47 protein-coding genes (2 of these 47 running past the window's edge) are annotated in these 57,671 nt (G+C 62.1%); 25 read left to right on the top strand and 22 right to left on the bottom strand.

Annotated elements, in window-relative coordinates; all coding sequences use genetic code 11:
* The 3 genes from ACQY7R_RS06345 to ACQY7R_RS06335 form a co-directional block, all read right to left on the bottom strand.
* Positions 1 to 795 carry the 5' portion of a DUF1559 domain-containing protein gene (locus tag ACQY7R_RS06345; protein ID WP_428304747.1) on the bottom strand. The gene continues 207 nt to the left of window position 1, outside the view, so only the first 795 of its 1,002 coding nucleotides appear in the window; the start codon lies at positions 793 to 795; its stop codon lies off the left edge, out of view.
* Positions 796 to 1,011: 216 nt separating this feature from the next.
* On the bottom strand, positions 1,012 to 1,707 hold the full coding sequence (locus ACQY7R_RS06340; protein WP_428304746.1) for a PEP-CTERM sorting domain-containing protein: 696 nt from the start codon (positions 1,705 to 1,707) through the stop codon (positions 1,012 to 1,014).
* 466 nt (positions 1,708 to 2,173) lie between these two features.
* Positions 2,174 to 2,947 (bottom strand): AMP nucleosidase, encoded by a 774-nt coding sequence (locus ACQY7R_RS06335; protein WP_428304745.1) that lies wholly within the window; start codon positions 2,945 to 2,947, stop codon positions 2,174 to 2,176.
* 602 nt (positions 2,948 to 3,549) lie between these two features.
* Here ACQY7R_RS06335 and ACQY7R_RS06330 point away from each other — a divergent pair.
* From ACQY7R_RS06330 to ACQY7R_RS06280, 11 genes are all read left to right on the top strand, one after another.
* On the top strand, positions 3,550 to 5,247 hold the full coding sequence (locus ACQY7R_RS06330; protein WP_428304744.1) for a GspE/PulE family protein: 1,698 nt from the start codon (positions 3,550 to 3,552) through the stop codon (positions 5,245 to 5,247).
* A gap of 55 nt (positions 5,248 to 5,302) precedes the next feature.
* Positions 5,303 to 6,505: a type II secretion system F family protein gene (locus ACQY7R_RS06325; protein ID WP_428304743.1), complete on the top strand. Its 1,203-nt coding sequence runs from the start codon at positions 5,303 to 5,305 to the stop codon at positions 6,503 to 6,505.
* Positions 6,506 to 6,656: 151 nt separating this feature from the next.
* Positions 6,657 to 7,103, top strand: coding sequence for a type II secretion system major pseudopilin GspG (gspG, locus tag ACQY7R_RS06320; RefSeq protein ID WP_428304742.1), 447 nt, complete (start codon positions 6,657 to 6,659; stop codon positions 7,101 to 7,103).
* Positions 7,103 to 7,867: a pilus assembly FimT family protein gene (locus ACQY7R_RS06315; protein WP_428304741.1), complete on the top strand. Its 765-nt coding sequence runs from the start codon at positions 7,103 to 7,105 to the stop codon at positions 7,865 to 7,867. Before gspG ends, ACQY7R_RS06315 begins: the two co-directional genes overlap by 1 nt.
* Before the next feature lie 64 nt (positions 7,868 to 7,931).
* Positions 7,932 to 8,471: a type IV pilus modification PilV family protein gene (locus ACQY7R_RS06310; RefSeq protein ID WP_428304740.1), complete on the top strand. Its 540-nt coding sequence runs from the start codon at positions 7,932 to 7,934 to the stop codon at positions 8,469 to 8,471.
* Positions 8,472 to 8,635: 164 nt separating this feature from the next.
* A complete protein-coding gene (locus ACQY7R_RS06305; protein WP_428304739.1) occupies positions 8,636 to 9,751 on the top strand; it encodes a hypothetical protein in 1,116 nt (371 codons plus the stop codon).
* Entirely contained in the window at positions 9,741 to 11,573 is a 1,833-nt protein-coding gene (locus ACQY7R_RS06300) for a hypothetical protein (protein WP_428304738.1), read from the top strand. The genes ACQY7R_RS06305 and ACQY7R_RS06300 overlap by 11 nt, the downstream gene beginning before the upstream one ends.
* 257 nt (positions 11,574 to 11,830) lie before the next feature.
* Positions 11,831 to 13,567: a hypothetical protein gene (locus ACQY7R_RS06295; RefSeq protein WP_428304737.1), complete on the top strand. Its 1,737-nt coding sequence runs from the start codon at positions 11,831 to 11,833 to the stop codon at positions 13,565 to 13,567.
* Complete coding sequence (locus ACQY7R_RS06290) at positions 13,564 to 14,481, top strand: hypothetical protein (protein ID WP_428304736.1); 918 nt, start codon at positions 13,564 to 13,566, stop codon at positions 14,479 to 14,481. The genes ACQY7R_RS06295 and ACQY7R_RS06290 overlap by 4 nt, the downstream gene beginning before the upstream one ends.
* A 327-nt stretch (positions 14,482 to 14,808) precedes the next feature.
* Positions 14,809 to 18,297, top strand: coding sequence for a secretin N-terminal domain-containing protein (locus tag ACQY7R_RS06285; protein WP_428304735.1), 3,489 nt, complete (start codon positions 14,809 to 14,811; stop codon positions 18,295 to 18,297).
* Positions 18,298 to 18,353: 56 nt separating this feature from the next.
* Complete coding sequence (locus tag ACQY7R_RS06280) at positions 18,354 to 19,406, top strand: hypothetical protein (RefSeq protein ID WP_428304734.1); 1,053 nt, start codon at positions 18,354 to 18,356, stop codon at positions 19,404 to 19,406.
* Here the strand turns inward: ACQY7R_RS06280 and ACQY7R_RS06275 are convergent.
* On the bottom strand, positions 19,288 to 20,097 hold the full coding sequence (locus tag ACQY7R_RS06275) for a BON domain-containing protein (RefSeq protein ID WP_428304733.1): 810 nt from the start codon (positions 20,095 to 20,097) through the stop codon (positions 19,288 to 19,290). The two genes, ACQY7R_RS06280 and ACQY7R_RS06275, sit on opposite strands and share 119 nt — an antisense overlap.
* 266 nt (positions 20,098 to 20,363) lie before the next feature.
* Here ACQY7R_RS06275 and ACQY7R_RS06270 point away from each other — a divergent pair, with 266 nt between their 5' ends.
* Positions 20,364 to 21,371 (top strand): aldose epimerase family protein, encoded by a 1,008-nt coding sequence (locus ACQY7R_RS06270; RefSeq protein WP_428304732.1) that lies wholly within the window; start codon positions 20,364 to 20,366, stop codon positions 21,369 to 21,371.
* Positions 21,372 to 21,374: 3 nt separating this feature from the next.
* On the opposite strand, the gene greA is transcribed toward ACQY7R_RS06270, so the two are convergent.
* The 5 genes from greA to ACQY7R_RS06245 all read right to left on the bottom strand — a co-directional run bounded on the left by greA (position 21,375) and on the right by ACQY7R_RS06245 (position 28,307).
* Positions 21,375 to 21,851 carry a transcription elongation factor GreA gene (greA, locus tag ACQY7R_RS06265; RefSeq protein WP_428304731.1) on the bottom strand — a complete coding sequence of 159 codons (477 nt, stop codon included), beginning with the start codon at positions 21,849 to 21,851 and terminating at the stop codon, positions 21,375 to 21,377.
* Positions 21,852 to 22,124: 273 nt separating this feature from the next.
* A complete protein-coding gene (locus tag ACQY7R_RS06260) occupies positions 22,125 to 22,829 on the bottom strand; it encodes a zinc ribbon domain-containing protein (protein ID WP_428304730.1) in 705 nt (234 codons plus the stop codon).
* Positions 22,830 to 23,148: 319 nt separating this feature from the next.
* Positions 23,149 to 24,849: a sigma-70 family RNA polymerase sigma factor gene (locus tag ACQY7R_RS06255; RefSeq protein ID WP_428304729.1), complete on the bottom strand. Its 1,701-nt coding sequence runs from the start codon at positions 24,847 to 24,849 to the stop codon at positions 23,149 to 23,151.
* A 215-nt stretch (positions 24,850 to 25,064) separates the two neighbouring features.
* Positions 25,065 to 26,945, bottom strand: coding sequence for a DNA primase (dnaG, locus tag ACQY7R_RS06250; RefSeq protein ID WP_428304728.1), 1,881 nt, complete (start codon positions 26,943 to 26,945; stop codon positions 25,065 to 25,067).
* Between the two features lie 138 nt (positions 26,946 to 27,083).
* The gene (locus ACQY7R_RS06245) at positions 27,084 to 28,307 is read right to left on the bottom strand and encodes a S1C family serine protease (RefSeq protein ID WP_428304727.1); all 1,224 of its coding nucleotides are present in this window, start codon (positions 28,305 to 28,307) and stop codon (positions 27,084 to 27,086) included.
* A gap of 251 nt (positions 28,308 to 28,558) precedes the next feature.
* On the opposite strand from ACQY7R_RS06245, the gene aat reads away from it, so the two are divergent.
* On the top strand, positions 28,559 to 29,236 hold the full coding sequence (gene aat, locus ACQY7R_RS06240) for a leucyl/phenylalanyl-tRNA--protein transferase (protein WP_428304726.1): 678 nt from the start codon (positions 28,559 to 28,561) through the stop codon (positions 29,234 to 29,236).
* A gap of 4 nt (positions 29,237 to 29,240) precedes the next feature.
* Here the strand turns inward: aat and ACQY7R_RS06235 are convergent, their stop codons facing one another.
* From ACQY7R_RS06235 to ACQY7R_RS06220, 4 genes are all read right to left on the bottom strand, one after another.
* On the bottom strand, positions 29,241 to 29,402 hold the full coding sequence (locus ACQY7R_RS06235; RefSeq protein ID WP_152098382.1) for a DUF3309 domain-containing protein: 162 nt from the start codon (positions 29,400 to 29,402) through the stop codon (positions 29,241 to 29,243).
* Between the two features lie 50 nt (positions 29,403 to 29,452).
* On the bottom strand, positions 29,453 to 29,692 hold the full coding sequence (locus ACQY7R_RS06230) for a hypothetical protein (RefSeq protein ID WP_428304725.1): 240 nt from the start codon (positions 29,690 to 29,692) through the stop codon (positions 29,453 to 29,455).
* 395 nt (positions 29,693 to 30,087) lie between these two features.
* A complete protein-coding gene (locus ACQY7R_RS06225; protein ID WP_428304724.1) occupies positions 30,088 to 31,884 on the bottom strand; it encodes an ATP-binding protein in 1,797 nt (598 codons plus the stop codon).
* A 40-nt stretch (positions 31,885 to 31,924) separates the two neighbouring features.
* A complete protein-coding gene (locus tag ACQY7R_RS06220; protein WP_428304723.1) occupies positions 31,925 to 32,290 on the bottom strand; it encodes a response regulator in 366 nt (121 codons plus the stop codon).
* A 433-nt stretch (positions 32,291 to 32,723) separates the two neighbouring features.
* Between ACQY7R_RS06220 and ACQY7R_RS06215 the strand changes: the two genes are divergently transcribed.
* The 4 genes from ACQY7R_RS06215 to ACQY7R_RS06200 all read left to right on the top strand — a co-directional run bounded on the left by ACQY7R_RS06215 (position 32,724) and on the right by ACQY7R_RS06200 (position 36,379).
* A complete protein-coding gene (locus tag ACQY7R_RS06215) occupies positions 32,724 to 33,434 on the top strand; it encodes an OmpH family outer membrane protein (protein ID WP_428304722.1) in 711 nt (236 codons plus the stop codon).
* 111 nt (positions 33,435 to 33,545) lie between these two features.
* Complete coding sequence (lpxC, locus tag ACQY7R_RS06210) at positions 33,546 to 34,418, top strand: UDP-3-O-acyl-N-acetylglucosamine deacetylase (protein WP_428304721.1); 873 nt, start codon at positions 33,546 to 33,548, stop codon at positions 34,416 to 34,418.
* A gap of 36 nt (positions 34,419 to 34,454) precedes the next feature.
* Positions 34,455 to 35,261: an acyl-ACP--UDP-N-acetylglucosamine O-acyltransferase gene (gene lpxA, locus ACQY7R_RS06205; RefSeq protein ID WP_428304720.1), complete on the top strand. Its 807-nt coding sequence runs from the start codon at positions 34,455 to 34,457 to the stop codon at positions 35,259 to 35,261.
* Entirely contained in the window at positions 35,258 to 36,379 is a 1,122-nt protein-coding gene (locus ACQY7R_RS06200; protein WP_428304719.1) for a Gfo/Idh/MocA family protein, read from the top strand. Before lpxA ends, ACQY7R_RS06200 begins: the two co-directional genes overlap by 4 nt.
* A 90-nt stretch (positions 36,380 to 36,469) precedes the next feature.
* Here the strand turns inward: ACQY7R_RS06200 and ACQY7R_RS06195 are convergent, their stop codons facing one another.
* On the bottom strand, positions 36,470 to 37,933 hold the full coding sequence (locus ACQY7R_RS06195) for an ABC transporter permease (RefSeq protein WP_428304718.1): 1,464 nt from the start codon (positions 37,931 to 37,933) through the stop codon (positions 36,470 to 36,472).
* Positions 37,934 to 38,001: 68 nt separating this feature from the next.
* On the bottom strand, positions 38,002 to 38,295 hold the full coding sequence (locus ACQY7R_RS06190) for an acylphosphatase (protein WP_428304717.1): 294 nt from the start codon (positions 38,293 to 38,295) through the stop codon (positions 38,002 to 38,004).
* 162 nt (positions 38,296 to 38,457) lie between these two features.
* On the opposite strand from ACQY7R_RS06190, the gene ACQY7R_RS06185 reads away from it, so the two are divergent.
* Positions 38,458 to 39,690: a hypothetical protein gene (locus ACQY7R_RS06185; RefSeq protein ID WP_428304716.1), complete on the top strand. Its 1,233-nt coding sequence runs from the start codon at positions 38,458 to 38,460 to the stop codon at positions 39,688 to 39,690.
* 333 nt (positions 39,691 to 40,023) lie between these two features.
* Here ACQY7R_RS06185 and ACQY7R_RS06180 read toward each other — a convergent pair whose 3' ends face one another.
* From ACQY7R_RS06180 to ACQY7R_RS06170, 3 genes are all read right to left on the bottom strand, one after another.
* A complete protein-coding gene (locus tag ACQY7R_RS06180) occupies positions 40,024 to 40,719 on the bottom strand; it encodes an HAD family hydrolase (protein ID WP_428304715.1) in 696 nt (231 codons plus the stop codon).
* 84 nt (positions 40,720 to 40,803) lie between these two features.
* Complete coding sequence (locus ACQY7R_RS06175) at positions 40,804 to 41,448, bottom strand: NUDIX hydrolase (protein WP_428304714.1); 645 nt, start codon at positions 41,446 to 41,448, stop codon at positions 40,804 to 40,806.
* Entirely contained in the window at positions 41,445 to 43,109 is a 1,665-nt protein-coding gene (locus tag ACQY7R_RS06170) for a DUF6798 domain-containing protein (protein ID WP_428304713.1), read from the bottom strand. The genes ACQY7R_RS06175 and ACQY7R_RS06170 overlap by 4 nt, the downstream gene beginning before the upstream one ends.
* Positions 43,110 to 43,246: 137 nt before the next feature.
* Between ACQY7R_RS06170 and ACQY7R_RS06165 the strand changes: the two genes are divergently transcribed.
* The 3 genes from ACQY7R_RS06165 (at position 43,247) to ACQY7R_RS06155 (ending at position 46,452) form a co-directional block, all read left to right on the top strand.
* Positions 43,247 to 43,834 carry a hypothetical protein gene (locus ACQY7R_RS06165; protein WP_428304712.1) on the top strand — a complete coding sequence of 196 codons (588 nt, stop codon included), beginning with the start codon at positions 43,247 to 43,249 and terminating at the stop codon, positions 43,832 to 43,834.
* 37 nt (positions 43,835 to 43,871) lie between these two features.
* Positions 43,872 to 44,936 carry a DUF1559 domain-containing protein gene (locus tag ACQY7R_RS06160; protein ID WP_428304711.1) on the top strand — a complete coding sequence of 355 codons (1,065 nt, stop codon included), beginning with the start codon at positions 43,872 to 43,874 and terminating at the stop codon, positions 44,934 to 44,936.
* A 115-nt stretch (positions 44,937 to 45,051) separates the two neighbouring features.
* Complete coding sequence (locus ACQY7R_RS06155) at positions 45,052 to 46,452, top strand: sulfatase-like hydrolase/transferase (RefSeq protein ID WP_428304710.1); 1,401 nt, start codon at positions 45,052 to 45,054, stop codon at positions 46,450 to 46,452.
* A 343-nt stretch (positions 46,453 to 46,795) separates the two neighbouring features.
* Here ACQY7R_RS06155 and ACQY7R_RS06150 read toward each other — a convergent pair whose 3' ends face one another.
* The 3 genes from ACQY7R_RS06150 to ACQY7R_RS06140 form a co-directional block, all read right to left on the bottom strand.
* Positions 46,796 to 49,018, bottom strand: coding sequence for a hypothetical protein (locus tag ACQY7R_RS06150; RefSeq protein ID WP_428304709.1), 2,223 nt, complete (start codon positions 49,016 to 49,018; stop codon positions 46,796 to 46,798).
* Between the two features lie 193 nt (positions 49,019 to 49,211).
* The gene (xylB, locus tag ACQY7R_RS06145) at positions 49,212 to 50,732 is read right to left on the bottom strand and encodes a xylulokinase (RefSeq protein WP_428304708.1); all 1,521 of its coding nucleotides are present in this window, start codon (positions 50,730 to 50,732) and stop codon (positions 49,212 to 49,214) included.
* Between the two features lie 205 nt (positions 50,733 to 50,937).
* The gene (locus ACQY7R_RS06140) at positions 50,938 to 51,162 is read right to left on the bottom strand and encodes a hypothetical protein (RefSeq protein ID WP_428304707.1); all 225 of its coding nucleotides are present in this window, start codon (positions 51,160 to 51,162) and stop codon (positions 50,938 to 50,940) included.
* A gap of 500 nt (positions 51,163 to 51,662) precedes the next feature.
* Between ACQY7R_RS06140 and ACQY7R_RS06135 the strand changes: the two genes are divergently transcribed.
* The 4 genes from ACQY7R_RS06135 to ACQY7R_RS06120 all read left to right on the top strand — a co-directional run bounded on the left by ACQY7R_RS06135 (position 51,663) and on the right by ACQY7R_RS06120 (position 56,892).
* Positions 51,663 to 53,069 carry a hypothetical protein gene (locus ACQY7R_RS06135; protein ID WP_428304706.1) on the top strand — a complete coding sequence of 469 codons (1,407 nt, stop codon included), beginning with the start codon at positions 51,663 to 51,665 and terminating at the stop codon, positions 53,067 to 53,069.
* Between the two features lie 693 nt (positions 53,070 to 53,762).
* Positions 53,763 to 55,007 (top strand): beta-ketoacyl-[acyl-carrier-protein] synthase family protein, encoded by a 1,245-nt coding sequence (locus ACQY7R_RS06130; RefSeq protein WP_428304705.1) that lies wholly within the window; start codon positions 53,763 to 53,765, stop codon positions 55,005 to 55,007.
* A gap of 139 nt (positions 55,008 to 55,146) precedes the next feature.
* A complete protein-coding gene (locus ACQY7R_RS06125; protein WP_428304704.1) occupies positions 55,147 to 55,407 on the top strand; it encodes an acyl carrier protein in 261 nt (86 codons plus the stop codon).
* Positions 55,408 to 55,500: 93 nt separating this feature from the next.
* Positions 55,501 to 56,892 (top strand): phytoene desaturase family protein, encoded by a 1,392-nt coding sequence (locus ACQY7R_RS06120; RefSeq protein ID WP_428304703.1) that lies wholly within the window; start codon positions 55,501 to 55,503, stop codon positions 56,890 to 56,892.
* Between the two features lie 109 nt (positions 56,893 to 57,001).
* On the opposite strand, the gene ACQY7R_RS06115 is transcribed toward ACQY7R_RS06120, so the two are convergent.
* Positions 57,002 to 57,671 carry the 3' portion of a dienelactone hydrolase family protein gene (locus ACQY7R_RS06115; RefSeq protein WP_428304702.1) on the bottom strand. Its footprint extends 566 nt past the window's final position, so the window shows 670 of its 1,236 coding nt (coding positions 567–1,236); the start codon falls outside the window, past its right edge; it ends in the stop codon at positions 57,002 to 57,004.

Below are 57,671 nucleotides of genomic sequence, written 5' to 3'. Positions count from 1 at the left end.
GGCCCAACGAAAGCGGCTGTTGATCGAACGATTCTCCTCGCCGTTGTAGAAGAGGGGCGCCGGATCTGCGGTGCGTTGGTACCAGCCAAACATGAAGGGCTTGGCGACGGACTCCATGTACAGCGACGTGTTTGATAGCCCATCGGTGATTTCGCTACAGTCGGTGCGGCGGCGATCGGTGGCGAGCGGCGGAACGGTATCGAGGAAATCGAATTGCAGGACGTTGTCCCAGCCGCGATCGAGTTCCGGCAGACCGTTCTTGCCGTCGACGAGACGCGTCGTGACCAGCGGCGCGAGGCTTCTCGGGCCGGCAGGGTCGACGCGATTGGCGGCGCAGTAGTCCGTGGCGTGACGGGCGATTTGGACGACAGGAGATGATGGGCAAATCAGTATGCCGCCTAGGTCCTGCTTCGTGGCGAGTTCGTTTTTCGAGCGAGCCGCGTCGTCCCAGTCCCAACTGAGGTCGATTTGCTGAAGCTTGTTGCCTTGGTCGAAGTGGGGCAGCAGGAAAGTGATGCCGTTGTGTGTGGCGAGTGCCGGCTTGACGCCTGTGGGCGGTTCACCGTCGCGGTCTTGAGCGGCGGGGGCGAAGTAGCCTCGCGAAGACTCGAAACTGAGCGCGGCGAGGGCGAGATTCTTGAGATTGTTTGCGCAGTCGCTTTTGCGGGAGGATTCGCGAGCCGCCTGCACCGCCGGAAGCAGCAACGCGATGAGAATGGCGATGATCGCGACGACGACCAGAAGTTCGACCAGCGTGAAGCCGTCGCCGCGAAAGCGGCGAAGATGCTTGACCATAGTGGGGATCGGGGGCGTTGAAGAATCGCTCGATTGGAGCGTAAGTCGCTTCCGATGCCCTAAAGGCCATGTCCGTGGTGCTTGATAAGCTAGCGGGGCGCTGGGCGATTGTCAAAAAAAGATCGAATTACAAAAAACGGCCGGCAGCCACACGGGCTGCCGGCCGTCTAAAGTCGGACCGGATGCAGGCCAGTAACCTGCATTTCTAAGCGATTTTTACTTGCGGCGGCCAACGACGGCCGATGCCAGGATCCCGAGGCCGGCCAACGCCATGGTGGCTGGTTCCGGAACCGGGGTCGCATTGAGCTGCAAGTTGTCGATGCGGTTGTTGCCGCTGTTGCTCGTCGCGCCGCTCACCGTGTACCGCAGAGTCAGGCTCGGCTGATTCGCGACTCCGGCAACCCCGGTCATATCGAGGGTTGCCACGGCGAACGTCGTGCTGATGCTCGCCGTGTTGCCGACGAGCGGCGTGAAGGTCACGCCATTGGTGCTGTACGACCAAGCACCAGTATTGAAGCCGGTCGAGGTCCCGCGGGTGGCAAACGAGATGATGGGATCGACATAGCCAGAGGTGCTGACTTGCAAATCAACATACGAGCCATTGCCCGGGTAGGGACCGCCAGCGGGGCCGGCTGCGACAAGGCTTAGGGACTCTTCGGCAGCATCGCCCCCGAGAGCGTTTAGAGTTGAGCCGGCAAAGTCATCGACCGTACCGAGGAAGCCCGCCAAGTTGAGCGAGCCGGAGCCTGTGTCGGCGCTAATCGTGGTCGGTACCCCGCCACTGCCAGGAAGCGAAGCAGTGGTGATCGACAGAGCGTTAAAATTCCAATAAGCAATCAGAGCAGCGTGCGCCGCCCCGCCTTGCGACGCGATCGCGCCGACAAGAGTAAAAATCACCGCAAGTTTCTTCATTAGACATCTCCTCAGGCGTTGCAACACTTGTAAAAGGGTTAAGTAGATTTCAAGGTGGGCAATCTAGTTGCAGTTGCTTTAAGGGGTTATTCGATGGGCATGCAAGAGGCCGCCCGGTCGCTGGTCATCATAATCCCGTTCGCATGCTTCTCGCGCATATTCACGATAAATTCACTAACCGGAAAAATCGTGCAGAGAGCGTCGAAGGGCAAACTTTGCGCCAAGAGCTGAGCTCGTCGCCGGAAAACTCCTTTGGGAGCTGCGGTGCTAGCTGCAACGTTAAGGCAGCAAACGGCTTGCGATGGATAGTCGGTCGACTAGCTGCTGAGCCATAGAGCCCAAGAACGATTGGGCTCGCAGCGGAATGCCCCATAAAAGGGCAATGGCGGCCGCTTGCCGCGGCACATTCAGGGGGCCCCCGAACGGGGGCCTGGAGCCGGCCATTTGTCGACTCGCCAAGCGCCCATTAGTACTGGAAGTGCTTAATCTGCTCACCCTGGTCGTCGATCTCGCTCAGCGATTCGATCCCAATCTCCAGGTGGACGTCTGACCAATCCTGGCTCACTTTTTGATCGCTCAGTTGCGTTTTCACTCCCTCGGGCGTCATTGGCAAGTCGGAAACTAGCAGTAAGGCGCCGCGGGCGATTTGGTTCTTGTGGCCGACCGCAAAGATCGTCGCCGTTTCCATGTCGATGGCGATCGGCGTGTACTCGGCTAGTTGTCGTTTGAAGTCTTCGTCATGCTCCCACACCCTGCGGTTCGTCGTGTAGACGACGCCGGTACGGTAGTCGAGATGCCGGTCAACGAGTTTCTGTGAGACGAATTTGTGGAGCTTGAAGGAGGGGAGGGCGGGGACAAGTTTCGGCAGGTAGTCGTCGGAGGTTCCCTCGCCGCGGATGGCGCCGATCGGCAGGATGAAGTGGCCGATTTCGGTCGAGCGTTTCAGGCCGCCGCATTTGCCGAGGAACAGGACGGCCTTCGGGTTGTAGGCCGTCAGCAGGTCCATCACTGTGGCGGCGTTCGGCGAACCAATGCCGAAGTTGACGATCGTCAGGCCGTCGGAGTTCGTCGCGGCCTGCATCGGGCGGTCGATGCCGTAAACCGAAGTACTGAATTTTTCCGCGAAGCGAGTGACGTAGTTGCGGAAGTTGGTGAGCAGGACGTATTCGCCGAACTGGTTGATCGGCATCCCGGTGTAGCGGGGAAGCCAGTCGTGAACGAGGTCGTGCTTCGTGATCATGAACCGCGCCTGGTGTGGGGGCTAACGGAGGTCGCTGAGATCTACCAACCTAATGGAGCGGGGCGGCTGATTCCAGCGTGAACCTCAACATGGCGCTGGAGCCGTGAGGCCCAACCTACACCAGGAAGGCAAAGGCTCTTCCCTATTTTCTTTGCGTCTTCGCGCCTTTGCGTGAGACTTACTCTTTCTTGGGAATATCTCACGCAAAGGCGCAGAGGCGCAAAGGATAAAGACAAATTCAGTAGATGAGAAATTGGTCTAGGTCGCAATCGTTGGCTCGTTGAGGCGTGACTCTCCTCGGAAGTTTCTTGGCGTCCTTAGCGGCTGAATTTCCAAGATTCCGGCACAAATTGACGAATTCCGGGCGTCATTCACGAGGGGCTTCGTGGGAATCCCCGTGGCGACGGCATGCTCGGGAACCCGCCAGCGGTCCGGTTTCGTCCAGTCGGGGTTCATTCTTGCAGAGACCTCTCCCGCAAAATTGGGCCAGTTTGCCGTCAGCATCGCCAGCGCTCATAATGCAAGTCTATGGCTGGACACGGCTTCCGGCCTGCTAGTCACCCGCCGCGACGCACCTCCTTCCTCGATAGCCCATTCGATTCATGGACGCCGGACAGATTCTGCTAAAGCATGGTTTGCTGTCCGACTCGGACCTGTCACGGGCGATCGATGCCCGCACGAACGGTTCGCGCGTTGATCAACTGGCCGTGGAGATGGGGCTGGTCGGCGAAGCGGATGCCTTACGGGCGCTGGGAATCGAGACTGGCGTTGATTTCATCGAACTTGAGTCGGCCTCGGTCGACCTTTCGCTGCTCCAGACTTTTCCGCAACGGCTGATCCATCGCCACGGCCTCTTTCCGATTGAGAAAAGCCGCGGAGCGGTGCTGGTCGCGACCTCGGATCCGCTGAATCTTCATCCGCTCGATGAGGCGGCGGCGGCGCTGGGTTGCCCAATCATTCCTGTAGCGGCGACGCGCGAGGCGATTGCCAAGCGGATCAAAACCCATCTTGGCGTCGGTAGCGAGACGATCGAAGGGTTGCTCGCCCAGCGCGAAGAGGAAGAGGTTGAACTCGTCGACGGCCTGCAAGTTGAGGATGGCGAAATCGCCGCCGAAGTGCAGGAGGCGTCGGTCGTTCATTTGGTGAACGAAATTCTGCTCGAAGCAATCGACTCGCGGGCGTCGGACGTGCACATCGAATCGCAACCTTCCGGTGTGAAGGTTCGCTATCGCATCGACGGCTTGCTGCAGCAGCAGCCGACGCCGCCGGAGATCAACCGCTTTCAGGCGGCGATCATCAGCCGGTTGAAGATCATGGCGCGGCTGAACATAGCCGAGAAGCGGCTGCCGCAAGACGGCCGCATCAAGCTGAAGGTCCACGGCCGCGAGGTCGACGTCCGCGTCTCGGTGATTCCGATGCTACATGGCGAGGGGATCGTCATGCGTATTCTCGACAAAGGGAAGATGGAATTCTCCCTCGAGAAACTCGGCATGGCGCCGCAGATGAAGGCGACGTTTGATCGGCTGATTCGCATGCCGCACGGCATCATCCTGGTGACGGGCCCGACCGGTTCCGGCAAGACGACGACGCTCTACAGCGCGCTCGTTGGCATCAAGAGCGAAGACACGAAGATCATCACGACCGAAGATCCCGTCGAATATCAACTCGAAGGGATCAACCAGATTCAGGTCCATCCGAAGATTGGGCTGACGTTCGCGATGTCGCTGCGGTCGATCTTGCGGCATGACCCCGACGTGGTGCTGGTGGGCGAAATTCGCGATCACGAAACCGCGGAGAATGCGATCCAGGCGTCGCTCACCGGTCACTTGGTGTTCAGCACGCTCCACACGAACGATGCGCCCAGCGCCTACACCCGGCTCGTCGACATGGGAATCGAGCCGTTCCTCGTCGCGAGCACGATCGAAGGGGTGATGGCCCAACGGCTCGTGCGGCGGCTCTGCCCGAAGTGCCGTGAAGAGTATGTGCCGGAGCGCGAGGAGCTGCCCGACGATTTTCCGTGGGAAGAGTACCGAGCGCTCGACCGGCCGATCTACCGTAACACTGGTTGCCGGGCGTGTCGCGGGTCGGGATTCGCCGGCCGGCAAGGCATTTTCGAACTGTGCGAAACGACCGACGGCGTGCGGCAGTTGGCGCACGACCGGGCCAGTAGTTGGGAGATTCGCAAGATCGCCCTGAAGGAAGGAATGCGAACCTTGCGCGACGATGCCTGGCACAAGGTGTTTGAGGGAATCACGACGGTGGATGAAGTGCTGCGGGTCACTAAGAGCGATATCAAGTAGCTGCGTGCGACCGGGGGGCATTGCTTGCCTCCGGTCGATTTGAAATAGATCTCCGATGCCCGATTTTGCTTACATTGCACGAACCGCCACCGGACAGCGCGTTGAAGGCGTGCTGGCCGCCGGTTCGCAGCGCGAAGCATTGGTGGCGCTCGCCGGCAAGGAGCTCTTTCCGGTCCAAGTCAAACCTTCCGGTGGTAAGGTCGTCGCTGCGGGATCGCTCAAAGTGCGGCCGCAGGCGATGTCGCAGTTCTACGTCCAAATGGCAGCCCTCTTGCGGAGCGGCGTGCCGCTGTTGCGGTCGCTTGACGTACTCGGACGACAGGCGACCAATCCGACGATGAAGAAAATCGTCGAAGATTTGCAGGCGCGCATCACCGAAGGCGATTCGCTCGCCGAGGCGATGGCGCGGCATCCGCGGGCATTCAACGAACTTTCACGCAGCATCATTCGCGCCGGCGGCGAAGGCGGCTTTCTCGAAGAGGCGCTCGAACGCGTCGCCAAGTTCACCGATCAGCAGGCCGAACTGAAGGGGCGCGTCACGGGGGCGATGGCGTATCCCATCTTTTTGATGGTGTTGGGCGTCACGATCGTCGTCGGGCTGATGATTTTTGCAGTGCCGCAGTTCGAAACATTGTTCGAACGGCTGCGCGAGCGGGGAGAACTGCCGATTCTGACCGACGGCCTGTTGCGGGTCAGTGCAAGCATCCACACCTACGGACTGTTGATGGTGCTGGCGATTGTCGGCATCGTGCTGGCGGCGCGACACCAGCTCATGACCGAGCGAGGACGCTGGTGGCTTGATCGGCAACGCCTGAGACTACCGATCGTGGGATCGATCTACAGCAATCTTGCCGTGTCGCGATTCTGCCGCGTGCTGGGAACGCTGCTGTTGGGCGGCGTGCCAATCGTGCGTTCGCTCAAGATCAGCAGTTCGTCGACGGGCAACTTGGTGCTGTCGCAAGCGATCGACGACGCCGCTGACAACATCACGGCCGGCGAATCACTGGCGGCGCCGCTCGCGGCAAGCGGGCATTTCCCGCCGAACGTCGTTGAGATGGTCGCCGTCGCCGAGCAATCGAACACGCTCGAAACTGTGCTCACGAACATTGCGGAATCTCTTGAGAAAGAAACCTGGCGGCGGCTCGATTTATTCGTGCGGCTACTGGAACCGATCATGTTGTTGTTTTTAGCGGGAGCGGTGCTCGTCATTGTGCTGGCGCTGATGTTGCCGATGCTCAAGTCGGCGACGTCGATGTAACGTGTAGTGTTGGCTCGGTGTCGATCGTAGACGCATCGTGATAGAATAGCTCGTTCCCAAACCAGCCTGCCCGCTAAGCTTAGTATCTCCGATAAAGCAGGGTTCGCCCGCTTCCGACGAGTTCAGAAAACCGAGGAAAGGATTTGAAAAAATGAACGACAAGCATTCCCGCCGACGCGGCATGGTGCGAGCGAGTGCACAGGGCTTTACCCTCGTGGAAGTTCTGTTGGTGTTGATCATTCTGGTGATCATTGGCTCGATCGTCGTGCCGAACTTGTTCGGCGTGAAGGACAAGGCCGACATCGATGCTGCGAAAGCGCAGGTCAACTCGATGAGCACGGTGATGGATATCTATCGCCTCGATATGAACAAGTATCCGGCGACGATCAAGGATTTGAACGACGCGCCGACGGACAGCGCGCTCGCCGACAAGTGGAACGGGCCGTACCTGAAGTCGGCGTTGAAGCCCGATCCGTGGAGCAATGAGTATCAGTACGCTTCGCCGGGGAAGAAGAACACATCGAGCTACGATCTGTGGTCGAACGGTCCCGATGGACAAAGCGGTACGGAAGACGATATCGGCAATTGGGAGAAGTAATGCCGATGGCCGTCTCGACGCCGACATGTGCGACGCTCGCTGTACGGGCTGGCCGGGCAGCGTCGTTGGCGTCTAGCACTAAGCCGCGGGCGCCGCGCCGCACGCAGCGCCGCGGCATGACGTTGATCGAGATCTTGCTCGTGCTGGCGCTCGTCGTGCTTATCGGCGGCATGGTGGCGCCGGTGTTCAATGGCGTCTATTCGACGGTTCGTCTGCGACGCGGCGGCGATCAAGTGATCGCCCAATGGTCGGCGGCTCGGATGCGGGCGATCGCGACGGGCGAGGTGCAGCAGTTCCGATTTACGCCCGAGACAGGAAAGCTGGTCGTCGAGCCCTGGACCGGCGTGCTGGGAACGGGGGCCGATTCGCGGCGTTCGACTGGCGCTGCCTCGACCTCTTCGTCCGCGACCGCAGCCGGCGGCACAACTTCTACCACGACGGCGGCGAGCAGCACGGCGGCGACGGGAACTGCCAAAACGACCCGCGTCACGCTGCCTGAAGAGGTAATCTTCCACGCCGGCGAACTCGCCGTGGAGGACTACCAAACGGGCGAGCGGAGCGTCGCGTCGCTGCAACAGCCGAGCGAAGATCAATCGACGCCGATTTTGTTTTTCCCCGACGGCACCACGTCGGACGCCTCCGTCCTGCTGACTAACGGCAAGCAGCAATTTGTACGTTTGACGCTGCGCGGGTTAACTGGCGTGGGGCGGGCGAGTTTGGTGCTGACGCAAGAAGAGCTGCAACGCGCGGATCGGCGGAAGTGAAATGAGAGCGAACTTTCAGCCATGTAGTTTGTGTGGTTCCCAGTTGGCGAAGCGAACCAGAAAAGTGAACTGTGGCGCGCAGCAAGCCTTCACGCTGCTGGAAGTGATTCTCGCGCTCGTCATCCTGGGCGCCGCGATGGCGATTTTCGGCGAGGTGATGCAACTCGCGAATCAGAACGCCGTCGACTCACAGGCCGAGACGCAGGCCCAGATACTGGCCAGTTCAGTAATGGATGAAATCCTCGCGGGCGTCATCGACGATTCGCCGGCGAACCGCCAGCCGTTGGAGACCGAAGGCGATGTACGGTGGATCTACTCGGTGAGTTCGGGCACGGCCACCGTCACGGGCGTGTACCCGGTGATCGTCGAGGTCGAGCAAGATCTTGAGGCTCGTTACAAGCCGGTGAAGTTTCGCCTCGTCCGTTGGTTCGCCACGACGCCGGAAGGAGACGAAGCGGAAGAAGCTTCGGCGGCGAGCTCTCAGCAATCGCAGCAGAATGCGAATCAGTCGAACGGCGGCCAGCAGGGCGGCGCAGGAACTGCCGGCGGCGCGGGAGGCGCTGGGGGAGCAGGCGGCGCGGGCGCTGCGGGAGGTTCGCCGTGATGAATCGTCGCGCGAAATCTCCCTCCCTCGCAGGGCGGGGCCAGGGGAGGGATTGCTGTGTTGTTCGTGGCTTCGGGCTGCATTACATATACGCGCGTCGTGAATCCCTCCCCCAACCCCTCCCTTCCAGGGAGGGGAGAAGTGGTTTCACGCTGGTAGAAATCGTGCTCGCGCTTGCACTGACTTCGGTCGTCACCTACTTGCTGATGACGGCGGTCGAGCTCTTCCTGGTACGGATCGAAACCAGCCGTGGCCGCGTGGAATCGTCGCAAGTTGCGCGGACGATTCTCGACCAGATGGCGGACGATATTTCCGCGCTGCGAATCGATCCGCCCGCTGCCGCAAGTTCAGGGCAGGGGGGTGGAAGCGGCGCCACCCAGCAGGGAGGCGGAGGCGCTGGCGCGGGGCAGAGTTCCACGTCGGCACAAAGTGGAAGCGGCGGCGGAGGTGCGACAGGTTCCGGCGGAGCGCAAGCCGGGACAAGCAACTCTGCCGGCTTGGGCAGCGGGAGCGCCGCCGGCGCCAATCCCCTCGCCACCGGGAGCCTACACGGCATCTTTGGCAACGCCGAAGAGCTGCGAATCGATCGTGCGGCGCCGCCGAACTGGGCGCGCGCCAGCCGAGAAGTTGACCCGACCGAGCCAGCGGCGGTGAGTGATTTTCCCCGCACCGTCCGCTATTACCTGCCGGAAGGAACGGCGCAAACGTCGCAGGAGTCCGCGAAGCTGGGCGTCACCGTCGAAGCGGAATCGACTGCCAGCACAGCCGGCCTCTACCGCGAAGTGATTCCCACGACCGCCCTGGCCGACGATGCCGATCCGCTCGCGAGTCCGGCGTCGCGCGACGGGGCGCGGGTCGAGTTGCTTGCGCCGGAAGTGGTGAAGCTCGAGTTCCACTACTTCGACGGCCAGCAACTCGTCGACGAGTGGGACGTCACCGAGGATGGCGGGCTGCCCAAGGGGGTGGAGATTCTGCTGACGATCAACGAGCCAGACTATGGGCCGCAGTCCGACGCCGAGCAGCAGCGACGGACGCAGACGGGACAGAATTATCGCGAAAAGGATCTGGTCGTCTACCGGCGATTCGTGCGGATCGCACCGGCAACCCCGCCGCAGGCTGCTGAGCTATTGTTGCCGCAGCCTCAGAACGGCGCGGCGCAGCAGGCCCCAGGGAATGCCGGCGCCGGCAACAACGGCGGCGGCGCCGGCGGCAATAACGCGACCGGCGGAAGCGGGCAGGGCGGCCAAGGCGGGCAGGCGGGAGGAACCAATGGGACCTAACGCCCTGCACGCGACGCACGCTCGTTCTCGTCACCGCCAGTCGCGCGGCAGCGTGTTGCTGCTCGTGCTGATCGTCGTGGCGATGCTCACCCTCGGCACGGCGACGTACCTAGAACTGATGCAGAACGAGCGGATGGCCGTCCGCCATCATGGTCGCGGCGTGCAGGCGGAACGGCTCGCCGAGTCGGGCGTCGAGTACGCCCGGACGCTCGTCGGGATGACCCCTGCGGAACTCTTGCAGTCGGGCGGCCTGGCGAACAATCCGACTGCGACGCAAGCGATCATCGTCGATGACGAGGGAGATGATTTCGACCGCGGCCGGTTCTCACTCATCTCGCCGGCGCAGGTTGACGGCTACTATTCGGGCTACAAGTTCGGCCTGGAAGACGAGTCGGCGAAGCTGAACGTGAACGCTTTGCTCGCACCGGGCGCTGAAGACGAAGCTGCCAACCGCTTGCTGGCCCTTCCCGGGATGACCGCTGAAATCGCCGACGCGATTCTCGATTGGCTCGACGCTGACGAGACGCCTCGGACCAACGGGGCCGAGGCAGACGTTTACGCCCAACTCACGCCGTCGTACGTGCCGCGCAACGGGCCCATTGGTGATCTCGATGAACTGCTGCAAGTCCGCGGCGTCACTCCCGAACTGTTGTACGGCGTCGATCAGAACCGCAATTTCGTCATTGACGCGAACGAGACGCCGCGCGGGCAGATGTTAGAGATCGACAACGCCGACGGGTATCTCAATCGCGGCTGGTCGGCCTATCTCACGACTGGGAGCGTTGAGGCGATGCAACCGGCGTCGGCTGCTGCCAGCAGCGCGGCGACGACGACCACTGCCACGGCGACGCCGCTGCAGTTCAATGGCAATGACCTGCAGCAACTTTACGACAGCCTCAGCCCGGTGATCGGCGACGACAAGGCGAAGTTTTTCGTCGCCTATCGGCAGTATGGGCCGTTTCAGGATCAGCAGACGAATGGCGCGGGCGCCGCTGGCCAAGCGGGTGGAGCGGGCGCTGCAGGGGGCAGCACGTCGGGCGCTGCGAGTGGAGGCGGCGGGGGAGGGCAGCAGGGAGTTCAACAGATTCAGGACATCCAAAGCCTGCAAGACACCGGGGGATTGAGCGGCAACCAAGGCGGCAACGCTAACGGCGGCGGTAATAACGGCGGGAATCCTACAGGAGGCGGCAACCAGAATCAGCAGCCAGTGGAGATTGAGCCTTCGGCGATCACACTCAACTTCCAGCAGCAGGGGCAGACGCAAGTGAACTCGCCGCTCGATCTCATCGGCGTCCGCGTCCAGATTCCGGGGCAAAACAACGGCCCGCCACAGAACGTCACGTCGCCGTGGGCCGAGGATGCCGCCTCCTACCGCGAGCTACTCAAACTGTACGACGCTGCGCCGCCGACCACGGCGCAGCGCGTGGCGGGACGAGTGAACGTGAACCAAGCGTCGCGATTCGTCTTGCAGTCGATTCCCTCGCTCCCCGACGCGGCGGTTGGCAAGATCATTAGTCGTCGCGAGGCGGAGCCTGATCCAGCGGTGAGCGATCAGCGGCACGCCCTCTGGCTGCTGATCGACGGCGTTGTCACGCTCGACGAGATGCGGCAGATCGAACGGTACGTCACTACCGGGGGCGACGCCTTCAGCGGCCAAGCTGTCGGCTTCTTCGACTCCGGCCCGGCGGCGGCCCGCCGGGAATTTATTGTCGACCGTTCGGGGACGACGCCTCACCTCCGGCTGCAGCGCGATTTGACGCCGCTCGGCCGGGGCTTCAGCACGCAGGCGATGGGCGTCGAGTCGAGCGAGACGCCTCAGTAGTCGAAGTCCGTGGGGGGATGGACAGGATCACAGGATCGTCGCGGATCGACTGGATGAAGAACAAGGGCTGAGGGCGTTCAGGAGTAGAGTTTCACTCGGTTATCTACAGAGTATCCCGTGGATCCTCAGAAATCCGGCAATCCTGTTCCAGTCTTCGCCGCAAACAGGCGTGGGGCCCGCGCAGCCGGCTGGGCCCTTGATTACAATAAACTGAGCTAATTTCCCGCCAAATCCCTTCCCGCCGTTCGCTGCCCGCCATGTCGAGAACCCTCGCTCTCAAACTATTGCCGGCCGCCGCCATCGCCGCCGTCGTGCGCAGTGGCGAGCGATTGGAAATCGAGCGGGCGGTGCGAATTCCGTTGCCGACGGGGGGCGATGGAACGGCGCGCGGCAAAGCGATTCACGAAGCGCTCGCCGCGTGGAAGCCGGGGCGCATCGCCACCGTGCTCGCGGCGCCACGGAGCGATCTGACGATTCAGAATCTCGATCTGCCGCCGATGCCGGCGGACGATCTGCCCGAACTCGTCCACTTGCAAGCTGAGCGCGACATCCAACTCTCCGAGGATGGCGAAGGCTTCGATTTTTTGCCGTTGTCGGGCGATGAAGAGCATCCGTACCGAGTGCTCGGCGCCGGCGTGTCGGCGACGCAGTGGAAGACGCTGAAGGCGACCTGCGATGCGAGTGAGTTGAAGATCGCGCGCATCGTTCCCGAGCCGCTCGGCTGGGTCGAACTCGGGCGTGCCGCACTTACCGATCGCAACGCCGAGTCGCTGGGAGTTTTCTCCGCGATCATTGAACGCCAAGCGGTGGTGTGGGCGGGGCGCGGCGATGCGTTGCAATTGATTCGCACCGTATGGCTGCCCGCTGACGACAACGCCGCCGCCGACGCCGCGGCGCTTGGGAACGAACTGCGGCGGACCCTGTTGTCGCTCGCCCAGTCGCACGATGCGGGGCCGCCGCCGCGTTGCTATTACATTGGCGACAATGCCGACGAAATTGCCGGCGAACTTGGCGCGACGATTTCGAAACCTGTCCAGGCCATCTCGCTCGCGAAGCTGGTGCGCATTGATGCGTCGTTCGACTTGCCAAGCTCCGGCTTGTCGCTCGTGGAACTCGCTCCGATGGCGGCGCTTGCCGCCGCTGCGGGGGCGGGGAGGGGGGCGCCGATCGATTTGCTCCACCCGCGCCGACGCCCGCCGGCGCCGAGCAAGGCGCGGACCTACGTGCTGGCGACCGCGGCTGCGGTGGCAGGCGTTGCGATGATCGGCTGGCAAGCCTACCAAAACGTGCAGGAACCGCTCGCCCTCGCCGCCACGGCCGATGCCGAACGCAGGGCGCTCGAGCCGGTGCTTGAGTCGTATAAGGCCGACGAGACGAAAGCGACGGCAATCGGCAACTGGTTGGGGCAATCGACCAACTTGCTGACGGAACTCGATCATCTCAGCGGGCGGTTGCGGCCTGAGCCGCTCGCAAGCGAGAAGTTTGCAGCGGATCAGGATTTGGTGCTCACGAGGCTGAATGTCATCAACCGGCAAGTCTCGTTCACCGCAGCGGCGAAGAGCAATGACGCGATCCAGCCAGCCGAACGACGGCTTCGCGAGGGGAACTACCGCGTCGATCGCGGCGTCGTTGAACCGAAGGCGGAGGGGATGCCGGGGTTCAATGTGACGGTGATCGAAACGATCGAACGCGTCGCGCCGGCGGCGATAGCGACGACTGCAGCTGAACCGGCTGCGGCGACGCCGTCCGCTGAGAACAGAGCCGCTCCGGCGGCAACCGAACCCGCGAAGCCCGTTGAGGCTGAGAAGGCCGAGCCCGCGAAGGCAGCGTCTACTGAGAAGACGGAGGCTGAGCAGCCAGATTCTGAGCCGACTAAGCCGCCGGCCGAATCAGAAAAACCTGCCGCGGCGGATGAACCCGCGAAGTCGCCGGAACCTGCGAAGGCTTCCACCCCGGTCGAGTCGGCTGCGCCAGCCGCGGGAGCGACGTCATGACAAGTCGCGAGAAGACATTGATCGGCGCGGTCGCGGCGGCCGGCTTGCTGTGGTTTGGCTCGCAGGGGCTCACTCGCTATCGCGAGAAGGTGACCCAGAGCAAAAATCAGCACACCGCCGCAGAGCAGGCGCTGAGCGACGCCAACGTCGCCCAGTTGCGGGGAGCACGGGCACGCAAACGGCTCAACGAATGGCGAGCCCAATCATTGCCGACGAATCAGGAAATCGCCGAGTCTCTCTACCAAGACTGGCTCCGCGCTCAGCTGGCCGGCGCTGGGATGAACGTCGTGCAACTCACCGACAAGTCGGGCAGCGCGAAGAACCCGCAGTTTGGCGAAGTGACGGTTGCCGGCAAGGCCGAGGGCTCGCTCGCCCAACTCACCGACTTTCTGCATCGCTTCTACGCGGGGCCGCACCTGCATCGGCTGACGAATTCCACGATCGCCGCCAGCGATGGCGGCCAGAAGCTGACGTTCGATTTCACCGCCGCGGCGTTGATCCTTCCCGACGCCAAACGGAAAGACACCCTGGCGGAAGGCGATCCGCGGCCGATTGAAGGCGTGAAGTCGCTCGACGACGTTCGCCAGCGGCTCGTCGACCGCAACTTGTTCGTCGCCCACGCGCCGAAAGGGAATGAAGCAGCGGTCGACAACAACGCGGCAGACGCTGAAATCACCGCAACTGTGGGCGGCAGCTACGGCGACCAGGGCTGGCAACTCTGGGTGCGCCACAAGACGTCAGGGCAGGTGAGTCGCTTCTTGAGAGGCGACTCGATTCAGTTCGGCTCGTTCAAGGGCAAGGTCGTCGAGATCGACAACCGCCGGGTTGTCGTCGAGACCGACAAGGGGCGGATGGAGTTCCGCACGGGGCAGAATTTTAGCCAGGGCACGCTGCTCGCCCCGCCGGCCGCCTAACGAAGACTTGACGGGATCACAGGATTTCGCAGATCTACAGGATTGATTACTGCCGGCCTGGCTCTAGTTGTTGCGACTGTGATCTCCATTCTCTTTCTTCCCCTCATCCAGTCGATCCGCGAAATCCTGTGATCCTGTCCAACTTTCGATGGACATCGCCGACCGTTGCGTCGGCGCCAGCAGTGCTGGCTTCTTAAATGGCGAGTTCCAAGACGGTTTAACTGGCGTTCTGGGTAAACCTTGCCGATTAATTCGATTGTAAGGCCCCATGGCGCCCCTGCGCCGGTGCTTTGCTAGCGACTTTGCCCTCTTGAGGCGGATAGCCCCATGTCGTTCCTTGCCGCAATCAGTCACCGAGCCACGCTCTTCGCAACCGGCGCTGCAGCCGTTGTGGGAGTGCTCGCCTTGGCTGTGCCGACCCCGCCTGTCGCCGTATCGCATGCTCAGGAAGCATCTAGCGGCTCAGCCTCGGGCATTGTGGCGCCGCTTGTCGAGGCCCCGACGCTCGACTTCACTGTTCCGACGCTCTCCAGCGCAGCAGCGCCTGCTGCCGCGCCGGCTCCTGCCGCTTCGGCTCCGGCGCCGATTGTTGTGAAACCCGCGCCCGCGCCAACCGTCCCCGTGGCAGTCGCACCAGCTCCGGTGACTCAAACGTCCGTCGTGATGCAGGTCCCGCTGCCGGTCGCTTCGCCGAATCCGCCGCAGCCAGTCGCTCCGGCTGTTACGTTGCCGTCGGCGGCCCCGGCGCCGCCACAGGGCTTGCCGGCCGAAGAGGCCAGCCTGCAACTCCGCCAACTCAATCCCGACCAACTCCACGCGCGGCTGGAACTGGCGTTCGATCGCGCCCTGCCGCGGCTCCCCGACGATGGGACGTCGTGGCTGCGGTTCCCGGTTGATGCCGGCGACAGCCAGCCGGTGTTGATTGCCGGCAATCGCCAGACGGGCGAAGTTCGCATCGTCGGCCGGCCCGAGCAATTGCGTGCTTGGCGTGAGATTGTGGGCGCGCTCGACTCGCCGCCAATCGGCGATCGCGTCACGCAGCTGGTATCCACCGACAAGGCAGCGGCGCCTCATATCAAACAGACTGTAGGCGCGATCGCGGCGCATGCTCAACCTGTCGCGGGACAGGTGACCGCTTCGGGCCAAGCGGCTGGATCGCTCCCCGCCGGCGCTGCGGAACTGGCGATGGCCGACGGCGAAGGGCTGCTCGGCCCTGTGCAAATCGAGGTCGTCGAAGGAACGGACTTCTTCATCATCCGCGGCAATCCGCGCGACGTCGAGCGAGTGATGAAGGTGATCGAAGAAATCGAAGAGATGAGCCGCGTGAGCGAGCCGCAGGTGGTGGTTCGTCCGCTGCAACACGTCGACTCGCAGTCGATGGCCCTCATCACGTCGCGGATTTTCTCGCCAGCGGCGGAAGGGAGTTTTAGCCTCTACCCGTACTACGGTCCGGTGTTGGCGGTGCCGCTCGGCAAGCCGAACGCGCTGCTGCTCGTCGGTTCGCCGACGGCCGTGGGCAAAGCTGGCGAGTTACTGGCGAAGCTCGATGTCGGCGGCGGCGAGTCGCTCACGCAGTTTGAAACGTTCCGTTTGAAGAATGCTCAGGCCGAGCAGGCGCAACTGGTCGTCTCGCAGCTGTTCGTGCAGAACGAAGCCGAGGCCGAAGGCACCGCGCCGCCGCTGGCCGCGAAGGCGCTGGTGATTGCCGAGACGCGGACCAACTCGCTGATCGTGCGGGCCAGCCCGCGCGACATGGAAGAAATTCGCAAGATGGTGAGCGAGATCGACTCACCTGGCGGCGAAGCGGTGAACGAGATTCGCGTCTTCCGGTTGAAGAATTCGATGGCGGCGGAACTTGCCCCCGTGCTGCAACGGGCCGTGCGCGGGGCAGGGCAGGGCGACGACGCTGGCCGCGACGATGCGAAGGTCGCTCAGCTCCTGAAGATGGTGACGATTGACGCCGAGGGGCAGAAGATTCTCGCCTCGGGCGTTCTCGCCGGCGTCACTGTTAACGCCGACCAACGGGCCAACACATTGATCGTGTCCGCGCCGCCCGAAAGTATGTCGCTGATGGCGGTGCTGATCGAGCAGCTCGACGTGCAGCCTGATGCGGTGGCCGAGCTGAAAGTGTTCACGATTGAGAACGGCGATGCGGTCAGCCTCGCCGAAATGCTGCAAAGCTTGTTCGGCACGCCGGACCAAGGGGGAGGGCAGGGAGGCCAAGGGGGAGGCGGCGGAGCTCAGAGCACCGCCGGCTCGCGAGTCTTCCAGCTACGCTTCTCCGTCGACGAGCGCACGAACAGCATTATCGCCGCCGGTAGCAGCGACGAACTGCTCGTCGTCGAAGCCGTGCTGTTGCGGCTCGACGCCAGCGACAGTCGGCAACGGATCAATCGCGTCTACAAACTGAAGAACGCCGATGCCGAGCAGGTCGCCTTGGCCCTTCAAGAATGGTTGCAGCAGAAGCGCGACGTCGAAGCGACGGCCCCCGGCGCTACGAGCCCATTTCAGCAAATTGAACGCGAAGTGGTGATCGTCGCGGAAATCAACAGCAACAGCCTTATCGTCTCGGCGACGCCGTCGTACTACGACGAGATCGCAGACATCATCAAGCAAGTCGACGAAGAGGCGCCGATCGTGATGATCCAGGTTCTCATCGGCGAAGTGACCCTCGGCGACATCGACGAGTTCGGCGTCGAGTTCGGTCTGCAGGACTCGGTGCTATTCGACCGTAGTTTGCTCGAGAACATTCAGACGACCACGAACACGACGACGACGGTCAGCCCAGGCGGGCAGCAGAACACTTTCCAGCAGCAGATCATCCAGTCGGCGTCGATGACGCCAGGTTTTAACTTCGGCGACGCCAACCAGCCGCTCGGCAATTCAGGCAGCGATCGCTCGCTCACCACCGCCGGCAACGTTGCCGCACAAGGTTTGTCGAGTTTCGGCGTCGGCCGCGTCAGCCAGGCGGCCGGCTTCGGCGGCATGGTGCTTTCGGCTTCCAGCAACAGCATCAGCATGTTGTTACGGGCGTTGCAACAGTCGCAACGGCTCGAAGTCCTCAGCCGGCCGCAGATCATGGCGCTCGACAATCAAACAGGCCGTGCATTCGTCGGTCAGGTCGTTCCGTACATCACGCAGAGCAGCCTCGAAGCGAACGGCGCCCGGACAAATACCGTGACCTTCCAAGACGTTGGCCTGGAACTGCTCGTCCGGCCGCGCATTAGCCCAGACAACCTGGTGGTGATGGAAGTGTTCGCCGCCAAGAGCGAACTCGGCTCGGTGCAGGACGGCGTGCCAATCTCGATTGCTCCGAACGGCTCGGCGATTAATGCTCCGATCATCAACACGATTTCCGCTGAAACGACGATTAGTGCTGTGAGCGGACAAACGGTGGTCCTTAGCGGTCTCATTGTAAAGCGAGATCGCGAGCTCCATCGCCGCGTGCCGCTGCTAGCCGACATTCCGCTGCTCGGCGACTTGTTCCGTTTCGACTCGAAGCAAGTGCAGAAGGCGGAACTCCTCATCGTGCTCACGCCGCACGTGATCCGCAGCCGTCAGCAGTCGGAAATGTTGAAGCAAGTCGAATCGGCGCGGATGAGCTGGTGCCTGTCCGACGTCGTCGCGATCAACGGCCCCGCCGGGCTGCGGAGTGCGAACGACACGCTCGGCGCCGCTGAAGCGGAAGCTGTGTTCCCCACCGAGGTTCCAAACTCGGAGGGACGGTTTGACCCGGCGGAGACGATCGTCACGCCCGGAGCGCTGCCGGCGCCCGGCAACCAGCCTCCTGTCCTAGCTCCCACGCTAGCGCCATAGCAGGCCGCGGAACTGCGATCCCCATTTACTGTTTTCACTTTCCCACCATGCTCGCCATGCCAAGCTCGCTAGACCAACGTTCGCGATCGACCGCGGTGACGACGTCGCTCATGGCGGCGCTGCTGCTGTCGATCTTCGCAGGCTGCGCCAGCAAATCGAACAAGTGGAAGTTCGCCAATTGGAACGTCAAGCAGGCAGTCGGGCTGGAGCCGAAAGAACCAGAGCCGCAGCAACCTGAACGCATGGTGGCGACCTGGACCGACACGACGCTGAGCACAGTCGGCCAAACTCCGAAGCGCGGCTTCGGCGGCAAGCTGATGTTCTTCAAGAAGGGGTCTGAGGATCCGGTGCGCGTCGAAGGAAATCTCGTCGTGTACGCCTTCGACGAGACTGATCGTCCCGACCATGAGACGCATCCGAATCGGAAGTACATCTTTCCGATGGATGAGTTCGTGCGGCACGAGAGCGAGTCGTCGTTGGGGCCGGCTTACAGCTTCTGGCTTCCTTGGGACGAAATCGGGGGCCAACAGCGGAATATTAGTTTGATCGCCAAGTTTGAGCCCAAAGAAGGCCCTGTAGTGATCGGCGAGCAGACGCGGCATCTGCTCCCGGGCCTCACCATCGATCCTAACGCGAACAAACCGTTGCTCACCAAGACGGTGCTGACCGACAACGGCGAGCAGGTGCGGCTGGCTTCATACTCGGGACAGAATGCTGCGCCGCCCGCGACAGCAAGCCAGGAAAGTTCGATCGTCGTTCCAGCTCAGCAGCGCCAAATGTCGACGGCGACAATTCCGCTGCCGAAACGATTGGGTGAAGGTGCGAGCGAGCCTGCTCAACAGACGACGGCCTTTAGCGCCCCTGGGCCAGCGCGGCCTTTGTCGCAACTCTCGACGCAACGGTCGGGACCGCCGCAGTCTGCCACTGCGAATTCTCAAGTCGTCCAGGCATCGGCCCAGCTTCCTGTCGACTCGACGCCCGTGACTACGGCTACTCAGCGGCGGGAACTAAACGAGGCGGCGAAGGCGGCGAAGCGGCCGCAGGCTGGATCTGTACGAGATTCTCTACTTGAGACACTCCCGGTTCGAGCGAGGCCAAGCGGGCAATAAGTTCGCGATCGCGCTCGGTGGCAACGCTGCCGCGAATGACCGCGGTGCGGCCGACCATTTCGATCTGCGGCGAGTTGACGCCGACGGTGGCCATCTCCTTCGCCAAGCGACGCTGGAGAGGAACGTTCGCCTGCAGCGGAATCATGGCGGGGCTGTCGAACGCTGGCTTGAGCTGAACGCGAATCGCTGGCGGGGCGGCGTTCTGTTCGCGCCACCGACGACGCGAGTCGCGCATCTCGTTGAGGTTCTCAATCATCGTGTCGAGCGTGCCGCCTGGGCCGCGGCCGCCTGATTGGCTCTGGAAGCCTGCCCGCACATCTTGAGCATCACGGCCGACGAACCCGCCCTCTTGGAACCGCTCGCTGCCTGACTGCGATAGTCCAGCTGACATGGGACCGCCCCCGAGGGCGCTTTGGCCTGTGGCCCCATTGCCTGCACCGCCGCCGGCGCCGTTGCCGCGGCCTCCTTGTTGCTGAGCGAAGGCGCCGCCGGTACTTGAGCCGTAACTGCTAGAGATGCCGTCGCGGGCTCCGGAGATGCCGCCGGAGTAGTTGCTGCGGAGGCTGCCGCTGCGACTTTGGCTCAACCCACTGCGGGCGCCGGTTTGTGCGGCCGCTTGTTCGACGTTCGTTGCGAATGCCAGGGCGCCGGCGGCTGCGGCGATGGCGGCGAGTTGTCGGAAACGGGGCATCGATGGACCTCCCGACTCGTGAGCGGATCAGCCCAAGTATACCACTTATTCCGGTTCTGGCCAAAATCAGCAGGTAGCCGCGGCTCAATGAGCCGCCGGAGCGAAACTGTAACGATTGCGAGATCGTTCCGTTGCATAGCGGCCGTCTCAAGCCGCTCCGGCAGGTCGTTGACCTGCGACTATTGGGGCGGTTGTCGCCGGCGCCGGATGGAGGTAGAAAATTGGGCTCGCCGACACTTGTCCGTTTCGCAGCAGGATCAACAGCCATGGAATTCCAAGTCACCGGTCCGTCGGGCATGCGTGCCAAGTTTGTTTCCCGCGGCGCCACGCTGGCGGAGCTGTGGGTTCCTGACCGCGACGGCGCGATGGCCGACGTGGTGCTGGGATTCGACAACGAAGCAGGCTACGCCAGCAGCGACAACCAGCATTTCGGCTGCACAACCGGCCGTTTCGCTAACCGCATCGCCCTCGGTAAATTTTCGCTCGACGGCAAAGACTACCAACTCGCGATCAACAACGGCGTGAACCACCTGCATGGCGGTTCGCAGCGTGATCTCTCTCGCGTCGAGTGGCAAGGCGAGCCCTTCGCGGGAGCCGAAGGAAATGGCGTGATCTTTCGCTATGTCAGCCCCGACGGCGAGGAAGGCTACCCCGGCAAGCTCGACATCCAGGTGACCTACACGCTTACCCCAGGCAACGCACTCAAGATCGATTACGTGGCGACGACCGATCAGGCGACGCCCGTCAATCTGACAAATCACAGCTACTTCAACCTTTCGGGCCACGGCACGCCGTCGGTGCTCGATCACGAGGTTTGGATTGGCGCCGAGCGCTATACGCCGAAGGATGCCGGGGCGATTCCGACCGGCGAGATCGCGCCCGTCGAGGGGACGCCGCTCGACTTCCGCACGCGGCGACGGATCGGCGATCGCATCGGCGATTTCACCGGCCACGAAGCCGACGGCTACGATCACAACTGGGTGCTGAACGGCCCGATCGGCGTCATGAAGATGGTCGCCACGGCGTACGACCCCGCGTCGGGCCGCACGATGCACGTCCACACCGATCAGCCGGGCATGCAGATGTACACGGCCAACTTCGTGTGGGGGCAAACGTGCAAAGCGGGTCAAGTCTACCGCAAGCACTCAGCCGTCTGCTTCGAAACGCAGCACTTCCCCGACTCGCCAAACAAGCCGCAATTTCCGTCGTGCATCGTGCGACCGGGCGAGGAATACCGGTATTCATGCGCGTACGAGTTTGGCGTTGAAGCTTAGCGACTACTCAAACCGGATCTCAAGAATCTTGAACCGGTTCGTCCCTGCCGGGACTTCAATCTCTGCCTTCTCGCCGACCTTGAGGCCAAGCAGACCCTGAGCCAGCGGGCTGGTGACGAGGATCTTGCCGACGTCGTAATCTTCTTCGCCGGCGCCGACGAGAGTGAACTCCTCCGTGTCGCCGAACTCGAGATCCTTCACCTTCACGGTGCAACCAAAGACAACTTGGTCCTTCGGCATGGTGGACATGTCAACGATCTCGCCGCTGGCGAGCTTCGCTTTCAGCATATTGATCTTCGCCTGCAGCATCCCCTGGCTCTCGCGGGCGCCATGGTACTCGGCGTTTTCTTTGAGGTCGCCGTCGGCGCGCGCAATCGCGATCCGCTTCTCAATCTCGGGCATCTGGACGTTTTCCAGCTCGTTCAACTCGGCTTTGAGTTTTTCGTAGCCGGCCCGGGTCATCGGAGTGCGATCGCTCATTTCTTCCTCACTCAAATAAAACGGGTCTTCCTTACGGAAGACCCTCGCGTGAATCCCCAGATTGTTTCTTGAATGGGGGCCGGTGTAAAGGGTTGAGGCCGTTTGGCATTCTTCGGCCCGAAGTGGGCCGGGCCTTGAGGCGGGCCGGCGGCGCCGTCCCTAGCCGTTATTAATGGGCGCCACTGCTGGCTCGTCCAACAGTGGACGCTTGGCTTCCGCTTCGCACTGCTGGGCGAGCCAGCAGTGGCACACAATCGATGCCGAACAGTCGCCCTACCGCTCCCCGGCGTACAGCAGTCGCCCGCAGGCGGTGCAGAAGACCGGCTTCCCCATCAGCAGATGGTTCTGCATATTCAGCGTCACCTGCTTGCCGCACCCTTCGCAGACGCCATCCTCCATTTTCGCCATGCCGTCGGCACCCTTGCCCCGAATGACGCGGCGATAGTCCTCGCGGAAGTCGGCTGGCAGATTCTTCTCGGCATCGCCCAGCTCCCCTTCGAGCCTCGCGATGTCGGCTGCGATCAGCTGACCTTCCTGCGCTACGACGTCACGGAACTTGGACAGCTCTGTCTTGCCGGCGGCCAGCCGCTCCTTCACTTCGACGACCACTGCTTCGAGCTGGTCGATCCGCTCCATCGTCTCCAGAATCTCGTCGGCCAGCACGCTGCCAGCCATCGTGGCGGCGGCGATCTGGTCGGTCATCGTCTGATACTCCTTATTGTTGCTGCAGGAGTTCAGCTTCACTTGCCAATCGGCGATGCGGCTTTCGTTCGACTTCAGGTCGAGCTGCTTCCGATCGCTGAGGGCCTTCGTCTGCTTGACGGTCTCTTGCGAGGCGGCGAGTTCAACGTCGAGCTTGGCCGAGTTCGCCTCGCGGGCTTTCACTTGCCGCGGACCCTTTTCCTGGCGCTCGCGCAGGTCGGAGAGTTGCCGGTGAATCCGGTGAAGTCGTTGCAGCAGTTCGGCGGAAAGCGCCATAAGTCGCGGCTCGCAGGGTGTCGTGGACCGTGCATTGTACCGCAGATTGAGGGGGGCGACAGCCGCCTGCAGCGGGCACGCTCCGTGTGCTGTGGTGCAGTCAGGGTGCCAAGAAATAGTACGCGGATCTTCGCGGATTGAACGGATACTCGCGGATAATACTGCAGTCGGATCCGCGTCCATCCGTTCAATCCGCGAAAATCCGCGTTCCATTCGTCAGTTTCGAAAACCCACGAAGCGAAAAAAATCGGCGCCGTGGAGCGAACTCCACGACGCCGATTGAATGGTTGTCGATTTTCCTAGCAAGGCCGATCGATCACTAAGCCACCAAACGGCAATCAGCCGGTTGCTCGTCCCAAGCCTCGCTCACTTGCTCTTGCGGCATGATCTGCGGGCTGTCGGCGACGTACTCGGCCAGTTCCGAGCTGCGCACGGGGTGCTGCAGCTTGGCGACGGCCTTCGCTTCGATTTGGCGAACCCGCTCGCGGGTTACCTTGAAGATCCGGCCGACCTCTTCGAGCGTGTAGCAGTAGCCGTCGGTCAGGCCGTACCGCAGGCGGATGATTTCCCGCTCGCGGAAGGTGAGGGTCTTCAGTAGGTCGTCGATCTTCTCGCGAAGCAGGCTATTGTTCGCCAGGTTCAGCGGGTTGTCGGTGTGCGAATCTTCGACGAACTCGCCGAAGCTGCAATCGTCGCCTTCGCCGATCGGGCGATCAAGGCTCACCGGCGTGCGGCCGATGTCCATCACGTGCAAGCTTTCTTCGAGGCTCACGCCCGCGGCAAGTGCCGTTTCCTCTGGCGTGGGCTGACGACCGAGTTCGTGTTGCAACCGCTTGGCGGTTTGCTGCAGCTTGCTGAGCACGTCGATCATGTGGACCGGGATGCGAATCGTGCGGGCCTGATCGGCGATCGCACGAGTGATCGCCTGACGAATCCACCACGTGGCGTAGGTGCTGAACTTGAAGCCGCGGCGATATTCGTACTTGTCGACCGCCCGCATCAGGCCCGTGTTGCCCTCTTGGATGAGGTCGAGGAAGCTCATCCCGCGGTTGCGGTACTTCTTGGCAATCGACACGACGAGCCGCAGGTTGCCGCTTGAGAGGTCGCGCTTCACGCGTTCGAACTCGGTGAGCTGCGTCCGCAGCAGGTCGCAGCGGTCGCGAAGGCTCTTCGGCGATTCGAGCGTTTGCATCATCAGCGCCTTTAGTTCGCGACGAACCGGGTTGATGCGATGTTGCGAGGCGCCTTCGGCCTTCAGCTGCTTGAGCTGAGCTTGCAGGCGATCCATGCGGCGCGAGACTTCTTCCAGCTGCTTCATCAGCGGCTGCACGCGGCGGGTACGGAGGCTCAGCTCTTCGACGAGCACGAGCATCTTGCGTTGACGACGGAGGAAGCGTTGACGAGCGGCCGCCTTCTCGGTGCCGCCGGCGCGGTTGTCGACCTGTACCGCGAAGTCGCGGCGCTGGGCCTGCATCAGCCGGCGAAGCGTCGGCAGGTTCACCGGCATGCGGGCCGAAACTTGCGTCTTCGTGAGACGCTCGGTCAGCGAGACCTTGATCGTGCGATCGAAGGGGAGCTCGCCCGCTTGAACGCGCTCCAGCACGCCGACCGTTGCTTCCAGGGCCATGAACGACCGCAGGATATTGCGACGAAAACGCTTGCGGGTGATTTCGATTTTCTTGGCGAGCGAGATTTCCTCTTCGCGCGACAACAGCGGGATCCGGCACATCTGCGAGAGGTACATCCGGATCGGGTCGTCGGTCAGCTTCGGGAGTTCGGCTGAAAGGTCTTCGCCGCTGACTTCGGCTTCGGCCAGGGCGGCGGCGACGCGGCGGGAAACGGAAGCTTCGCCTTCGACGAGCTTGATCCGCATGCCGTCGAGCAGGTCGAGCAGCGCCTCGACGTGAACCGAGTCGGTCGACTCATCGGGAAGGAAAGCGTTCGCCTGATCGTAGGTAAGATAGCCTTGCGTGCGAGCGAGCGCGGCAAGTTCGTTAAGGCGGGCGGCAAAGCGGGACATCTAAAACTCCTCCTGCACTTCCTGTGCAATGGAAAAGTTGGCGGGTCGGGAACTGGCAACTTCGTTCCCCGCCCTGGAAGGGAGGGGCTAGGGGAGGGATTCAAGACGTTCGTGTCGCACAACGACGCGGGAGTCGCAGCGACGGTCTGAAATCTCTCACCTATCCTCTCCCTGCGAGGGAGAGGAACCAAACTAACCAGTTCTCGCCAAGCACCTCACCCATCCGTGGGCGTGGAACCTGCTTGGCGGCGCTTCAAATCGTTGAACAAGGCGACCAGCGCGCGGTCTGCCTGTTCGGAGTCGAGTTGATTTGTTTTGAGCTCAGCCACAGTCATGCGATGGCGAGCTTCCGTGTGGCGACGTTCGCGATCGGCCAGCAAATCGCTGAACCGCTTCTGCACGTCGGCGTTTAGTTTGAGTTGGCCGACCTCGTCGCAGCCGACCAGCAGATTTTTCACTGCCGCGTCTTCGGTGGCGTTCATCAGGCTGGCAAAGGTGGGCGTGACGCCGTCGTGGTACATCTCCGCGGCCATCGCGTAAATTTGGCGAGCGATCGGATGTTCGACGTCTTCTTCGTGAATTTGTTCGAGCAGCGCGTCCATTAGGTCGCCCTGGCAGAGGACGATTTCCAGCAGCTCGCGATCCCAAGCGGAAAGCTTTTGCGGGGTGGGCTTCGGTTGGACGGGCGCAGATTGTTCGGCGTTGCGACCGAGCGGCGTGGAGCGCACCAGCGATGCCGCTGCTTGCCGCACGGCCTTCAGTCGCGTGCGAAGCGTTTCTTCGCCTAAACCAAATCGTCGAGCGACCTGGACGAGCATCTGCTGTTCGCGTACGAACGCGGTGCTGCTGGCCGACGCACCGGTCGGCAGCATCTTCGCGAGCGTCGCGAGAATCGCTTCAACCGCTTGCGCGGACTGATGCGGGGCAGCGCCTGGGGCCAATCCTTTGGTCACGGCATTGATCTTGTGTTCGAGGGCGTCGACCGACTGGGTAAGCAGTCGTCGAAATTCGTCGCTTCCGTGCGAGCGAATAACATCACACGGATCGGCCCCTTCTGGCAAGCTCAGAATTTTTAATTCGACTTCATGCGCCACAAACAGTGCTAGCAAGTTGTCGAGAATGTCGAGCGTGCGGTTCTGTCCCGCCGCATCGCCGTCGAGCACGAGCGTGATTTTGTCGGTGAATCTGCGGATGAGCGGGACGTGTTTTTCCCCCAGCGCGGTGCCGAGCACCGCCACCGCATGCTTCACGCCATGCTGGTGGGCCATGATGACGTCGGTGTAACCTTCCATCACCAAGACGCCCCCCTCCTTCGCGATTGCATCGCGGGCGAGATCGAGGGCGTAGAGCTCGCTGCTCTTGTTGAACAGCGGCGTCTCCGGGCTGTTGACGTACTTGGCGTCGTTGTCGCGCTTGAATTCAGGCAGCACGCGGCCGCCGAAGGCGATCGTCCGCGCGCGGGAATCGCGGATCGAAAACATCAACCGGCCGCGGAAACGATCGTAGTAGCCGCCGGCCTCGCGCTTGCCGATGAGGCCGACGCGCTCGAGCACCGCCGGCTGCCAGTTGGCCGTAGCGCCGCGCTTGAGCATCCAGTCCCACTCGTTCGGCGAGAAGCCGATATGGAACGTGGCGATGCTCTCTTCATTGACGCCGCGATCGGCGAGATAGCGGCGGGCTGGTTCAGCGCCAGGGCTTCGCAACAAGCACTGGTGGAACTGTTCCTCCGCCCAGGCCATCGCCTTCAGGAGATTGCGGCGCTCGAACGGATTGTCGGCCTGGTTTTGCTGTCGGTCAGCCGGAGCGAGGCTGACGCCGGCACGTTCGGCCAGCATCTCGAGCGCTTCGCGGAATTCCATCCCTTCGGCGCGCATGACGAAAGTAAAGATATCGCCGCCGACGTCGCACGGCCAGCATTTGAACGACTGGCGATCAGGGTTCACTGTGAAGCTTGGCTTGGCGTCATCGTGCCACGGGCAAAGCCCGACGAAGCTGCGTCCCTGCCGCCGCAGGGCGATGTAGCCGCCGATCAGGTCGACGATGTCGATGGCCTGACGAATCTGTTCCTTGGCGTCCTGCAAACTCGAAAGCGACACGCGCGGACAATCCCTTCAAACGGCTACCAATCGAGGCGACTCCAGTAACCGATGATTGTAGCGGACGGCGGCGGAGCAGGGCATCGCTCCCGACGGAATCAGCCGTCAAATTGCTACTTAGCAAGCGCTACCGCCGCATCAATCGACTGGCGCCGACCGCGTTTCCGGCCGAGCGGCGACCTTGACGGTCAGGTCGACGCTTTTCGGTTTGCCGCGCGCGCTCCGCACCAGCTTCACGGGAACATCCGTTCCGATCGGAGTCGCGGCGATCGCTCGGCTGAGGAGCGTGGGATCGGAGAACTCGACGCCGTTCCACGACAGGATCACGTCGAATGGTCGCAGCCCGGCTTCTGCGGCGGGCGTGTTGCGATCGACCGAAGTGACCAGCACCCCCTCGCCTCGTTCGAGTCCGAGTTCGCGAGCGATGTCGTCGGTAACTTCGTTGGGGCTCACCCCGAGGAATCCACGCAGCACGTATCCGTGCTCGCGGATTTGATCGTAGCTCGCCTTGGCGAGCTCGCTCGGCACCGAGAAGCTGATCCCTTGGTACGACGGGCCGATGATTGCCGTGTTGATGCCGACGACCTTGCCTTCATGGTTCACGAGCGGGCCGCCGCTGTTGCCGGGGTTCACGGCGGCGTCGGTTTGCAGGAACTCTTGAATGACGCGCGTGCCAGTGATGCCGCGACGTTCCTTGGCGCTCAGAATGCCAGAGGTGATGCTTTTTTCTAGGCCGAAGGGACTGCCGAGGGCCCAGACGATGTCGCCGACTTGCAGTTCGTTGCTATCGCCCCATTCGGCGGGGACGAGGTCCTTCAGGTCGGTCTTCAGAACAGCGAGGTCGGTCATGGGGTCGATGCCAACGACGACAGCGTCAACGTCGCGGCGGCCGTCGCTGAGTTTGATTTCGGCCGTCTCCACGCCTTCAATCACATGGTTATTCGTGAGGATGTATCCCTCTTTGTCGATGATGACGCCCGAACCTTGGCCCTCGGCGCGACCGCGCTTCGTACTAATGTTCACGACGCTGGGCTGCACCGTTTGCGCGAGCATGCGGTAGCCGTTGGAGATTTGGTCGAGCTTGAAGTCCTTCAAGTTCGCCCGAGCCACGTCGAGGCGAGCGCGTTCACGAGCCGATGTGAGCGAGTACTCAATCCGGTAGACGAACGACGGGGCGACCAGAATGATCACCAGGACGGTGAAGACCCACAGCAGACGCTTGAGCCGGAGGCCTTCTTCCTCGCGGCGAGCGTCAACGGTCCAGACTTCGCTCATCGGTCGGTTGCGAACCGGCGGGGGCGTCGTGGTGATCAGATCAGCGCCCCACGGCGATTGGTCTGGCGGGAGAGATTCATGCTGCATGACGCGGTTCCTGAAACGTTCCGTGCCAGGAGGGAATAGAAGACGCCCTCACTGGCTTCCGTCACCCTTGCTTACGAATCTACCGCTTCGGATGATCGCGCCGATGGAATGGCGGATCAAAGAAACGCCGCGAGCCAGCATTCGCGGCATTCTTATCAGCCATTATACTGCTGCAGAGCGTTGCGGGCAGCGTTTCCGCAAAATGCCCGCAACCGCAAAAATCCGAAAACCCCGCCCGAGCCCATTCCGCGATGCCCAGCCGTTACTTTCCGCCAGCACAACGGGCCTCGCCGGAGGGGTTGGTGGCTATTGGGGGCCGCCTGTCGACCAATTGGCTGCTCGACGCCTACCGCCACGGAATCTTTCCCTGGCCGTCAAATTCTTATGAGCCGATGCTCTGGTGGTCGCCCGATCCCCGGGCCATTTTGCCGCTCGATCGGATGTACGTTTCGCGGCGGCTGGAGCGGCGACTACGGAGCGAGGAGTTTCAAGCAACGTGCGACACCGCCTTCGCGGAGGTGATCAGCGCGTGTGCGACGGGGCCGGGGAGGGAAGGGGGGACCTGGATCACCCCTGAGATGGTCGCAGCTTACACGGAGTTGCACCGACTGGGGCACGCGCATTCCGTTGAGATCTGGCGCGAAGGACGGTTGGCCGGCGGCGTGTACGGCATCGCAATCGGCGGGCTGTTCGCCGCGGAGAGCATGTTCTACCGTTCACGCGATGGGTCGAAGGCGGCGCTCGCGCGACTTGTCGGCCATTTGCGGGCGCGCGGCTTCGCACTGCTTGATGTGCAGCAAGCGACTGGGCACACGGAGAGCCTTGGAGTCGTGGAGATCACGCGCAAGGCGTATCTCAAACGGTTAGAAGTCGCAGTGGAACTGCCTGCCGAGTTTGGCGGCACGCTTGAAGAATGGGAACGCTCGTAGTGGGTTAGAACGGCAACTGCCCCATCAGGATGAGCACCAGCAAGATGACGGCAACGACGCTCAGTAGTCCGCTTGGTCCATAGCCCCAGTTCGTCGAATGTGGCCAACGGGGCACTGCCCCCAACAGGAGCAGGATGACGACAATGAGTAGGATCGTGCCGATCATGAAATCAAGCCTTCGCGCTGCACGCGTAATCTAGAGTCAACGACTGCTAGTTACTTGTTTACCTCGACGTCAACGCCGCCAGCGCTGATATCGACGGCTTTGTCATCCTTGCGGTCGACTTCAACGTCGACGTCACCGGTATCGCGATCCCGCTCGACTTCCAACGTTCGGTTGGGCGTCTCGACTTCGAGAACCTTCTCTTTGTTCTCGCATCCGAGCGACACGAGCATCGCGGCTCCGAGCAGCATCGGTGGGAGCGAGCAGGCGGTGAGTAGTTCGGAAAACTTCATCTTTGTTCCCCTCTGTGAAGTTGCCGTCGAACGGCGAAGTTTGGCGTTGCGAGGTTGCGTTGCGACAGTTCGTCGCTGATGCGGAACCGACTACGCAACACCCGTGCCACAGTGGGTGAATGCAGAAATCGCCGAGAAAAGAGCCACTCGCAGAGGTAGTGAACGGCTGAGAGGTGTGGCTGCGTAACGACCAATCGCGCCCGATTGGTCGGATTAGCGAATGCGTGACCAGTCGGGGGCGACTGATTCGATCGGCTTGAGGGGATGCGGTGCGTGGGGCATTCCAGTCCTGGCTCAGCCAGGAGGAGCCTCACGCGCTACGATCCCCGGCGGAATGGATGCTCACCCCCGGGTGGAGCCGGGCTAGATGGGGCGTGCCGCCAGCGTTTGACCAGCTACGAATCGAAGTTGGAATCAGATTCCGAGTAGGGTGCGTCGCCGATGGCGAATGACTGCGTCATGCGCTGGTTCCCTTCGCCTTCGGCCGGGGTCGCGGGGAGTTCGAGCGTGAACTTGCTGCCGCGGCCGACGGTGCTGTCGACCTGCACCTGACCCCCATGTTCTTCGAGGATCTTGCGGGTCACGGGGAGACCCAGACCGGTGCCGCGGCCTCCCTTGCGCGAGACGAAGACGGTGAAGATTGCCTCGAGGTCGTCGGGAGCGATGCCGCCGCCGTTGTCCTCGACCGTAATCTGGGCAGTCTTCGCGTCGTCGTCGTAGCGAGTGGCGACAATGACTTTGCCTTGCTCGGCCTCGTCGCAGGCGTCGATCGCGTTGGTGACGACGTTGAGAATCGCCCGGTGGAGGGCTTCAGGGTCGAACATCAGCATCGGCATATCGGTCGCCGGCTGCCAGACGAGTTCAACCGACAGTTCCTGGGCACGGCTGGCCATCAATTCCACCACCTCGGAGGTGATTTCATTGAGATTTGCTGGCCGCGGCTCGGGCTCCCGCTCCTTGCTGAACGTAAGCATGTCCATCACGAGCGTCGAGATTCGCTCCTGATTTCGCTCGACAATCGCCCAACCTTTGCGGATTGTGTCGACGGCTTTCTGCTCGGCGGCTTCGTCGCGCTCGCCGCTCTTGGCCATCGAATCGTGATCGCCCAAGCCGAGTTCGATCAGGTAACTACCGCCTCGAACGCCCTGCAAGATGTTCTTGATATGGTGCGACAGCGAGGCGATCGTTTGGCCGACGGCTGCGAGGCGTTCCGCCTGGACGAGCGCCTTGTAGTAGGAGGTATCTTCGACGGCGAGCGCGGCTTGGTGCGCGATCGCGATCATCAGCCGCAGATGCTCTTCGGTGAACTGATTGGTTCCCTTGGCGGCGAGCATCTTCTGCGGCGATACTGCGGTGTCGATGTAAATGACGCCGACGACCTCGTAGCGTCCCTGCATTGGCACGCAGATCGCCTCGCGAACGCCGAGACTGACGATGCTCTGAGCCGGATCCCAGCGAGAGTCGTCGCGGGCGTTGCTGGTAAGTACGCCTTCGTTCTGCTCGACGACGTAATCGAGGATCGTTTTACTGATGCTGATCTTCTCTTCGGTGCGCATCCCGCGTCGATGGCGGCGCACCTTGGGAGTTAGTTTGCCTGTCTCCAAATCCTTCAGCATGATGCAGCCGCGGTCGGCTTCGACCCAGTCGAAGATCATGTCCATGATCCTCGCCAGCAGCTGGTCGATGTCCATTGTGTGGCTGACCGCGAGCGCCGTGCGATACATGATTTGCAGGTTGCTGCGCGCCCGGGCGAGCCAGGGGTTCGACGAACCGCGGGCGTCTGGCATCAGCCATTCGCTGCCGCCGGTTTGGCCGAGCGAGGCGACGATACGCGAGCCGTCGTCGATTGAGTTCGACATCGGCACAATGTCGACTTGCCCGGCGGCGTCTTCGACGCGGTCGTCGATGAAGCCGGTGTAGAGAAGCAGCGACCGGCCAACCTGCACTTGATCGCCGCTAGTGAGCTCGTGCTCACTGACAATCTTGCCGTTAACGAACGTACCGTTGGAACTCCCCAGATCGCGAACCGCGTAGGAGTTGCCTTTGCGAATCAGTTCGGCGTGATTGCGCGAAACTTCAGTGTCGTGCAGCCGAATCGAATGGGTGTGCGTGCGCCCGATGGTGTGGACGGCTTCCTCAAGTTGGAAGCGCGAACCTTGATCGCGGCCCTGAATGACAAACAACGAAGCCACGCGAGTATGTTCTCTCGGTAGACGAGCGGGAGTCGGGCGCCTACGTGCGACTTCCCAGAAGCTCTTCGATTCTACGGATGAGCGCTGGGTATTGGTAGGGCTTCGCGACGAACTCTGCGGCCGGGAAACGACTTGCGCTCCGCTTAAAGGCGCCGAGCACAACGATTGGGGCGTCGTTACGGGCCGCCGCAGCGACGAGCCGCGCCGCAGAATCTTCACAAATGCCGCCGTGCGGTTCGGCGTCGACGACGATCAAGTCGGGTTGCGCAGCGGCGGCAAGCTGCGCGGCCCGCGAAGTTTCACGAGCTTCGAGCACCTCGGTTCCGTTACGGGCGAGGAGCGAACTGAGGACGTCTCGCGATTCACGCGAATGGTCGACGATTAAAACGCGCGCAGTGGGAGACACGATCGACTCTCCGGCGATGCGAAGTTGGGAGGGATAGCGAAGTGGGTCGCTCAGTCAGGCGGGGCGGGGAGCATAGGGACCGACCGCGGCCCAGTGGAAGGCCACTTTGTCACGGCGGCGTGCGCTGAGAAGTACAGGGAAAGTTGCCTGCGAATCACGCGAATAAAAATCAGGTGGAGGAAGAGCTCGACTCATACGTAGTTTATTCGCGATCATTCGCGTAATTCGCGGCCGAATTCGCATTTCAAAGGCCCAAAGAATCCGCCTCAGAACTGCTCTTTACGGCAAACCGGTCGCCCGGCACAATACCCGCCGAATTCAACCCCTCCGCCCCAATCCCGCATGGCAACATACGGGGGCGTCTCGTTAGCCCCTGGGCGGGCCCCAGAATCGTCTGGTCATGGATGGCCAGGTACAAGCAAGGAGTGCTGACGTGAAAAAGCTGCTGATTTCAGCTGCAGTCGCTGGATTGTTCTCTTCCGCCGCGATGCCGGCCTTCGCGCAAACCGCCCCCGCGGCGGCTCCGGCTGCGACTGGCTTCTCCGCCGGCGCTAACGCCTCGCGTTACCACATCGCCGTCGTCGACATCAGCTTCATCTTCAAGAACTACCCCGTCTTCACGCAGCAGATCGAGAAGCTGAAGCAGGAGATGGAAACTGCCGACGGCACGCTTCGCGCTCAACGCGACAGCCTCGTCGCCATGGAAGAACAGCGCAACGCGCTGAAGCCGGGCTCCGCGGAATTCAAGACGCTCGACGAAAGCCTAGCCCACAAGAAGGCTGAATTCAGCATTCAGCAGGGCAAGGTTCGTCGCGACTTCATGGAAAAAGAAGCCCAGGTCTACCACTACTGCTACACGCAAGTGTCGGCCAAGGTGAAGGACTACGCGAAGGCGAATCAAATCGGTTTGGTCTTGCGGTTCACGGGCGAAGACGAGCCGAATCCTGGGACCGCGGCTGCCCCTCTCGATCGCGAGGCAGTGATGCGGATGATCATGAACCCGATTATCCATCAGAGCGCCATCGACATTACGCCTGACGTGTTGATGACGCTTGGCGTCGACGTTCGCAAGCTTCCGCCGCAGCAGACCGGCGTGCCGTCGACTGCGACGCAGCCTGCCCAAGGCTTCAATCAGTTGAAGTAAGCCGATTGACGTAGTTACTGCGGCGGCGCCTCCGAATCAGCGGTGGGCGCCGCCGCTTTCTCTTGCGATCATCCGCGGGAATCGCCGCCCGCCTCTCAGGTCCGACTGCGCATGATTTCGTCTCGCATGCAACAAACGATCGCCGCCCGCGCCGTCGTCGCCGGGTTTGGCTACTGGAGCGGCCGCGACGTGCGGATTGAATTCCGTCCCGCTGCCGCTGGAGCCGGCGTCACGTTCGTGCGGAGCGACCTGGGCGCCTCGGCCCGCATTCCCGCTCGCGTTGATTTGCGAGTTGAAGTTCCGCGCCGTACGAATTTGCGTCAGGGCAAGATCGAAGTCGAGATGGTCGAGCATGTGCTCGCCGCGCTTTCGGGACTCGGCATCGACAACTGCGAAGTTTGGACCAACCATCCCGAAATGCCCGGCTGCGACGGCTCGTCGGCCGCGTTCGTCGACGCTCTGGTGCGGGCGGGCGTCGTTTCGCAAGGGATCGCAGCGAAGCGCGTCGCGATCACTGAAACAATTCGCGTTACCGAAGGCGAATCTTGGATTGAAGCTCGCCCCTCCGCGAAAAATCAATTCTCCATCGAATACCAACTCCACTACCCGGCGGCTCCCGTGATCGGACGGCAAGTAGCCCGCGTGGTGGTCACCCCCGAGCGGTTCCGTAGTGAGCTTGCTCCGTGTCGCACATTTTTGCTACAGACCGAGGCCGACCAACTTCGTCGCCAAGGATTGGGCGTTCGCGTGACGAATCGCGACCTCCTGGTCTTCGACGAACGCGGTCCGATTGACAATCGCCTTCGTTTTCCGAACGAATGCGCCCGACACAAAGCACTCGATGTTCTCGGCGACTTGGCCCTCGCGGGCTGCCGGTTCATCGGCGAATTTACCGCGTACCGCAGCGGTCATCGACTCCACGCGGAGCTGACGCGGCAGTTAGTCGACCGGTTCGTCACGACGGCGTGGCGAGCCAGCGCTTAACGGCCCTGAATCAGGCGGATGTAGAAAGAGACCAACATGGCTACCAGCATTGCAGCGAACGCTTGGGTCGATCCCCGGGCGGAAATCGACGAAGAAGTCGTCATCGGCCCCTTCTGCACGATCGGCGCGGGTGCGCGGATCGGTCGCGGAACCCGACTCCATAACAACGTGACCTTGATGGGGAACGTCACCCTCGGCGCCGACAACGTTCTGTTTCCGAACGTCGTTATCGGCGCTGAGCCGCAAGACTACAGCTACCAAGGGAGCGACACGGCCGTCGTCATCGGCGACGGCAACACGTTCCGCGAGGGCGTGACCGTCAATCGCGCCAGCGAGAAGGAAGACGGCGTCACCAGCATCGGCGACAACAACTTCCTGATGGGCAACTGCCACGTCGCCCATGACTGTAAACTCGGCAGCCACATCTTGATTGCTAATGGCTCGCTGCTGGCAGGTCATGTGCATATTCACGACTTTGCCTCGGTTTCCGGCGGCGTCACGATCCATCAGTTCGTGACGATCGGTAGCTACTCGTTCATTAGCGCTCTGAGTCGCGCTCTGCACGACGTGCCGCCGTTCATGCTGGTCGAAGGGATTCCGGCCCGGCCGCGGTGCATCAACATCGTCGCCTTGAAGCGGAACGACTTCACCGCCGAACGCGTCGAATTCATCGCCGCCGCCCACCGTTTGCTTTACCGGTCGAAGGTCGGCCTGAGCCACGCCCGCGAAATTCTGCGGACGAACAACCAAATCTCGCCCGACGTGGAGACGCTCCTGGCGTTCATCGAAGGGCAACAAGTCGGAAAGCATGGCCGCGGCCGCGAAGTTCGGAGGGCCGCATGAGTCGCTTGCGTCTCGCCGTCATCGGCGTCGGTCATTTGGGCAAGATTCATGCGAAGCTTGCCGCCGGTATTCCTGAAATTGAGCTCGTCGCCGTCGTCGACTCGCGGCCTGAAGCCCGCGAAGCGCTGGCGAAGGAAACGGGCGCTCGGCCGGTGGCTCATTTTCGTGAATTGATCGGCGAGATCGACGGCGCGATTGTGGCGACGCCGACAGTGACTCATTTCGACGTGGCGTCGGAGCTGATCCGCGCCGGCGTCCATGTGTTCGTCGAAAAGCCGATCACGCCGACCGTCCGCGAAGCCGACGAACTGGTGCAACTGGCCCGTCGTCGGCAGATTGTGCTGCAAGTCGGTCACGTCGAACGCTTCAACCCGGCGCTCGTGAGCGTCCAAGACCGGCTACAAGAACCAAAGTTCATCGAAGCGCGTCGCCAGAGCGGATATACGTTCCGCTCGACCGACGTCGGCGTGATCATGGATCTGATGATTCATGATATCGATGCGACGCTTTCGCTTGTGAAATCACCTGTCACTTCCGTCGACGCCGTAGGGATCTCGGTCCTCGGCGATCACGAAGACATGGTTAGTGCACGGCTCCACTTCGCGAGCGGCGCGGTGGCGAACCTCATTGCCTCGCGGGCGAGCTATGCTCCGGCGCGATCGATGCAGGTTTTGACGCCGACGTGCTTCGCATCGATCGACTTCGCGACGCGGAAGTCGACCATCGTCGAGCCGCGGCTCGACGTGCTGCAGCGCGACTTCCATGTGAACGAGCTGAGCGACGAAACTCGCACTCATTTGCGGGAGCGGCTGTTCGAGGAACTGCTCGTGAAGAGCGAGGTTCCTGCAGTGGAATCTAACGCCATCGAACAAGAACAACGCGATTTTGCCGAAGCAATTCGGACAGGCCGCGAGCCACGGGTCACCGGCGCTGACGGCCGCGATGCGGTCGCGGTGGCGGAGCTTGTGCTCGAATCGGTTCGTCAGCACCAATGGGATGGCGCCAACAGCCGTCGCGTGGGTCACCTCGCGTCGCCGATGTTGCCGCTGCCGATGGTCGCGGCGGTCGACGAGTGGGCGACGGATGATACGGTGATTCTGCGGCGCAAGGCTGGCTAACTGGCCGTTGTTAGCGCCTTGTCAAACGCGGTACACGCGGGGGCGAGACGCCCCGGCTCGCTGGGCTTAGTATTTCACTCTGCCCACTTCTTACGCCAAGTCGCGGTCTTCGAAGAAGATCAGTGCCAGCAGGAGCGCTGCGGCGCTGTAGAGTGCACTGTAAAGCAGTGCCCAGCCAAGGTACGACAGCGGTACGCTGGTGGCGCCGGCGATGGCTCCCTCGATCTCGAAGTGGTCGAGCACCGGTAAGATCACTGAGAGCAACTTGCCGACGAATCGCACGAACACGATCTGGCCAGCCGCCGATTTGACGATTAGCGCGGCCAAGTGGCCCAGCACGAAAATCGAGCCGCAGATCACGAGGTTCGGCAGCATCGGCAGCCGCGTCGACACAGCGACGCTGATCGCCGCCATGATCACCGACTCGAGGAAGGCCAGGACGAGACCGGGGACGATTCGCACCACTTCGAGGTAGCACTCGGTCCATTCGGGCGTCGTTTTCGACGATTCGCGGGCGTCGTACACCACCTTGAACGACACCGTCAGCAAGAAGACGATGCCGAGGATGACGAACATCAGCACGATCGGCCAGATGATGCCGAGGAACTTGCCGATGATGAACTGACGACGGCCAACCGGTTTCGAAAGCACGGTTAGAGCCGTGCGGCCTTCGATTTCGTCAGCGACGGAGGTGCTCGCGGTCCACAGGGCCATGATGATCGCCAACACCTTGATGAACGTCATGCCGGAGGTCTTGAGCATCTTCACGTCTTCGCCGAAAGTGTTGTACGGTATGAAGACGGAGGCGACGAGCATCACGACGCCCACCAGGATGAGCATCGTGAACAACGGTTGGGCGACTGTTTCTTTCGCGGTGGCGGCGGCGATGACCGCCGTCCGCGGGGCTAGGAAACGCACGACTAGATAAAGCAGGTAGATGCCCACCGTGCTGGCCGCAGCGATCGGGATTGCGCGAACCTGCGGCGTCTCGACGTCGGTGTACATTTCAATCGAGACCTTCGCGGGCGAATCGCTCTCATTGGTGAGGTAGAGCGTCGTCACTTCGCCTTCGAACGCACGCGGCTTCGAGACGCCAGGCGCCCAGACGTAGGGCTCGCCGCCTTGGACCAATAGCAGCGGTTCTTGGAAGCCCTTCTTCGCCGCGATGTTCACGGCGACGTCTTGATCGCTGGTGAATGTGAAGCTCTGCAATTCGCTCGCGCGGAACGCGGCGGGGACTTCGACGTCGCTCTTTCGCGGGCCGACTTCGACCGTTTCGATGATCGGCTGGACGTCGGGAAGGCGTTTGAGCGACTCGATTATCTGGCTGTAGGGCATCGACGGACTCGCCAGCAGAGCGAGCGCAGCCATCGACATGACGACGTACGAGATCGGTCGCAGGATGCCTTCGCTCACGGCGTCGGCGATCGAGTGCGCGGCACGGCGGTTGACCAGCCACACGACGCCCCACATCAACAGCAGGATGAGCGCGCCAATCGTCACGCCGACTGCCAAGATCCAGATGGGTGTGAGCCAAATCGTCAGCTTCGACATATCGTTACCGAATTCCGGTGGAGATCAGTTGTGTTGAATCGCGGGGCGTCAAAGGCGGCGTTCGAGCGCTAGTGCCGAATGCCAAAATTAGTGAACTCGCCAATAGCTGGCCGCACGTCGACGGCCACGTTGCGAATTCGACCTTCCATCCGTTCCGTTACTGCCGCGAGGAAGCGATCGAGTTCGCCAGGCAATCCCTCGGCGATCAACTCGACGCGTCCGTCGGGCAAGTTCTTGACGAACCCGCTTACTTCAAACCCTTCGGCCAGTCTTCTCGTCGTCTCACGAAAACCGACGCCTTGGACATGGCCCGTGTAAATCGCCTGCCGTCGTTGCTGCGACGTGGGGCGGTGGGCAGACATGAGCCATGACGCCGTGTGTGATGAAGAGTCGGCGACCTTGCGAGTTGGAAGCGGCTGAAAGTGGCGAAACACCCCTTTCAACCGGAGTTTTGAGTATATCGGCGTGCTGGCAGCCGTTCCAGTCTTGACCCCCTGGCGGCGACTCAATACGCTCCGCCACCTATGCCGCACGACCGGATCATCCGCTGTATTACGATCTTTCTGGGGGCGTTGTTCGCCTCGGCCGGCGCCGGGCTGTTCGCGCAGCAGCCGGCTCAGCAGCAGACGCTCAGCGTTCTGGTCCTCAAGAACGGCAACGTGCTCACCGGTTCGGTAGTGCGGCAAGGCGAACATTTCCGGATTGAAAACGAGGGCTCGGTCCTGCAGGTTCCGGGGACGCAGGTTGAGATGGCGTGCGCCTCGCTCGTCGACGCCTACGAACAACGCCGGCAGCGTCGCGTCGGCAACGCGACCGACGCGCATCTGGAGCTCGCCCGCTGGTGCCTGCGGCATGGGCTGCTGGCGGAAGCGGCCCGCGAGATTCTCGATGCGCGGACCGACGATCCGGGGCACCCGGCGCTGCGAACTCTCGACTTACAGTTACAGCAAGGCTTAGCTGATGAAGCGAGCCGAATCGAACGGAGCAAGAACGCCGTCGTTCAAGCGGCCCACGCGGAGCAAGCTGCGGAGCCAGTTGAAACGAAGGAATTGCACATTGCCACGACGCCGGCGCTGCAGGAACAGTTCGTTCGCAGTATCCAGCCGATGCTGATTCACAGTTGCACTACCACCGGCTGCCACCACCCGAACTCGCGGCAGGAGATGCAGCTCGATCGCTGGGCGCTTGAGGGGAGCGGTATCCCGAAGCTAATCAGCAAAAACCTCGATCAGGTCCTTGCGCAAGTCGACGTGGAAGATCCCGCCAGCAGCCCGCTCATGCGGCGCGCTCGGCAAGCCCATGGCATGCGGAACGAACGCCTTTCGCAACCGCTCGCGCCGTATCAGACGGCGATCTTAATGGAGTGGCTGAACGAAGCGGCGGGAGTGAAGCCCGCCGCTGAGCAGGGCGGAGCGGAGATGAACAACCCCGCCGTAGCGCCGGCTGGCGCAGACTACGCTGCTGAGGGCGACGAAGAGCTGACTGACGCCATGCTCGATGAGCGTGCCCAGGAACTATTGGCCGGACGGAAGACGCGCACCGTGTTCACGCCGCGCGATGCGTTCGATCCTGAAATCTTCAACCGTCGCGCAGCTCGAGCCAAGGCAAAAACCGAGGCAGCTCCCGATACGAAAGCAGGCGAAGAGACGACGCACCGACAAGAGTACGTGCCCGATTCGGTTGAGCTCGACGCTATGGGGCCGGTGTCGGAAGAGGAGTTGGAGAGCCCTCCAGCGGAGGAGCCCAGTACTTATTGAGGTCGGCGGCGACAGCAGGCGATTTTTGCTTCGGCGGGTCGACCGTGTTGTAGACTTGGCCGTTGAATGCCGACCCCGCCCGCTGCAGGCTTCCTGAGCGCGGACCGCCGGGCACCGGCGACGAATAGTCGCCCACATCGCTGCACATCCGGCAACCGCTGGCTGCAAGCAGCACGGCGGCAGCCATGAATTTTCCACCCATGGCGGCGTCTCGCTAGCTCCCCTAAACGCCGCGCAGCGCGCGGCCCCCCGTTGGCATAGATCGGACGGAGCCGCGCGGTCCGATTAGGGAAACGGCGCCGAATGCAACGATCGCACCGCGCGCCCTGCGTGCTAGCAACTGCCGCCGGGCGTTTGAAGTCGCAGCGCGTGGTAGATTCGCGCGTCGGCGAGCGAGTGGGCCTCGAACCGCGCTCCGGGGAAGTGATGCGTTCGGCTCTGCCCATGCGGCACGGCAACGGCGTAGGAGCCCGACGCGACCGCGGCCTGCGTGCCGATCTGGCTGTCTTCCAGAATCATCATCTCCGCCGGCGCGACGCCATGCCGTTCGGCGGCGAGCAGGTACACGTCTGGCGCCGGCTTGCCGTGGATGATGTCTTCGCTCGTGAGAATAAAGTCGAACCGCGGCGCCAGATTGAACAACCCCAGCACTTTATCGACGAACAGTTTGCCGCTGCTGGTGGCAATGCCCTTCGGAATGCCTGCCGCTTCGAGCGAGGCGAGCAGCTCCAGCAGCCCCGGCATCGGCGCCAATCGCTTCGGCAGCAGACCGCCAAAAATCTCCGCCGACTCGGCCGCGAGTTGTTCGGGCGTGTCGTCGAGATCGTGCCAATCGATCATCACCGCGAGCGCGACGTTCGACTTGCGGCCCATCATCTCGTTGAGCAACTCGCCAGTGATTTGCTTGCCGCGTCGTGAAAGCAACGTGCCGCCGACCTCTTGATAGAGCTCTTCGGTGTTGAACATCAACCCATCGAGATCGAAGGTGACGGCACGCAGCGGTGGATTGGGGAGTTCGAGTTCGCTCATCGTTGCTTGTCTTAAAGTCTCACGCGAAGGCGCAAAGGAGAATGTCGCGAAACAATTTACGCCTTCGCGCCTTTGCATGAGATCTTATGTATTCCCATCTAGTCTTAATAATCGCCCACGCAGTTCTCCGAGCATAACGGCCGTGGCGCCCCATGCCGAGTGCCCTTCAACCCGCAGTTGGGGCGCGGCAAACCGCAGCGGGCCGCGCGTTACCTGCAGCGGCAGCTCTATGGGCGGGGCGAGCAGTTCTCGCAACGAAAGCCGCAATACTCGCTCGACCTCGCGCGGGTTCGGCTGCCAAGCCGGAACGTCAAGCGTCGCCGCCACGCAGGGCACGACCCAGGCATTGCTGGCGTAAACGAACTGCGGCATCAAGATACCGAGCCACTCCAGCGGCGGCCGCACGCCGAGTTCCTCATGTAATTCTCGTTCCGCCGCGACGAAGGGTGATTCGCCTGCTTCCATGAGGCCGCCCGGAAAGCTGATCTGCCCGCCGTGCCGCGATAGCTCGGCCGAGCGAACGGTGAGCGGCAACGACCACTCCGCTCCATCCCACGACAATACCACGGCCACCGCAGCGCCACGGGCGTCGCTGCGCGCGGGGCCCGCATGTCGACCGTAGCTTAGTTCGGGGGCGAACACACGGCTCCATTGCGGTTTCGCCGGGAGCATCAACTCGTGCGCAAGTAGCGTCGGTAGTTCGAGTTGTTCCCACAGCGGTCGACTCATGGCGCCGCCGTCTTCGGTTCGACGCCCGTTTCATACACGGTGTAGCCGCTCACGTTTGCGCTCGGATCGACGGGCGTCGCGAACACGATCGGCAGATCGAGCGGCGGATAACTCCGCGCGATCACGTGCGTGGCGTCATACTTCTCGGCCAGCTCGCGGACGCGCGGCGTGCCGAGCAGCTCCGGCGAGTCGAGCATGATCTTGCGGTCGCGCTCGTCGACGCTGTCGAGGTTCGGGTAAAGCTCGCGCATCCGGGCTCGCCATTCAACGACGCCGGCGGCATCTTGCGGCACGTCTTTGTTGCTGCCGACGTCGGCTCGCGAGGCATACCACTTGAACGAGTGCCCCCACCGTGGGATGAGGAACTTCGCATCGGCCGGGGTGTGTTCGTCGATCCATTGGCAAGCTGCTTGCCACGCCGCGGCGTTTTCGACCTGCAGCACGGCGGGGGGGAGATTCGATTGCCAACGCGCGTAGGTGATGCTTCCCAAAAACCAGACGGCAAACAACAGCGGCGCCGGCGCAACAATTTGCGAGAATCGCTTCCCGTTCCGCAGCATCGCGGCCACCCAGGCCGAGCCAAGAATCGCGATCGCGAGCGGCAACGCCACGTCAATTTGCCTGAACCAGTAATAGCGGAGTAACCGAGCAGCGGCCAAGCGATCGTGATCGAGTGACAGTTCAATCACGAGTCCGGCAACGGCGAAGGCGAGAGCGAGCATGGTAAACCGAATCAACCGGCGCGCCGCAGCCGGCGAATCGATGCCGCTGATCGCTTGGAACGCCGCGTCGCTCGCATGGCGTCGCCACCAAACCCAAAGCGAGACGAAGGCAACGACCATCCCGCCGAGCCAAGTAAGCCGCCACTGCACTTCCGCCGCGGGGAGCGACAGCGGAGCGAGATGGTGCGGCAATCGGTCGTAGACATAGATCTGCGCGGCCTCGGCGTTGAGGGCTGGATCAGTCCCTCGTTCAAGCGCGAGCGAGGGGAGCAGGCCGATGAGCGAAAGCAGGCCGCCGACGACGAGGCCAGGAAGAAGTTTGAGCAGCGGCGTTCGTTCTGCCCGCGGCTCGATAATCCATGTTGCCAGCGCGGTCAGCACGGCCCACGCGCCGACGAGCACGTGAAACACCGACGCTGCTCCGAACCAAATCCAAGGCCGGCGCCAGTCGCCGCGGACGAGCGCCGCCATGCCGAACAGGAACAGCCCGTACGCGTAGCACTTGGCCTCCACTCCGCCGACGACCCACTCGCCGGCGAAGTTGCGATTACCGTCGCGCAACAGCGCCACCCACAGGGCGGCGCCAAGCACTGAGGCCCACGGCACATTGACGATGCTCGTCGAAAGCCGCTGCCATCCGGCCGCGAGCAACGCCCACGCCGCGATCCGGCCAATCCAAGCGACTGCCGTGAGCGGTAGAAATTTCGTCAGCCAGCCGAGCGTCCAGTAGAAGGCCAGATGCGGATCAGCCGAGTCGAGGAACAGGTCGCCGGGGCAATAGCTCGCGTCCCAGTAATGCTTGGCCTTCGTGAGGTAGTGCGTCTCGTTAACGTGCGGGACCGCGGCGCCGCCGTCGATGAAGAAGATCAGCAGGACGAGGGTGAATTCGAACCATTGCCGGCGCGAATTCACTGGCGCGTTATGTTCGGACGCGGTCATGTCTTAGCAGCGGCGGTCCGATCGTTCTCACGATGTAGATTTAGCGAGCAGGCGAGTGGACGTTCAAATAGTAAATAGGCGTCGTCGTTCGCGACTGGTCACGAGAATATCCAAATTGCGCAGTCGAGGCTAGCCCGTTGCGTAAAACTTTCGAGCAAACGGCAACTTCCATCGCGTTTCTCTTCGTCTTTAATCAGAGTTATGGAATACTCCGCGTGGCAGTCGGCGGGACCTTAGTTGACGACGGTAAAGTTTTGATGAAGCCAAGAATTGTTGGTATGAATTCGCGTCTACTCTGCAGTCTTAAAATTGCCGCTTACGCAGTACTGTTTTTAGCCTGCGGCAATGGCTGCGGCAGCAAGCAGAATGCGATTGACGAACCAGCGCAGGCGCACATGAAAGTGCTGGGCTTGCTTTATGGAATGCATCAATCGGAATACGGCGCTCCACCGGCCAGCCAAGAGAAGTTCATTGCATACTTGCAAAAGTCGCCGGAAAACTGGAGCAAGATCGCTCCAAGTGCAGACCAGTTTCTGGCGTCGGTGCGCGACGGCTCGCCGCTCGTCGTGATCTATGGCAAGCCGCCTAAATCAGCAACCGTCAGTGAACCATGGATCGCCTACGAATCTAATGCAGTAGATGGCGAGCATCTGTTGACGAACGCCTTCGGGCACGTCGAATCGGTAAGCGAAGAGGAATTCAACCAGCTCATTCCAAAGTCATAGTTAGTAGGGTTCAATTATGTGCGAACGGAAACCTGAATTGCGCAAAGCTTTTACACTGGTTGAGCTTCTTGTCGTCATCGCAATTATCGGCGTCTTGGTTGCGTTGCTGCTGCCGGCAGTTCAAGCGGCGCGAGAAGCGGCTCGTCGCGCCGAGTGCACGAACAAATTGAAGCAAATCGGCTTAAGCGTTCAAAACTTCGTGTCAGCGAAGAACTATTTGCCGACTGGCGGCGGCGGATGGAATCCGAAAATCGAAGATTATTCTGCCAGTGGTCGACCCATGGGGTCGGAAAAGCAGGGGCTCGGTTGGGGTTTCCAGATTCTTCCCTACTTAGAGCAGGGGTCTGTGCAAAATATTACCACTACGGCGGATTTGAAGGCCACCGTCATGCCTGGCTACGTTTGCCCTTCTCGTGGCCGTGCTCCGAAAGCTCAAGACGTACTTGTTAGCCCACTGTTGGTGTTTGCGCTGGCAGACTACGTCGGCGCAACGCCCTGCGGCTATTCGGATCACACTCAGACCACTCGATATTATCCCTTGGGAACAGGTGCGAGTCCGCCGGCCGACAGCGACGATTTCCGCAAAATCCGCTTCTTCGGCGGCACCGACAGCCCGAAGTTTATTCGAGTCGTTCCCGACAATCGAATTTTTCTCGGCGCGATTTCCCGGACCCCTATCCGTCGCAACGAACAAACCGGGGTGTTCGAGGTTCCTAGCAATTCATTCGGCTTAGTGGAGATGAAGCATATTGAAGACGGCACGAGCAATACTATGTTGATCGGAGAGAAGTTCATTCGCCCCGACCTTTATGAGGCAAGTAGTTCGTCGGACGACCGCGGATGGACGGATGGTTGGGATCCCGACACGATGCGCTCGACCTGCTTCCCGCCCAAGCAAGATTCGCTTTCGGGTAACGAGAACAACAATCTTTGGGGAGCCAACGTCAACGTCGTGAACTTCGGTTCAGCGCACGCTGCCGGGTTCAACAGCGTGTTTGTCGATGGCTCGGTGCATCTGATCAATTATTCCGTTGATCCAATCGTCTTCGACAATCTTGGCGATCGCCGCGACGGCGAAGCAATCGATACCAGTGCTCTCTAGCCCTTTCGCAAGGTAGCCAGACCGGCGTCGGTCTGGCTATACTTGCCGGCAGTATGCTGCGACGATAAAGACTCGAGCTGGCGTCCCTACAACGCGTCCACCCAGGAGTCTTGCGATGAATTGCGGCAACCTGTTATTTCGTGCGCTGTCGAGTCTGGTTGCTCTCGCGCCCAGCTTCGCTGCGGCTGCCGACCGCCCCAACATCGTCATCATCGTCGGCGATGACATGGGGTACGCCGACGTTGGCTTCAATGGCTCGAAAGAGATTCCGACGCCGCATCTCGACGCGCTGGCCGCCGCGGGGACGAAGTTCACCAACGGCTACGTATCGGGACCCTACTGCTCGCCGACGCGGGCTGGGCTGCTCACCGGACGCTACCAAACGCGGTTCGGGCATGAGTTCAACCCTAGCGCCGCCAAGAGCGCGGGCTTGCCGCTGAGCGAACGAACGATCGCCGATCGCCTTCGCGGCGCGGGCTACCGCACGGGGCTCGTCGGGAAGTGGCACCTCGGTTCGTCGCCCGATCGCCACCCAAACAGCCGCGGGTTTGACGAATTCTTCGGCTTCATCGCCGGCGCCCACCCTTACTTGCCAGGGCAAGGGCCGCCGATCTTCCGCAATCGCGAAGCGGTAAAGGAGACTGAGTACCTCACCGACGCCTTGGGTCGCGAGGCGGTGGCGTTCATCGACCGGCATCAGAAGGAGCCGTTCTTCCTCTACCTCGCCTTCAACGCCGTCCACACGCCGATGGAAGCGCAAGAGGAGCGGATGGCAAAGTTCGCGCACATCAAAGATACGAAACGGCGCCAATACGCTGCGATGATGGCGGCGATGGACGATGCGATTGGCGGCGTGCTGGCTGAACTCGATAAGACGGGCCTGAGCGACAATACGCTCGTCTTCTTCTTCAGCGATAACGGCGGCCCGACGATGGCGACGACCGCGACCAACGGTTCGATCAACGCACCGCTTCGCGGCTCGAAGCGGACGACGCTCGAAGGAGGCGTGCGGGTGCCGTTCCTGGCAAAGTGGCCTGGCAAGATTCCCGCCGGTAAATCGTACGATCTGCCGATCATTCAACTCGACGCTACGCGGACGGCGCTCGTCGCGGGGGGCGCCGATCAGGCGGATGACAAGACGCTCGAAGGCGTCGACTTGCTGCCGCACCTCACCGGCAAAAACGCCGAGGCCCCGCACGAGGCCCTCTTCTGGCGGTTCGGCGAACAGATGGCGGTGCGGAAGGGCGACTGGAAGCTGGTGAAGTACGATCCGGTGGTCGACGGCGGCAAGAAAGGGGCGACCGATCTACGGCTCTACAACCTTGCCAGTGATTTGAGCGAAGAGAAGAACCTCATCGCCGAGGAGCCGGAGAAGGCGAAGGAGCTGCACGCCGCTTGGGACGAGTGGAACAAGTCGAACGTTCCGCCACTGTGGGGGCAGAACGAAGGGAAGGCGGAGGCGAAGAACAAGAAGGGTAAGGCGAAGCGCCGCGCCACTGCCGCAGCCGCGGAGTAGCGTCCCTAGCCCCGGGACCCGAAGTCTACTCAAATGTCGGCGCCGCCATGATGAATGTTGTGGCTCCCTCCCCCTTGAGGGGAGGGCTGGGGAGGGGGTGGAACCCTGGTACCCGCTGTCGCCACCCCTCCCTAACCCTCCCCCTCAAGGGGAGGGGACCGCAGGGTTTCATTTCCTACGTGCTTCAGCCGGACAGCTGTCGAATGAGCTTGTAAGCCCGGGTTGCGTAGTGTCTACCGGCGGTTCAACGACTTTTTCCTGTTAACCAAAATAAAACAGGCCCCGGCGGAGTTCGCCGGGGCCTGTTCGTTTTAGTAATCTCTTGTTCGAGAACTCGCGAGGATTAATCCTCGAGGTCTTCGAAGTTCGAAATCGTGTGGGTCATCCAGGCGTCGTCTTCCTTGACCGTTTCGCTCCAGACGCCGCGGAAGCACTTCAGCACTTCCAGGCCGGTGTGAACCTGGCTGATGATTTCGCCAGATTGCGAGCCCTCTTCCGGCTCGCTGCCGGCGGCTTCTTCGCCTTCGACGCTCGAGCGGATGCCGTAGTCGACCCATGGCGTGATCGCGTCGATCAGCGCCGGGAAGTCGAAGCCGACCACCACAGCCCGCGGTTCGTCAGCCGAACCGACCGGGAAGCTCTTCCACGGCGTCTCGGTGAGGATCCGCTCGGCCAACTCGGGCGAGCTGCTGATTGTCGCCACATGCTCGCCAACGCCGATTGCCAAGGCGATCTGGTCGTCGAGTTTGGCTTCGCTCGGAGCGGCCCAAGTGAAGATCGAACCGTCCGAAGCTTCCGTTTCTTCAGGCTCGGGCAATTCGAAGTCTTCCGGCACTTCGCTCTCGTCGAATTCCTTGAAGGCTTCGACCGCTTCTTGGGCGATTGACCAGTAAGCCTTGCCCGCTTCTTTCAGCTCGTCTGCGTCGCTGACGCCGAAGACCAGCGCGACCTCAGCCATGGGAAGTTCGACGAACGATTCAGGCATTTCGCCTTGCCACTTCTTGCTGGTGATATCGGCGTCGAGGACGAAACCGCCCTGGCCGTCTTCGAGCGCCGGAATCAGGTGCTCGCGGGTCGCTTCGTCGATCTTCACGAGGAGCGGCTTTACGACTTCGAGGACCTTTTCGGCTTGGGCGCGGTCTTCCTCATCCATTTCGGCAAGGCCGTAGCCTTCGAAGTATTCGATGCCTTTGCCGACCCACTTGGCGAGCAAGGCGTATGCCTCGGGGTCGTTCACGCCGCGGCCGACGAACGCGAACACCGGGTTGCCGCCAACGTGGTTGGTCAGTTCCAGCGGCAGCGAGCCGTCGAGGCGGGTGTTCTCGGCCCAGTTGTACGTGAAGGTTTCGAAGCCTTCTTCGGTCTTCAGCGTGCAGCCGGCGACGTCGCCGGGCTTCGGCAGGTAAGGCTTCAGGTCGTCGGCCAGCTCGACGATGTCTTCGCTAAGCTCGCCCTTAAGTTCGTCGTCAATGTCGTCAGACGCTTCGAGCAGCGTGCCGAGTTCTTCCGCGGCGTCGTCGAGATCGGCGGCCGACAGCATTTGGGCCTTCATGACGCCCTCGCTGATGTACTGCACGCCAACCAGGTCGCCTTCCTCTTCCTCGAGGTGAGGCAGCAGCGGCTCGAACGAGTCGGTTTCAACCAGCAAGTCGTTGTCTTCGTCGCCGAGCGTGGCGAGCTGTTCGGTCGATTCGCCGATCGAGAGAACGACGTAGCCGTTCCACACGCCGAGAGCGACGGCAACCTTCTTGTCGGAAATGATTTCCTTCAGGCTGTCGTAGGTCTCTTCGTCGATCTGCAAACCCGCCGGCTTTTCCTCCGGCCACGGGATGCTCGATCCGTCGAGGTTTAGCACGAGATATTCGACGTCGTTGATCGTTTCGCGCTTGAACTCGACTTCAGCTTCCGAGTTCTTCAGCGCCATCTTCACAACGACTTCCAAACGCTTGAGCTGCGTTTCGCCCGCGGCATTGTCTTTGACCTTGAAGGCCATGAGCATGTCGGGGATCGCGAGCAGCTCGGGATCTTCGGCAATCGCGTCGGCGACGGCCCTCACGCGGGCTTCGTTGGGGTCGATGTGCCCGCCGCCAGCGTTGATCGCTTCGATCATCGGCGCCAGGCGACTGCCTTGGACGATGCTCAGCAGTTCCATGAACTTCGGGAAGTCTTCGCCGGCGATGAAGACGACCTCTTCCGAGAACATCTCGCCGAGCAGCTTCGCGAGTTGCTGGTTCTCCGGCAGCTCCATCAGCTGCCAGAACATGGCAGCCGGGCCGTCCGGATTGTTGATTTGCATTTGGGCCATCTGCCAGCCCATCGCGACGGACGGAATCTCGATCAACTTCTTCCAGGCATTGCTCTCGGCAATGACGTCGATCTGCTCCTTGATCCGCAAGCTGCTGGTGTAGACGCTTGCGCTCGCCGGCGCCCAGTCGAGCGAGTTGCCGTAGTCTTCGTCGTCGGCGGCGAAGGTCGGCGCCGCGAGCATGAGTCCCGCGGCCAGCGCCGCGCTGCGCCCGAAGGCCGGCAGCAGTCGGCTGCAGAAGTGAACGGGGAAAGTTTTCATCGGTCCATCCTGAAGGTGAGTTACGACAATCAAGCCGTGAGTTTGGCTTCGCCCTAAGCGCAAGCCGGCACTGTAGTGCTGCCTCTGCGCGATTGCAACCTACATTTGCAGGCGCGCAGAAATAGCTCGGCAAGGGTAGCTTATTCGCCGTGCCACGGAAAAAATTGCCGGAATCCCTGAAAAACGGGCCGTTTTAGCCCAAGTTGGGGAACTCGCTCCGCAGCGAGCGATAGAGCCCCTGGAAGACCGGGAAGGCGTGGTCGTACGCCTTCCGGGCGCGGGCGTCGGGCTTGCTGCTCTCGGCCGTTTCGACGGCCGCGGCGCACGCCTGGCTGATGTCCTTGTAGTGCCCCGCCCCCACCGCGGCGAGCAGCGCGACGCCGTACGCCGGGCCTTCGTCGGCGGCCATCGCGCTGACGGCCTTGCCAAAGACGTCGGCCTGCATTTGCCGCCAGAAGGGGTTCTTTGCTCCGCCGCCGCCGGCGCGGACTTGCTTCACCGGGACGCCGAGGCCTTCGATGATCTCGAAGCTGTCGCGCAGGGCGTAAGTGACGCCTTCCAGAATCGACCGCACGATGTGGCCGCGGCCGTGGGCCAGGGTGAGGCCGATCAGCGCGCCTCGAGCATGCGGATCGAGGTGGGGCGTCCGCTCGCCGGCAAGGTAGGGGAGGAACTGCAGCCCCTCAGCGCCGGTGGGCGTGGCGGCCGCTTCCTTCACCAACTCTTCGAAGCTGACGGTCGGCTTGCGGGCGCCCTTCTTATCGATCGTGGAGCAGAGGGCGTCTTGGAACCACTGCAGCGACCCGCCAGCGGAGAGGATCACGCCCATCATATGCCACTTGCCGCGGACGGCGTGGCAGAAGGTGTGGAGTCGACCTTCGGGATCGAACTGCGGCTCGTCGCTGTGGACGAACACGACGCCCGAGGTGCCGATCGACGTGGCGAGGAGGCCCGCCTTCACGATGCCGTTGCCTACGGCCCCCGCCGCGCAGTCCCCGGCGCCGCCGACGACCTTGCACGCCGTCGTCAGGCCGAGCAGCTTGGCCGCTTCGGCGGTGAGCGTGCCGGTGACTTCTTCCGATTCGTAGCACTTCGGCAGCAGGCTGTTGTCGAGTTCCAGCTTATCGAGCAGCGGCTGAGACCAGCGGCGATGGACCACGTCGAGCAGCAGCGTGCCACTGGCGTCGCTCACTTCGGTGGCGAACTCGCCCGTGAGCCGACGGCGGATCTCGTCCTTCGGCAGCAGCACCTTCACCGTCTTCGCAAAGTTCTTCGGCTCGTTGTTGCGGAGCCAAAGGATCTTTGGCGCCGTGAAGCCGGTGAGCGCAGGGTTCGCCACCATTTGGATCAGCTTCGCGCGGCCGCCGGCGCGGGACTCGATCTCTTCGCATTCCTTAGCGGTGCGCTGGTCGTTCCAGAGCAGGGCAGGGCGGATCACTTTGCCCGCTTTGTCGAGGAAGACCGAGCCATGCATTTGGCCGGAGAGGCCGATCGCGGCTACGTCGCTCGGCTTGAGCTTGGCTTGCTTGACGACGGCGCGGACGACCTTGATCGTCGCGGTCCACCAATCTTCGGGATCTTGCTCGCTCCACAGCGGCTTCGGGTGAGCGCAGCCATAGTTGGAACTTGCCGAGGCGAGGATCTCGCCCTCGGGGGAGATCGCAAGAGCCTTCGTCCCCGAGGTGCCGACGTCGATGCCGAGGCAGACAGACATAAAGATCTCCGAGCTTTATCCAAGGCGCCGCAGAGTCGCGGCTCGTGATCAGTGTTCAACCAACGAAGAGGGGCGCAGCGGCCCGTTGGTGGACGAGTATAACTACCGTGCGAGTCGAGCGGCAGGCGGAACAGCGGCCGACGCAAAGTGACGGGCGGCGTGTGCAAAAAGGAAGGTCGCCGCAGCGAGCGGGGAAGGAGACGCGCTACTTCGCTTCAGGTTCCAGCGGCGAGAGAACTTCGCCGGTCTCGACGACCTGATACTTCCCGTCATCGAGGATCGCGACCTCCGAGCCGTTGAGCGTTGAGACGGTCGGCGGATCGGCGGTGACTTGCTCCAGGCCATTGGCGTCGACCTCGACGCGCAGCCGCTCGATGAACCGCAGTTTGATCTGTTCGCCACGCTCGGTAAGAGCGAGTCGAATACTCATCCGCTCGGTGAACATGCTCGACCCGTATCGCCGCCAGGGAAAACGGTAGTCTAGGTTGCCGGCGGGCGGATGTTAAGGTCTGGGCGGGAAAAATGCCGGCCGGAGCCGCGTCGCTCAAGGGTCGTACGGAGCGACGCGGCGCCCGACAGGCGGCGCCTGCGGCGAGGCTCGCAGATGAAGGTGCGAGAAACAATCCACGAGCCTGCTGCTGGCGTATTGGCCAGCACGAAGTCGTGCGGGCGTTTATGTCAGAGTAATTGCGAGGCATTGCTCGTCAAATTGGATGTTTAAAAATTAATTAAAGCGTTGTCGCCACTCCGTTTTGTGCGTGAAAACGTCCAGCAGCGAATTTTTTGGCGACCGGATCTCCGCACATTCCGCACAGCCGGAACCGCTACAGGGCGACGCAGGCCGTGGTCGCATTCCCTGGCGGGGCGAGGCGGCGGGGGGGTAGAATGAGCGACCCTCGCCCCTCCACCTGCATTCTCGATCGATCTCGCATGGCTGCATTTGTCGCTACCTCGCCGGCTGGCCCTTCGTCGCGCCGTTGGCTTTGCTCGTTGTTCGCGCTGGCGGCTATGGCACTCGCCGGATGCGGCGGAGGGGGAAGCGACCCGGCGGCCACGTCCGATCCGCAGGCCGAGCCGCTCACGCCGGCGCCGCTGGTGACCCTCACCGTGCAAGTGGCGGGCGACGTGAAGCTAGCTGAAGGCTTGCGGCTGCTGCGCGGCGAGTGGAAGGCTCGCACCGGCGGAGAGCTGAAAGTCGACAGCGTATCGCTGGAGGAGTTTCTCACGGCGGAACGGCTGGTCGGCGACGTGGTCATCTTCCCCTCGCGGCAGTTGGGCGCCTTAGTCGAGCGCGGCGACTTGCGGCCGCTGCGGGCGACAACGCTCGCTGACCCGGCGTTTGGATTGAACGATATTTTTCCGGCCATTCGCGAAGCAGAAATGAAGTTTGGCGGGCAGGTGTATGCGTTGCCGCTTGGTTCGCCGCCGTTGATGATTTTTTCGGAGTTCGGGGCCGCGTTGCCGAAGCCGGCTGAGTATCCGGTCGCGACGGCGCCGACTGACGGGCTGTCGGCAGCTCACTCGCTCATCTTGCGGGGGCTGGGCTACACTGAGTCGTACCGCCGCAGCGAAGCGCTCTTCGATCCTTCGAGCATGACGCCGCGGATCGCGGAGCCGCCGTTCGTGAAGGCGCTCGTCGAACTGACCGCTGCCAATGCCTCTCGCGGCGAGCAACCGCCGATCGGGGTTGCCGAAGCAATGCGCTTGGTAGGAAATGATGGGGCGAAGTCGACGCTAGGCTGGCCTAGCGCAATCGACGAGGATTTCGCCGCCGCCGATGGCGCGGCGCCACGCGACGTTGCCTTCGCGGCGGTCCCGCCGACGGCGGAGACTTACTCGCAGACGCGCGCCGGTTGGGAGCGCGAAACGAATCCGTCGGCCGTCGTGTTGCTTGGTGTTGAAGGGCGACTCGTCGGCGTGACCGCCGCCACGCGGAATGCCGTGGCGGGGTTTCAATTGGCCCAGTGGCTGACGACGGGCGACGTGGCGACGGGGCTCAGCTCGCGAAGCACGGGGACGCTGTGGTATCGGGCGTCGCAAGCGGGCGCCAGCGGCCGGTGGATGAAGAAACTGACCGTCGCGAAGGAGGCGGAGCCGGTGACGAAGCTCGTCGCGGCGGCCCTGGCCACCGAGGCGCCGACGCTGGTGCCGCGGATTCCGGCGATCGACGAGTACCTCAACTACCTCGCCGAAACGGTGCGGAAGGCGCCGGCCGACGAGGCGACAGCCACGGTCGCTCTCGAAGGGGTGGCGGCTAAGTGGGAGGAGATTACCGAACGCCTCGGCCGCGAGAAGCAGGCGGCGGCTTACCGGCGGCATTTGGGTGAGACGGATTGAGCCGGCTCACGCTCGAAATCACCAGCCTTGCTCGCGTCGCTTGATGTCGTGTCGCGTCTGGTCAGTTGCAAATCGCGATTTTAGGCGACACTAAGGTTTCGCTCTAAGTTGTTTTGACTCTTGCTATTGCGCTGTTCGCGTCGCGTGTCGTGTCGCTTTTAAGGCGACATTAAGCAGGATGTCGCGTCTGCTAATCAGACGACGAATGAGACGCGGATTTGGCGGATTGCCGCGGATCAATTTAGCTCGGTCCCGCATCGGCTGCAGCACCCCTTAGCGATTTGGGGGCTAGCGGGTTGAGTTTTCAAAGAGCGCGCACCGCCACCTTTGTGTTCGTTTGTATACTACAGCATCTGCTGGCCATTTTCAATCGCTTATCGTGGCAAATTAGCGGAGCGGTTGGGGCTCCGGTATTTCTCTGCGCTTTTGCGCCTCTGCGAGAGATTTCAGTGAGATCGATGTGGATGGGAGTGCTGGGCGCGACCACCGGTCGCGGCTTTTTGCGAGGCCGCGTGGGGCGGTGTTTTCGGCGCGATCCTTCAGCTCTTCCGTGCGGTAGTTTTTGAACTTCACCGCGCTCCTGGCCTTGGCCGTGCGCGGCTTGTACGATTCCACCCAAGGCAGTAGCCTGATGGGTTCTCTCTGTGCTGGCGCCGATCGCTTGGTGCGGCCGAAAACGACTAGAAATACCGCATGATTCGCAGCGCTTCCGACGACCAACGCATCGTGATCACGGGCATCGGCTTGACCGCGCCCAACGGCGACAACCTCGCCGACTATCGCGCTGCGCTCCTGGCCGGAAAGAGCGGCGTCGAGCCGTACAACATCCGCTACATCGGCGATACGCTCGCCGGGGTCTGCCACTTCAACGAGCTGAAGTATCAGGGGCGGAAAGATGTCCGTCGCGGGACTCGGGCCGGGAGTGTCAGTATCTACTGTGCCCGCGAGGCGGTGGCAGACTCGGGGATCGATTGGGAGGCGATCGACCGCGAACGGGTCGGTGTCTACATCGGCCTCACCGAACATGGCAATGTCGAGACCGAGAACGAGGTCTACGAGATCAGCCAGTTCAACTACGACACGAAGGTGTGGACCCACCACCATAACCCGCGGACCGTGGCGAACAACCCGGCGGGCGAGATCACGCTCAACATGGGGATCACCGGGCCCCACTACACGATTGGGGCCGCCTGCGCCGCGGGGAACGCGGGGCTGATTCAGGGCGCCCAGATGCTGATGCTCGGCGAATGCGACTTCGCGATCGCCGGCGGCGTGTCTGAGTCGATTCGGACGTTTGGGATCTTCGCCGGGTTCGCGAGCCAGGGGGCGTTGGCTAGCCACGCCGATCCGACGAAAGCGTCGCGGCCGTTTGATCGAGGTCGGAACGGCATCGTCGTCTCCGAGGGGGGCTGCATTTACACGCTCGAACGCTACGGCGACGCGACGCGGCGAGGGGCGAAGATCTACGGCGAGCTGGTCGGCTGGTCGATGACGAGCGACGCGACCGACTTTGTGTTGCCGAACCCGACGCAGCAGGCTCGCTGCATGAACCAGGCGCTCAAGCGGGCGGGGCTGAACGCGGAAGACATCGACATCGTGAGCACCCACGCCACGGCGACGCCGAGTGGCGACGTGCAGGAGTGCATCGCCTTGCGAACGGTCTTCGGCGAGTCGAAGCGGACGCACATCAACAATACGAAGAGTTTCATCGGCCACGCGATGGGCGCCGCGGGGTCGCTGGAGTTGGCGGGCAACTTGCCGTCGTTCCAGGATGGCGTCTGCCACGCAACGATCAACGTCGACGACCTCGACCCCGAGTGCGATTTGCCGGGGCTCGTGCTGAACGAACCGCGCGAGACGCAGGGCGTCGAATACATTTTGAACAATTCGTTCGGCATGCTGGGGATCAACTCGGCTGTCATTATTAAACGCGTTTAAAATCAACCATCAAAAAACAACCACCAAGACGCGAAGACACTAAGCAGGCCACTAAGCAACTTCGTGGATTTCCCTTCGTGTCTCAGTGCCTTCGTGGTTCAATACCGAGCGTGCAACGCAGTAAGAGTAGGAAGCAATAATGACCCGCGACGAAATCAAACTCGAAGTCCTCGACATTCTGTCCGACATCGCTCCCGATGAGGATTTGTCGCAGCTCAACGACGACCAGAGCTTCCGCGAGCAGATGGAGCTCGACAGCATGGACTTCCTCGACATCGTCATGGAACTGCGCAAGCGGCACCGGATTCAGATTCCGGAAGACGATTACGTCAACCTGGCGAGCATGACGTCGACGGTGACGTATTTGGAGCCGTTGATGAAGGATATTCAGAAGGTGTAGTGGGGGGAGTGGGCGGTCGGCGGTGGGCAGTAAAGCCCGCTGACCACTCGGCCTTACTGCCCACCGCCGACTGCCCACTGCCGACTGCTCTCTATGTACGACACCCTCATCATCGGCGCCGGGATGAGCGGCTTGGCCGCGGGGATTCGGCTCGCCTATTACGATCAGCGGGTCTGCATTGTCGAGCGGCACACGACAATCGGCGGGCTCAACGGTTTTTACCGGCTCCGCGGCCGTGATTACGACGTTGGGCTGCACGCGCTGACGAACATCACCCCGAAAGGCGCCAAACGCGGCCCGCTCGCGCGGCTGCTGCGGCAGTTGCGGCTTTCTTGGGACGACTTTGCGATCTCGCCGCAGGTTGGTTCTGAGATCGTCTTCCCGAGCGCGCGGCTGCGGTTCGACAACGATCTCGATTTGTTCCGCGCGGAGATCGCGCGGACGTTTCCGGCGCAGGTCGATAACTTTGAACGGCTCATTGCCGAGGTGGCCGAGTACGACGACCTCAATGAGACGCATGCCGCGATCTCGGCGCGAGAGCGGCTCAATGAACTCCTCACCGAACCGCTGCTGGTGGAGATGCTGTTCTGCCCGCTGATGTTCTACGGCTCGGCCCGCGAGCATGACATGGACTGGGGGCAGTTCTCGATCATGTTCCGCAGCATTTTTATGGAGGGGCTGGGGCGGCCGCATGCGGGGGTGCGGCTGATTCTCAAGCAACTTGTGCGGAAGTTTCGCGGCGTGGGAGGCGAGCTGAAGCTCCGCACCGGCGTCGAGCGGCTGCATGTCGAGGATGGCCGCGTGGCCGGCGTCGTGCTGCAAAATGGGCAGACGATCGAGGCGAAGCGCGTGCTGTCGTCAGCGGGTTGGCCCGAAACGATGCGGCTGTGCGATGACGGGCAAGCGGTGACCGCTCAACGTCCGCCGGGGCGGCTGAGCTTTTGCGAAACGATTGCGACGCTCGACGTCGAGCCGAAGCGGCTGGGGCATGATCGGACGATTACGTTTTACAACGACAGCGACACGTTCGATTGGAGCGAGTCGCACGAGCCGTGCGACTTGCGGAGCGGCGTCATTTGCAGCCCGAACAACTTTGAGTACGACGAGCCGTTCGATAAGGAGGGCGAAGGCGTGATGCGGATCACGGCCTTGGCGAACTTCGACTATTGGCGCGGCCTCGACGAGTCGACTTACCGGCTCGAAAAACTGAGGTGGTACGACCACATTACCGACTCGGCGGTCCGGTTCATTCCCGACTATCGCGGACGGGTGGTCGATACCGACATGTTCACGCCGACGACGATCGTGCGGTTTACCGGGCACGACAACGGCGCCATCTACGGGGCGCCGGAGAAGCAGCTTGACGGGCGGACGCATTTGGAGAATCTGTTCATTTGCGGGACGGACCAGGGGTTTGTGGGGATCATCGGGGCGATCACCAGCGGCATTGGCATGGCGAACATGCATTGTTTGCGGGACCAGTGATTCATTCCGCAAAAAGCCGCGACCGGTGGTCGCGGTGGCGAACCGCTTGATGCCCCGACCAAATGGCCGCGAGCAAATGCCCGCGACCACCGGTCGCGGCTTTGTGGACCTAATGCAGGTCAACTTGTGTTTCGCCGGAGAAGAGCGTCGTTGGGTCGCCGCGTTCGTCCAGCGATTTGGCCAGCATGACGATGGTGCGCGGAATTTTTCCTGTGAACGCGGTGCGCTCGCCGGCGATGATTTCTACCGGCTGATCGAGGTCGAGCATTTTATCGTTTAGCAAGACGGTTGCGGCCGGTACGTCGTCTGAAGTCAGTCGAATGGTTTGGCCGTCGATTTCCGCGCGGAGTTCAGCGCCGGCTTTTTCATTCGCTTCGTCGACGGCGAGCCAATAGAACTGTCGTCGCGTGACGTCGTCCTGTTTCCAGACGATGCGTTTGGGGAACGCGTTGCGCGTGAACTTGGCCATCCACTCGACCGCGACGGCGTCTTCGCGATCCATCCAATGGCCCTTGCCGGGATGGATCTCGACATGATGGCGATAGCCTTGCGGGTCGGCCTTTTGCAAATCGGCGAGTTTGTCGCGCCACTCGGCGGCGATTTTATTGCGATCGTAGGCGGCGTCGAGTTCGCCCATGTGAAGCGTGAAGGGAACGTTTCGCAGGCCGAGCGGCGACGTCTCGTTGGGGTGGCCGGCCATCATCGCAGCGGCGGCCCAGCGGTCGGCCATGCGGGGCGCCAGTTGGTAGACGCCGTCGCCGCCGGCTGAGTAGCCCATC

This window comes from Lacipirellula sp. (assembly GCF_965279485.1).
Lineage (GTDB): Bacteria > Planctomycetota > Planctomycetia > Pirellulales > Lacipirellulaceae > Lacipirellula.
The sequence above is the reverse complement of the archived record's forward strand: the minus strand, read 5'-3'. Positions and strand labels throughout refer to the sequence as shown.

Excerpts from the sequence above, each read along its gene's own strand:
- lpxC (WP_428304721.1), top strand. The coding sequence starts at position 33,546 with ATGATTTCGTCTCGCATGCAACAAACGATCGCCGCCCGCGCCGTCGTC.
- ACQY7R_RS06260 (WP_428304730.1), bottom strand. The coding sequence starts at position 22,829 with ATGGCGCTTTCCGCCGAACTGCTGCAACGACTTCACCGGATTCACCGG.
- ACQY7R_RS06285 (WP_428304735.1), top strand. The coding sequence starts at position 14,809 with ATGTCGTTCCTTGCCGCAATCAGTCACCGAGCCACGCTCTTCGCAACC.
- ACQY7R_RS06120 (WP_428304703.1), top strand. The coding sequence starts at position 55,501 with ATGTACGACACCCTCATCATCGGCGCCGGGATGAGCGGCTTGGCCGCG.
- ACQY7R_RS06135 (WP_428304706.1), top strand. The coding sequence starts at position 51,663 with ATGGCTGCATTTGTCGCTACCTCGCCGGCTGGCCCTTCGTCGCGCCGT.
- ACQY7R_RS06315 (WP_428304741.1), top strand. The coding sequence starts at position 7,103 with ATGCCGATGGCCGTCTCGACGCCGACATGTGCGACGCTCGCTGTACGG.
- ACQY7R_RS06330 (WP_428304744.1), top strand. The coding sequence starts at position 3,550 with ATGGACGCCGGACAGATTCTGCTAAAGCATGGTTTGCTGTCCGACTCG.
- ACQY7R_RS06275 (WP_428304733.1), bottom strand. The coding sequence starts at position 20,097 with ATGCCCCGTTTCCGACAACTCGCCGCCATCGCCGCAGCCGCCGGCGCC.
- ACQY7R_RS06245 (WP_428304727.1), bottom strand. The coding sequence starts at position 28,307 with ATGCAGCATGAATCTCTCCCGCCAGACCAATCGCCGTGGGGCGCTGAT.
- ACQY7R_RS06335 (WP_428304745.1), bottom strand. The coding sequence starts at position 2,947 with ATGATCACGAAGCACGACCTCGTTCACGACTGGCTTCCCCGCTACACC.
- ACQY7R_RS06170 (WP_428304713.1), bottom strand. The coding sequence starts at position 43,109 with ATGACCGCGTCCGAACATAACGCGCCAGTGAATTCGCGCCGGCAATGG.
- ACQY7R_RS06295 (WP_428304737.1), top strand. The coding sequence starts at position 11,831 with ATGTCGAGAACCCTCGCTCTCAAACTATTGCCGGCCGCCGCCATCGCC.
- ACQY7R_RS06190 (WP_428304717.1), bottom strand. The coding sequence starts at position 38,295 with ATGTCTGCCCACCGCCCCACGTCGCAGCAACGACGGCAGGCGATTTAC.
- ACQY7R_RS06185 (WP_428304716.1), top strand. The coding sequence starts at position 38,458 with ATGCCGCACGACCGGATCATCCGCTGTATTACGATCTTTCTGGGGGCG.
- ACQY7R_RS06255 (WP_428304729.1), bottom strand. The coding sequence starts at position 24,849 with ATGTCCCGCTTTGCCGCCCGCCTTAACGAACTTGCCGCGCTCGCTCGC.
- ACQY7R_RS06270 (WP_428304732.1), top strand. The coding sequence starts at position 20,364 with ATGGAATTCCAAGTCACCGGTCCGTCGGGCATGCGTGCCAAGTTTGTT.
- ACQY7R_RS06130 (WP_428304705.1), top strand. The coding sequence starts at position 53,763 with ATGATTCGCAGCGCTTCCGACGACCAACGCATCGTGATCACGGGCATC.
- gspG (WP_428304742.1), top strand. The coding sequence starts at position 6,657 with ATGAACGACAAGCATTCCCGCCGACGCGGCATGGTGCGAGCGAGTGCA.
- ACQY7R_RS06140 (WP_428304707.1), bottom strand. The coding sequence starts at position 51,162 with ATGAGTATTCGACTCGCTCTTACCGAGCGTGGCGAACAGATCAAACTG.
- ACQY7R_RS06200 (WP_428304719.1), top strand. The coding sequence starts at position 35,258 with ATGAGTCGCTTGCGTCTCGCCGTCATCGGCGTCGGTCATTTGGGCAAG.
- lpxA (WP_428304720.1), top strand. The coding sequence starts at position 34,455 with ATGGCTACCAGCATTGCAGCGAACGCTTGGGTCGATCCCCGGGCGGAA.
- ACQY7R_RS06280 (WP_428304734.1), top strand. The coding sequence starts at position 18,354 with ATGCCAAGCTCGCTAGACCAACGTTCGCGATCGACCGCGGTGACGACG.
- ACQY7R_RS06195 (WP_428304718.1), bottom strand. The coding sequence starts at position 37,933 with ATGTCGAAGCTGACGATTTGGCTCACACCCATCTGGATCTTGGCAGTC.
- ACQY7R_RS06150 (WP_428304709.1), bottom strand. The coding sequence starts at position 49,018 with ATGAAAACTTTCCCCGTTCACTTCTGCAGCCGACTGCTGCCGGCCTTC.
- ACQY7R_RS06125 (WP_428304704.1), top strand. The coding sequence starts at position 55,147 with ATGACCCGCGACGAAATCAAACTCGAAGTCCTCGACATTCTGTCCGAC.
- ACQY7R_RS06155 (WP_428304710.1), top strand. The coding sequence starts at position 45,052 with ATGAATTGCGGCAACCTGTTATTTCGTGCGCTGTCGAGTCTGGTTGCT.
- ACQY7R_RS06175 (WP_428304714.1), bottom strand. The coding sequence starts at position 41,448 with ATGAGTCGACCGCTGTGGGAACAACTCGAACTACCGACGCTACTTGCG.
- ACQY7R_RS06300 (WP_428304738.1), top strand. The coding sequence starts at position 9,741 with ATGGGACCTAACGCCCTGCACGCGACGCACGCTCGTTCTCGTCACCGC.
- ACQY7R_RS06340 (WP_428304746.1), bottom strand. The coding sequence starts at position 1,707 with ATGAAGAAACTTGCGGTGATTTTTACTCTTGTCGGCGCGATCGCGTCG.
- ACQY7R_RS06325 (WP_428304743.1), top strand. The coding sequence starts at position 5,303 with ATGCCCGATTTTGCTTACATTGCACGAACCGCCACCGGACAGCGCGTT.
- ACQY7R_RS06235 (WP_152098382.1), bottom strand. The coding sequence starts at position 29,402 with ATGATCGGCACGATCCTACTCATTGTCGTCATCCTGCTCCTGTTGGGG.
- ACQY7R_RS06180 (WP_428304715.1), bottom strand. The coding sequence starts at position 40,719 with ATGAGCGAACTCGAACTCCCCAATCCACCGCTGCGTGCCGTCACCTTC.
- aat (WP_428304726.1), top strand. The coding sequence starts at position 28,559 with ATGCCCAGCCGTTACTTTCCGCCAGCACAACGGGCCTCGCCGGAGGGG.
- xylB (WP_428304708.1), bottom strand. The coding sequence starts at position 50,732 with ATGTCTGTCTGCCTCGGCATCGACGTCGGCACCTCGGGGACGAAGGCT.
- ACQY7R_RS06230 (WP_428304725.1), bottom strand. The coding sequence starts at position 29,692 with ATGAAGTTTTCCGAACTACTCACCGCCTGCTCGCTCCCACCGATGCTG.
- ACQY7R_RS06290 (WP_428304736.1), top strand. The coding sequence starts at position 13,564 with ATGACAAGTCGCGAGAAGACATTGATCGGCGCGGTCGCGGCGGCCGGC.
- greA (WP_428304731.1), bottom strand. The coding sequence starts at position 21,851 with ATGAGCGATCGCACTCCGATGACCCGGGCCGGCTACGAAAAACTCAAA.